This is a genomic window from Sulfurimonas sp. (assembly GCF_023229105.1).
Taxonomy (GTDB): domain Bacteria; phylum Campylobacterota; class Campylobacteria; order Campylobacterales; family Sulfurimonadaceae; genus Sulfurimonas.
Map to the genome: position 1 here is coordinate 1 of NZ_JALNZY010000012.1, position 41,318 is coordinate 41,318.

Genomic DNA, 41,318 nt, shown 5'->3' on the forward strand with positions numbered 1-41,318 from the left:
GATCCTTGCAGGATTGGAAATGTAGGTCGCTGCCTAGTTGATCATTTTTACTTCTTACTCGACTTCTTCTTTTAACTAATTTCATTAACTAAATAATAAAAATTAAATCGAATCCTCTATAACCCATTCATTACTTATTATATCTACATGTGTTTTATAGAGTCTGTTTAAAAAATATTGGCGCGATACCTCTTTTGCCCCTAGGCTTTTTAAATGCTGTGTCGGTACTTGACAATCAATAAAGTCGTAACCCCATAATTTAAGATGTTTTACAAGGACAGCATAAGCAGATTTTGAAGCATCACCTACTAGTGAAAACATAGACTCCCCGCAAAACACGCTCCCTACTGCAATACCGTATAATCCGCCGACGAGTTTGCCGTCTTTGTAGCTCTCTACACTGTGTGCTATGCCCATGTCATGAAGCACGCTATAGGCTTCTATAATATCATCTTGAATCCAAGTTCCATTTTGGTTTTCTCTCTTTACGCCGCTGCATTGTTTTATGACTTCTACAAAATTTTTATCAAATTTATACTCAAATTTTCCCATACTTTTCTTGAGTGAACGGCTTAGCTTAAAGTCATCAAGTTCCATGATTAGTCTGGGGTTTGTTGACCACCATATTATTGGATCACCTTTGCCATACCATGGAAATATCCCATTTTGATATGCACGTATAAGTCTGGATGGATTTAAATCACCTCCCCAGGCAACAATTCCATCTTCATTTGCATCATTTGGATTAGGAAATGTCAGTTCATATTTTTTTAACTTTGGTATATTCAAACCAGCTCTTTAAACTTTAAAATAAGTTTTTTATTAAACGATACATTGACACTTCCGCCATTTTTTAGTTTTCCAAAAAGTATTTCATCGCTTAGTTTATTTGTAATATTATCTTGAATATACCTTTTTATCGGTCTTGCACCCATTTCAGGAGAGTAGGCGTTCTGAGCTATATACTCTACAGCTTTTGGGGAGAGTATTACAGTTATTTTTTTCTTTTTAAGTTGGCTGTTTAGCTCTTGTATAAACTTTTCTACAATACCTTTTACAACTTCGTTGCCCAACTGAGAAAACTCTACTACAGCATCTAGCCTATTTCTAAACTCAGGCGTAAAAAAGAGTTTTAACTCCTCATTTTTTGATAGAGAATCATCTTTGTTAAATCCCATCACATTTCTAGCGGTTGCTCCGATATTTGATGTCATGATTAGGATAACATTTTGAAAATTTGCCTTATAACCATTGTTGTCGGTAAGAGTTGCGTTATCCATAATCTGAAGTAAAATATTTACCAAATCAGGATGTGCTTTTTCAATCTCATCTAGCAGCAAAACGGTGTAAGGGTGCCTTTTTATCGCTTCTGTAAGTAATCCCCCCTGCTCATATCCTACATATCCAGGAGGTGCTCCGACAAGCCTGCTTAGGGCATGTTTTTCCATGTATTCGCTCATATCAAATCTCTCAAAATTTATACCTAATGTTTGACTAAGCGATAAGGCTAACTCTGTTTTACCAACGCCGGTAGGTCCAGAAAAAAGAAAGGATGCGATAGGCTTGTTTTGCGGGGTAAGACCTGCTTTTGAAATTTTTATAGCCTTTGCTACCTCTGCAATGGCTCTATCTTGACCGATTACTTTTTTGCGTAAATTTTCCTCCAAATTAACAAGAGAGAGCGTCTCATCATTTGTCACTTTTGAGCTTGACATGCCTACTATTTTAGAGACGGTATTTTCGATATCTGATGCGCCGACTACTCTCTTTTTTCTGCTCTTAAGATGAAAAGATGCGGCAGTTTCGTCTATTAAGTCTATTGCTTTATCCGGTAAAAATTTATCTGTAATATATCTTTTTGACAACTCAACAGCAGTTTTTAACGCATTATCCGTAAAGGTTACGTTGTGATGCTCTTCATACTTGCTTTTAAGCCCTTTTAATATTTTGTAAGTTATTTTAGCCGAGGGCTCGTTTATATCCACTTTAGAGAATCTTCTACTTAGTGCTTTGTCTTTTTCAAATCCATTTCTATACTCCGCAAATGTGGTAGCGCCCATACATTTAAGTTCCCCTGATGCAAGAGCCGGTTTTAGCTGATTTGCCGCATCCATAGTTCCGCTTGTTGCACCTGCACCTATTAGGGTGTGAATCTCGTCGATAAATAAAATCGCATTCGGGATAGATTTTAGTTCATCCATAACGCCTTTTAATCGTTTTTCAAAATCTCCCCTATATTTTGTGCCAGCAAGCAAGGCACCCAGATCAAGTGCATAAAGTTCTGCATTTTGTATAATCTCAGGAACTTTTTGCGCCACTATATTTAGAGCCAACCCCTCTGCAATAGCAGTTTTTCCAACACCTGCTTCGCCTACTAAAATAGGATTATTTTTCTTTCTACGGCATAAAATCTGTGTCACTCTTTGTATCTCAGCATCTCGCCCGATTACGGGGTCAATTTTCCCCTCTTTTGCTTTTTGAAGTAGATTTATAGAGTATTTTTCAAGATAGGACTCCTTCTCTCTTGAAGTCTCTTTTTCATCTGCATGAGAGATGATTTCCAAGATATCAAGCCTTGAGATTTGATACTCTAGAAGCAGCATGTATGCAAAAGAGTTTGTCTCATCATACAGAGCAATTAACAAATCGCCTATATCAGCACTCTGCTGCCCAGAGCCTTGAATATGTTTTATCATTCTATCAATTAGTCTTGAGAGGGCAACGCTCTCAAAAGGCTCTTCTTCTATATTTTGCGGCAACGCATTTATATTTGCGCTTATATAATCCTTTAGAAGTTCTTTCATCCTCTGCACATCCCCACCGCAGGCAAAAATGATTTTTGCACCCTCGGCAGAGTTTAAAATCTGATAGAAAACATGTTCGATAGTAATATATTCATGTCTTAGCTTTTTTGCGTATATAATTGATTTTTGAAAAACCTCGTTTAATGTATAACTTATCACTACTCCTCCTCCATCTCAGCTCTAAGAGGAAAACCACTCTCTCTGGCTTTTTTATGTACCTGCATTACCTTAGTTTCGGCGATTTCATGAGTATAGACTCCACAAACGCCTTTATCTTTTTTATGAACTTCAAGCATTACAGCCTCCGCCTCTTCATAGCTTTTGTGAAATATGCTTATTAAAATCTCTATCACAAACTCCATAGCCGTATAGTCATCGTTTAGAATGAGCACTTTATATTTTTTAGGATGCTTAAGCGATATCTCGTTGATGGTTTCTAAATCTGTATTTGTTGCCATATTTTTCCTATTATTTAGTTTGCAGCAGCTAGAAAATCCTCAATGATATCTTGTGGATTTTCAAGTCCAATTGATACACGAATCAGGCCATCTGTTATCCCAAGAAATTTCCTTGTATCTTCATCAAAGTCTCTGTAAATTGTAGAAGCCATATGTAAGGCGAGGGTTCTACTATCTCCAATATTTGCAGTAATTGTTGCTAATTTTGTTTTATTTAAAAATTGGTACGCTTTTTCCTTTGTACCCATATCTATAGTTAGGAGCGTTCCACATCCATTTTTAAAGTCGTTTAAATATCTCTCGTGATGCGGATGTGTTTTTAAGCATGGATGATTTATATTTAATCCATTTTTACTCAACTCTTTAGCTACTGTTGTTACACTGTTTATAACTCTTTGCATCCTAAGCGGCAGTGTTTCAAGACCTAATAGTGTTAGATAACTTGAGTTTGCATTGGCGCTCATTCCAAAGTCCCTCATCGCTCTTTTTTTAGCATTTGCAATCAGTGCCATTTTCCCGACACCTTTTATAAACTTATGCAACTCTTGATACCTAGGTGTTTTAAACTTATCCTTACCATCATTAATGGCGCGAAAAACTGCACATCCGCCAAGCGCAGAGGAGTTTCCACAGATGATTTTGGTAGTTGAGTAAACAACTATATCAGCACCGAGTGCTAAGGGTAAAATACTCATTGGAGTTATGGTGTTATCAACCATTAAGACAATTCCGGCATCATTTGCGATTTGTGCAATTTTTTTAATGTCTGGAAGTCTCATATTTGGGTTTCCGACACTCTCTAAAAATATGATTTTCGTATTTTCGTTTATTACATTTTTTATGTTTTGAAATTCATCTACATCAAAAAAGTGAGTTGTTATTCCAAAACGTTTTAGTGTTTCTGAAAACAGCGCATAAGTTCCACCAAAAAGACCACCGATGGAGATGATTTCATCTCCAGATGTCAAGAGTGACATTGTTGCAAGGGTGGTTGCACCCATGCCCGAACTTGTTGCAACGGCACCTACTCCTCCATCCATCTTTGCCATAAGGGTCTCTAATTTCGCGGTAGTTGGATTCCCCATTCTTGAGTAGAGTGGTTTTTTTATGCTGCCATCAAAAATTCCTTCTGCTATTTCTGGAGTTGCGTAAGCAAAAGAAGCAGAATTTACGATAGATGGACTTACAGCTCCATCTTTACCTCCAATACCCTGAACAAATTCGGTACAATACTCTTCAAACTGATTCATTTATATATGCCTTTTAGTAATGAATGGATTATACCAAACTAGAGATAATTATGAGAAAAAGAATATTTATTACTGCTACAAATACAGATATAGGTAAGACTTACACAACTAAACTGCTTTTAAAAGAGTTTGCTTCTCGAGGTCTTAGCGTTGGGGTTATAAAGCCGATAGAGACGGGAGTTGTGGATGGATATGCGCACGACGCAGAGGAGCTTTTAGAGTGTGTAAAAGAGCTTAATCCAAAGCTTTGGTCATTGGAGGCTGAGGATATTGTTCCCATAGTTTATGAGTTGGCGGCGGCTCCATATATAGCATCAGGTAACACACCACTTGATTTGAAAAAGATTAAGATGAAAATAGAAGAGCTCGAAGCATTATGCGATGTTGTAGTTATCGAAGGTGCGGGCGGACTTTATGTTCCCATTGATGAAGAGTACATGATGATTGATTTGATTTCAAAGTTAGATGCCGTTGCACTTTTGGTTACGCACTGCTCCCTTGGCTGTATAAACGATACGCTTCTAAGTAAAAAAGCACTGCAGGAGAGAAATATTCAACATCTAGTAGCTTTTAACTGCACAGAAGAGGATAAGAGTTTTTCGCAAATATCAGAACCATATTTTTTACAGACGGGCTTTAGAGTCTTAAAAGTTTGTAATGATATTGATATTATATGTGATGTCTTGTATAATTTATAAATTATTTTAAAAAAAGAGCGGTATGAGACATTTAACTACAACTTATGATTTTACGGTTAAAGAGATAGAGGCGATTTTAGAAGATGCAGAGTTTTTTGCTAAAAAGATTAAAGAGGGCAATAAGCTTGAAAAAATCTTAGAAGATAAAATTATAGTCACTCTTTTTTTTGAAAACTCTACAAGAACAAGAAGCTCTTTTGAGATAGCTGCAAAGAGACTCGGGGCAGAGGTCGTTCATCTTGATGTGGCTAATAGTTCTACCAAAAAAGGCGAAACCCTTGTAGATACGGCTATGAACCTTGATGCTATGAGTCCGCATGCCATCATTGTCAGACATCAAAATTCAGGGGTGCCAAAAATTCTCTCAAATTATACAAAAGCCTCCATCATAAATGCAGGAGACGGTGCGCATGCACATCCTACGCAGGCACTTTTAGACCTCTTTACGCTGAAAAAACATTTTGGTAATCTTAGAGGTAAGAAGATAGCCATAGTCGGGGATATAAAAAACTCAAGAGTCGCAAACTCAAATATCGAACTCTTAGGAAGGTTTGGCATGGAGGTTATCTTGGTTGCCCCTCCGCAATTTTTACCAAAAACCGACTTAAGATCTACGCACTATTTAAGTGAAATCATAGATGAGGTAGATGCGATTATGAGTCTTAGAACGCAGACTGAGAGGCACTCATCTCAAACCTATGCTTCGCTCAAAGATTATGCAAGTGACTTTTGTATAACCGCAAGACTCGTCGGCGATAGAGATATAATCTTGCTTCATCCAGGACCTGTTCACAGAAATATAGATATATGTGATGCACTTTTAGCAGATAAGAGATGCAAGGTTTTAGAGCAGGTCTCAAACGGTGTAGCAATCAGAATGGCAGTGCTTAAAAAACTTATTTATGACGTTTGATGATTTAAACTCTCTTGGAAAAAGAGCAGAGCCTTTTTTATTTATATCAGATTTTAAAGCACAAAACTTACAAATAATCCCCCTTAGAGAGCTTGAGGAGAATGATGTTGAGTATCGTATTGAGAAAAATTACACTCCAAAACCACATAGTGGATTTTTAGCTAAAAGAGCACTCCCTTTTGAACAATACAAAAAAAAGTTTGATTTTGTCATAGAAAAAATAAAAGCGGGCGAGACATATCTTTTAAACCTGACTCAGCCAACAAAAATCAAAACAAAATTAACACTTAAAGAGATATTTGAATGTGCAAATGCTCGCTACAAACTTAGATATAAAGATGAGTTTGTCTGCTTCTCTCCGGAGAAGTTTGTCACGATAGAGGATTCTAAAATCTCTACATTTCCCATGAAAGGCACGATTGACGCATCAATTTTAAATGCAAAAGAGCTTATTTTAAATAATGATAAAGAGATGGCAGAACATGTTATGGTTGTTGATCTTTTAAGAAACGACCTCTCTATTATTGCAAAAAATGTAAAAGTTGAAAAGTTTCGATATATCACTGAGATAGAAGCAGGGGAGAAAAAACTTCTCCATGTAAGCTCTCATATAAGCGGAGATGTCGGGGATGACTGGCATGCTAGGATAGGAGATATTTTAAAAGCCCTCCTTCCCGCAGGAAGCATAAGCGGAGCGCCTAAAAAGAGCACTTTAGATATAATAGAGCAGGTTGAGGGGTATGAGCGAGGGTACTTTAGCGGAGTGTTTGGTGTTTATGACGGCAAAACATTTAAGAGTGCAGTGATGATAAGATTTGTCGAAAAAACACAAGAGGGATATACCTATAAGAGTGGTGGAGGTATAACGCTTGATAGTGATGCTAAAAGTGAATATGCAGAACTTTTAGATAAAGTTTATCTACCATAAAAGAGGTAATTGTAAATGTTTAAGCTAGATGGTTTTTTTACAAGCGGATGGGATTTTAACGAGTCTCAGCAGGATCTTAAAAATAGATATCAGATGATAAATATAGGGATATTGCTCTCAGGGGGTGGACTAATCTATGGAATCATAGGAAACTATGTAAGAGATATCCACGGTTTTATACCCATGGAGATAGTTCTTTTATGTATGAACTTTATGATGTTTTTTGCATTAAGAAAATATCGCCATTTTTTCGAATTTTTTGCCACTGCTATGACCGTTCAATATACTTTTTTATTTTTGTTTCTTATTTATGCCGGCGAACCAAATGATTTGAAACACCTTTGGATTTTTACTTATCCTATTATACTTCTGTATTTTCAAAAGGTTAGGCATGCAGTATATTGGCTTGTTTTTATCCTTTTTATGATTATAATCGGGCCTCTGCAAAATTTTGTGCAGATAAAGTATTCCATGTATCAAGCTTCATACCTCTCCTTTGTTTTAGTCGTAATCAGCATAATAATCTACTTTTACCAGAGAAAAATAGATGAGGTAAGGAGTATTATTTTAGAGCAGCAAGAGATGTTACGAAACTTTAATCAAGAGCTAGAAAAGCAGGTAAAGGATAAAACAACAGAGCTTAGGAAGCTAAATGAATCACTCGAACTTAAAGTAGAACAAAAACTAGAAGAGTTAAGAGGAAAAGATCAGATTTTAAAGGTACAATCTAAACAGGCGGTCATGGGCGAAATGATAAGCATGATAGCACACCAGTGGAGGCAGCCACTCTCTACTATTACGTTGCAAATCGCAAATTTACAGCTTAAACAACTCCTTGGCAAAGAGGGAAGCCGTGAAGAGATAGATGCAGCACTTAGCAATATCAGCGATACGATAGTTTATCTCTCCGATACTATTGATGACTTTAAAACCTATTTTCATCCCAATAAAGAGATGCAAGATATCGAGATTCATGAGCTGCTAAAAAGAGCACTCAATTTTGCACTCTCAAGAGTGAGTGACACTAATATAAAAATTTCCATAAATAAAAGCGCTGATATATATGTAAAAACTTATGTAAATGAGCTTATTCAAGTGGTACTCAATATCTTAAACAATGCTATTGATGCACATAATGAGACAAAAAACAGTAATCCAATTATAAATTTAAGTGTTAAAACGCCGGAAGATATGGTTTTTATATATATAGAGGATAATGCTGGAGGCATAAGCAGCGAAAATCTACCATCTCTTTTTGAGCCCTACTTTAGTACAAAGGGCAAAAATGGAACAGGATTGGGGCTCTACATGAGTCAGATGATAATACAGAAGCAGTTTGGCGGTGAGATTGATGTGCAGAGTAAAAACGGCGGATCGTCATTTGTCATAAAAATTCCTAAAAGCATTGCTTAAAAGAGTAAAAAGAGTATTTTAAAGAGTGTTTAAAATAAATTGAGAATTTTTAAGTTATAATTTAATAAAACAAGCAAGGCTAACAAAATGTATTTAAAAGAGTTGAAGTTCTCTTTATGGGCTGATTTTATAGAAAGAGAGTTCTTAGATCATGAGTTTAAGAGGCTCATTGAAGATGGAATTATCAATGGCGCTACCTCTAATCCTGCAATATTCAAAAACGCAATATTAAGTTCAGGTGCATATAAGAAACAGCTCTCTACCCTAGATGCGCTATCTCCAAAACAGAAGTATGAGGCTTTGGCGCAGGTAGACATACAAAAAGCAGCGGATATTCTACGTCCTCTTTATGAGAAGGGGGATGACGGCTATGTCAGCATCGAGGTAGATCCGTATCTTTGTGACAATGCAGAGGCGACTATCAAAGAGGGAAAAAGACTCTTTAGCGAGATAAATCGCAAAAATGTTATGATAAAAATTCCTGCTACAGAAGCAGGATATATCGCTATGAAAGAACTTGTAGGCAGTTCTATACCTGTAAATGCGACGCTTGTGTTTAAAAAATCACAGGCTATTGCATGTGCGGAGGCTTTTAGAGAGGGCTTAGCACAAAACAAAACAGAGGTTGACACAGTTATCAGTGTTTTTGTCAGCAGAATTGATAGAGCGCTTGATGAAGAGCTGGCAAAAAATGGTGTTGAGAGGGCACTTAGTGGGATATATAACAGCGCAGATATTTATGCCAAAGTGAAAGAGATGGGAGTCAAGAGTTGCAGGACACTCTTCGCAAGCACGGGGGTAAAAGATGATTCCCTGCCACCTCACTACTATATAGAGAAACTTTTAGCATATAACAGCATAAATACTGCTCCCATAGATACGATAAAAGCGTTTCATCTAAATGGAGGCAAAAAGAGTGCCTTACCGATTCCAGCCCAGATTATAAAAGAGCATTTTAAGAAAATCAAGGGTTTGGGTATAGATTTTGATGCTGTTTTGGATAAGCAAGTATCGGAGGGACTTAAATCTTTTAAAGATGCCTTTAAAGAGATACTGGAGTCGCTATGAATAAAAATAAAAATGAAGTAGATATTACTCAGCTAACATTTGAGCAGACAAAAAAGATTAGAGCATATCTAAAAAAACTGATAGAAAATGGTGGAAGTGACTTGCATGTCAAATCTAATGGTGTGATTAGAGCACGGATTAACGGAGCAATTATTCCATTTTCAGGAAGTATTTTCTCTTACGAGGACGCGATGACTCTCTCAAAAGAGATTTTAAGAAGCAGATTTTCGGAGTTAGTTGAAAATAAAGAGGTTGACTTAGTTTATCAATTTGATGAGCGCAACCGTTTTCGTGTAAATATTTTCTTTCAAACAGATGGACCCTCTTTTGTGTTTCGTGCTATTCCTATGAATATTCCAACTATTGATGAGATGAATTATCCTGAAATGGTTAGAGCTTTTGCTAAAGAATCACGCGGGCTTATTCTTGTTACCGGAACGACGGGTAGCGGCAAGTCAACGACGCTTGCAGCTATGATACATGAGATAAATATAACGCAAAAAAAGCATATTATAACAATAGAAGATCCTATTGAGTTTGTGCACAAAGATAGAGGATGTATAATAAATCAGCGCTCAGTTGGTCAAGACACGCTCTCTTTTGACAGAGCTTTAAGAGCTGCTCTTCGCGAGGATCCGGATATCATTTTAGTCGGTGAGATGAGAGACCGCGAAACAATAGAGCTTGCCCTTCATGCGGCAGATACCGGTCACTTGGTATTTTCGACCCTGCATACTGTAGATGCAAAGGAGACGATTAACCGTATTATTGCAATTTTTCCTAATGAGGAGCAAAACCGTGTTCGTCTCTCTCTTGCTGGGGTGTTAAAGGGTGTAATTTCTCAAAGACTTATCCCAACAAAAGAGAATAAGCGGGTTGCAGCAATGGAGATACTTGTAAAAACTCCAACTATTGAGAAGCTGATTTTAGAGAACCGAGATTATGAGATTAAAGAAGCGATAGAAAAGGGTCGAGAGCACTACAAATCGCAAAGTTTTGACCAGCATATTCTGGATATTTACAATGCAGGAATTATTACAAAAGATAGAGCTAAAGATTATGCGACAAGTGCTTCTGATTTGGAATTAAAAATGAGCGGGTTAAACAGCGGCAAAGCTGCTGATACACTTAAAAAGCCAGAGAAAAACGGTAATGACATAGTTTTGGATGATGATATTTTTGATTTAAAATAACTTTTAATTGCACTTAAAGCTTAAAAATGTATAATTGCAAATATTTTTTATTAAGGATTTAATATGTTAGAAGGCATTATTAGAGAGAGTATTGGCAAAAAAGGCACGAAAGCACTTCGCCGTGATGGTTATCTAATTGCAAATATTTACGGAAAAGGGCTTGAAAATATTCATGCTGCATTTAAAGAAAATGAGTATATCCGTACTGTTCGCAACAAAGATACTTTGGCATTTGCAGTTAGTGTTGGTGGCAAAAAGATGAATGTTGTTGTTCAATCATATGAGGCACATCCTGTAACAGCGAAGCTTTTACATGTAGATTTAATGGTAGCACAATCTGGTGTTGTGACACATTATCATATACCAGTTGTTCCACAAGGTGATGCGATAGGACTTAAAAATAAAGGTCTTATTCACGTTTCAAAACCTCGTTTAAGAGTAAAAGCTGCAATAGAAAACGTTCCAAATGCTATCTTTGTTGATGTTGCAAAAATGGATGTCGGCGATTCAAAACTACTTCGCGATATAGCAAAAATACCAAATATCACATTCACAGATGCTGATCGTGTATCTGTACTGAGTGTAATAAAAGCTAAGTAATTATGCTAATAGTCGGTCTAGGAAATCCTGGTCCGAATTATCAGCACACTCGTCATAACATAGGATTTATGGTTATTGACGAGCTTGTTAAAAGAAATAGCGCACAAAAACTCTCCTCCTCTTCATTTAACGCAAAACTCTATAAATTTTCAAACAATTTTTTATTAAAACCGCTTACTTTTATGAATCTCTCAGGCATTGCAATTGCAGCTGTTAAAAAATTTTATAAAATTGATGAAGTAGTTGTAGTGCATGATGATTTAGATCTCCCCTTTGGTACGCTTCGTTTAAAAAAAGGCGGTGGAAATGGCGGACATAACGGACTAAAATCAGCAGATGAGCATATATCAAGAGAGTATATCAGAGTCAGAATGGGTATCGGCAAACCTGAACATAAAGGCGAGGTCTCCTCTTATGTTTTAAGCGATTTTAGCAAAGAGGAGCGGGAACATTTGGTTCAATGGATCTCTTTTGCATGTGAGGCTGTTGAGTTTTTACTTGAACATTCACTCGAAGATGCAAGCGCTAAATATACGATTAGAAAATTTCAGCTAAAATAGCATCAACTTTTTAATCGGATTTGCATACTATGTTGGCTTTTAAATATATCTCTTTTCACTATCTAAAATATTTTTTTATTATCTTGATTTCGCTTGTCCTTTTTTTAGTCGGGTTTGACTATATGCAGAGTGCAGATAAGTTAGATATATCGGCTAACTTACTTCTTATATATCTTGTGTACAAAACATTTTTTGCTATTGATATACTTCTTCCTCTTTCACTTGTATTTGCTATGATTAGCACAAAAATTTTTCTTATTCGCTCAAATGCACTTGTCTCCTTCTACTCTCTTGGATACTCAAGAGTAGATATTCTTAAACCATTTGTTGTCGTATCTACCGCCGTTATACTTCTTTTTATCTTCTTGCATTCAGTCTCTAATTTTGCACACTCGGATGAGATGGCAAAAAATATTCGTAAAAATGCCCAATACCTTAGTCCCACAAGAGACCTCTTCTTCACATATAAGGATAAATTTGTATATTTTTCAAAGATGCTGCCGCTTCAAGAGAGTGCTGAGGATATACGGGTTTTTAGTTTTACCAACAACTTCTTAAAAGAGGTTTTGGTAGCAAAAAAAGCTAGCTATAGAGGAGATTCATGGCATATAAACGTTGCAGATATTATCACTAAACCAGACGATATTAGTTTTGATTCATTAGGGATAAAAGTAACACAAGAAAAAAATCTAGAAATTCTTCAAGGTTTTCGCCCGAAGATGCTAGATCAGGTTTATGAGGGAAAAGTTAACTTTACTATAAAAGATGCCATTGATGCATATTCGCTTCTAAAAGAACAAAATATAAATACAGATCTTATCAAGAGTTCCTTATACAAAATATTTGTTTATCCATTTTTCGTACCGAGTCTTATTGTGATTATTTTTTTCTTTGTTCCTGTTAGTGTGAGGTTTTTAAATGTTTCGCTTTTTAGTTTTGGAGCCATTATTTCATCGATGTTGATATGGGCAATCCTGTTTGCACTTATTGAACTCTCTAGTCATAAAACATTGTCAAGCGAAGTCGGGATACTCCTTCCGGTATTTATTCTCTTTTTGATTGCTCTAAGGCAGTGGAGACGATATCGCCTAGCTACATAACAAAAATATAAGTACTTTTTAGGTAAAATGCCTTAAAAAATATTTGGGACTTTTATGATTAATTTTAAAGAACTTGCAGCTATATATAAAACCCCGCTTTATATATATGATTTAGACTACATGACGCAACAGTATGAAGAGCTAAAAGAAGCCTTTAAAGGCAGAAAATCTCTTATGGCATATGCTATAAAATCCAACTCAAATCTTAGTATTATTAAGCATTTTGCTTCTTTGGGAAGCGGCGCTGATTGTGTATCTATTGGCGAAGTTCGCCGTGCATTTTTAGCGGGTATTCCTAGTTACAAGATTATATTCTCAGGTGTTGGAAAGAGCGATGATGAGATACGTGAAGCTATACAAAAAGATATTTTATATATCAATGTTGAGAGTGAAGCGGAGCTTGGACGTGTTGAGCTTATTGCAAAGGAGCTTAAAGTGGCGTGCAGAATCAGCATAAGAGTAAATCCAAATATAGACCCTCTAACGCATCCTTATATCTCTACGGGGTTACATGACAATAAATTTGGAGTAGAGATAGATACCGCAAAAAGAATGTATATTCGAGCGAATAACTCAGAGCATTTAGATCCAGTCGGAATTCATTTTCACATCGGTTCTCAGCTTACTGAACTAAAGCCTATCTATGAGTCTGCTGAGATTGTAGCCGACATGGTGCGCTCTCTTAAAAACATCAAGATAGAGTTGAAGTTTTTTGATATCGGGGGAGGGCTTGGCATCAAGTATAAGGATGAGGTAACTATAAAACCTTATGACTATGCACAGGCGATACTCGGAACCTTAAAAGGGCTTGATTTGACTGTTATTTGTGAGCCGGGAAGATTTTTAACTGCAAATGCGGGATATTTTTTAACAAAAGTTCTTTATGAAAAGCAAAACGGTGCAAAAAGATTTGTCGTAGTAGATGGTGGGATGAATGACCTTCTTCGCCCTAGTCTCTATAATGCGTATCATGCAATCGAGGCAATTACAAAGAGTACAACAGCTAAGAGTAAGGCTGATGTAGTGGGACCTGTTTGCGAGAGTGGCGACTTTTTTGCAAAAGATTGCCTACTTCCGAGTTTAGAGCATAATGATTTGCTTGTAATTCATAGCGCCGGAGCTTACGGCTTTGGTATGGGGAGCAACTACAATACAAGAGGCAGAAGTGCAGAAGTTGCGCTCAAAGGCGGCGAGGCAAGACTTATTCGTAAACGAGAAGAGTTTGAAGATCTCATAGCGCTTGAGAAAGAATTTTTGGTTGATTAAGATGTATTTTATAGATGTGCAGGGTACTTTAATTAGCGATACGGACAAATCTCCTATCCGCGGAAGCATTGCGTTTATAAAGAAGCTAAATGAAGAAAAAATTCCATATATGATTATCACAAACAACACAAAAAAAGCCTCTAAAGATTTTTATAATTTTTTGCTCGCAAGCGGTTTTAGTTTTGATTTTTCTCGCTATCTTGACCCCCTGATGCTATTAGAATCAAGAGTGCAAAAAGAGTCGGTTGCAGCGTATGGGGCAGCAGAATTTTTGGAAGTTCTAAAAAAAATGGGGTACACGTTAAACTATGAAAATCCTAAGACGGTCTTAATTGCCATCAAGGAGAATTTTTCTGCTGATGAGTATGCTCAGATGATTGATTTTTTACTAAGCGGAGCCTCTTTGGTAGGGATGCATGAGACATCAATATATGCAAAAAACTCTAAAAGATACCCCGGAGTCGGAGCAATTTTAAAGATGCTGGAGTTTGCAACATCTAGTAGTTATGATGTTGTTGGCAAGCCGAGCATCTCCTTTTATAAGGAAGCTCTAAAAAGAGCGCAGGAGCAAAAAAGCAACGTAAGTTTTAGTGATATAATTATTATAAGCGATGATGTAAAGGGCGATTTAGGCGGAGCAAAAGAGCTGGGAATGAAGACAATCTTTGTTACAAGCGGAAAGTATAAGAGTGCTAAAGAGATAGTCCCTTTTTTAAAAGAGGAGCTAAAGCCTGACTCTGTTTATGCCGACATGCAAGAAATTTTGGAGACGTTATGAAAACTTTAGATGAGTGTAGAGGTGCTATAGATGCCATTGATGATGAGTTGTTAAAACTGCTTAATCATAGAATGGAAGTTGTTAAAAGAGTCGGTGAGATTAAAAGAAGCAATGATGGAGCCATTTATAGACCCGAGAGAGAAAAAGCAATAATACAGAGATTGACGCAAAACAGTATAGAACAAAACGGTCTTTTAAATGCGGCTGCCATTGAAGCGATATTTTTGGAGATTTTTGCAGTTGCAAGAAACTTGGAGCTTCCAGAACGCATAGCTTATCTCGGTCCTGAGGGAAGTTTTACGCATCAAGCGGCTGAGAGCCGTTTTGGGGCTATGAGCGACTACCTCTCTCTTAGTTCGATTCACTCTGTTTTTAAGACGCTTGAGGCAAAAAGGGCAAAGTTTGGCGTAGTTCCGATTGAAAATTCTAGAGATGGTGTTGTCGGCGAAACGCTAGATCTGCTTGTTAAGAGCCCCCTAAGAATTGTTGCCGAATTTTACATGCCCATTCATATGTCTTTTGCGACAAAAGCGAAAAAATTGAGCCAAATTACTAAGATATACTCAAAAGATAAAGGGTTTGGGCAGTGCAGAGAGTTTTTGCAGGAGCATAATCTATTTAATGTCGAGCAAATTCCTGTTGAATCGACTGCAAAGGCGGCAATATTAGCAGCTGAGACACCAAATTCTGCGGCTATATGTAGCCATATTGCTGCAAAGCTTTACGGTGTTCCGACTATGTTTGACCATGTTGAGGATGATATAGGTTCACAGACAAGATTTGTGATACTAAGTGACTTTAAAAATGAGAAAAGCGAAGATGATAAAACATCTATTTTAGTGAGGCTTAAAGATTCTGTAAAAGCGGGTTCCCTAGTTAGCTTTTTACAGGATTTTGATGATAAAAAGATAAATTTTTCAAAAATAGAGTCTCGCCCCTTAAAAGAAAAGGGTGGGTTTAATTATCTCTTTTTTATGGATTTTTATGGACATATAGATGATGAAAACGTTCAAGAAGTATTGCAAAAACATAAGGAAGAGGTAACTTGGCTAGGAAGTTACGTAAAAGGTGAAGAGATTGGAATTTAATAAAAATTTAGAAAATATCAAGACATACGAGGCTGGAAAGCCCATAGAGTTGGTTGTAAGAGAGTTTGGTATAGAGCCAAAAGATATAGTCAAGCTTGCATCAAATGAAAACCCTTTAGGGTGCTCCCCTAGAGTCATTGAAGCAGTTGCTGCTATATTGCCGAAAATGGCCCTATATCCGGATGATTCGATGATAAAGCTCAAAAATGCTTTGAGCGCAAGATATGAAGTACAAAACACTAATGTAATTATAGGTTCGGGGAGTGATCAAGTTATAGAGTTTCTTATCCACGCAAAAGCGCAGGCAGGCTCAAAAATATTGATGAACTCCATTACTTTTGCCATGTATGAGATATATGCAAAACATGTCGGAGCAGAGGTAATTAGAACTACGTCGCAAGAGCATAACCTAGATGAGTTTTATGAGATGTACAAACAAGAAAAGCCGGAAATAATTTTTATATGCACGCCAAATAATCCAACCGGTGATGCTTTAGATGCAGATAAGATATATGACTTTTTGAAGAAGATAGACAGCAATACTTTAGTTGTAATAGATGCGGCATACATGGAGTACGCTATATATAAAGATGCAAAAAAAGAGATAGTACCAAAAGAGCTTATAGGGAAGTTTGAAAATGTAATTTTTCTGGGTACATTCTCTAAGGCGTATGGACTGGGCGGCATGAGAGTAGGATACGGCTTGGCAGATTCTAAAATTATACAAGAGCTGTATAAACTAAGACCGCCTTTTAACATTACCACACTTTCTCTTGAAGCTGCAAGCGAAGCTCTTAATGATAAAGAGTTTGTGAAAAAAAGTATAACTCTAAATTTTGAGCAGATGAAACGCTATGAAGAGTTTGCAAAAGAGCAAAAAATAGATATAATTGACAGTTATACTAATTTTGTAACATTGTGTCTAAGTGCTAAGCAGGACTCAACAAAGATAGCAAATCAGCTCTTAGAACAGGGAATGATAGTTAGAAATTTAAGCAGTTATGATATGAATGCAATCAGGGTAACAGTGGGTACGCATGAACAAAATAGTCGTTTTTTTAAGTTAGTAACACAATTTTTGTAATGGTAAAATGGGAAATTGATGGATTTTAAGGTACTTTTTTCACAACTAGTCATTCTGTATGATAAGCTTACAAAGCAGCAGAAGTTTATCATAGGTTTTGCTGTTGTAGGCATAGTTGCATTTTTGGTTTTTATGGTCGTTTATACAGCTAAAAAAGATGCTCTAAGCCAATATGATGTGCTTTTTGATTCTTTGACTTCAGAAGATGCGGCTAAAGTAGTAGAGCAGTTGGAGAAGGATAACGTACCTTATGAGCTACTTGATAAAAATATTATAAAAGTTCCTAGAAATGTTGTCTATAAAGAGCGTATAGCAATTGCATCTTTGGGTATTCCTAAAAACAGTGGTGTGGGTTTTGAACTTTTTGACAATCAGGAGTTCGGAGCTACTAGTTTTGATCAAAACGTGAAATATCTTCGTGCAATAGAAGGTGAACTCTCCCGCACTATTAATGCTTTAGCGCCGATAGAGCGTGCAAGTGTGAGTTTGGCACTTCCAAAAGATACTCTTTTTGTTGAAAAAAAGACGGATCCAACTGCCTCAGTTATGCTTCAGCTTGTTGAGGGCAAAAGGCTCTCTTCAAAGCAGATTAGAGGCATAAAAAATCTAGTAGCTGCAGCAGTGCCAAATCTGACTCCCGCAAATGTTATGCTTATAGACAGCGACGGGGAAACATTGGGTGATGAAGATGAGATGGCTCAAATGGGCGAACTCTCGTCGGTACAGCAAAGTTATAAGGCAAAAGAAGAGAAGAAAAAGCAGAAAAAAATCATAGAGGTAATCTCCCCTTTTGTCGGCGGGGAAGAAAAGGTCGTTGCTCAGGTTACTATAGAGTTTGATTTTTCTATTAAAAGCTCAACTTCTGAGACATATGATCCTGAAAATGTAGTTAGAAGCGAGCAGTTAAGCGAAGAGAAGAGAGAGGGTACGACTCCTGCTGAAGTTGGCGGAGTTCCCGGAACTGTTAGCAACATAGGTCCGGTAGAGGGTCTCTCAAGCAATCAAACAAATGAAAAGTATGAAAAAAATACAGGTACGACAAACTATGAGGTTGGAAAAACTGTCTCAACTATAAAGAGTGAATTTGCGCGGATTAAAAGAGTTACTGCCGCTGTTGTTGTTGATGGAAAATACAAGTACAAGCTAGATGCTGATGGCAATCCGACACAAGAGCTTGAGTATGAACCCTTGTCAGAGACGGATCTTGAAGCCTTGAGCGCTTTAGTTAACCGCTCTATCGGTATAAATGAAGAGCGAGGCGATCAGATAAGTGTTCAAAATCTGCAATTTAAACTACCAGAAGTTGATAAAAATAAAGAGAGAATGAATCAAGCCGTAACTTTCTCTCAAACCTATTTAGCTCCATTTTCTGAACTGTTTAAATATCTTTTTGTTCTTTTGCTTCTTTTTATTCTTTACAAAAAAGTTATATCTCCTTTCGCGCAGAGAATGCTTGAAATCTCTAAAGAAGAGGATGAGATAGGCAGACCGCTTATAGATATAGAGGATGACGTAAATGAGGATTTGGTAGAGAAAGTTCAAACAATGCGCCGTAAAGTTGAAGAGCAGCTTGGCATGGGAGAGGGATTTAATGAAGATGAACTTAAGTATGATGTTCTTCTTGAAAAAATTCGAGGTATGGTTGAGGAGTCACCAGAAGCTGTAGCACTTGTTCTTCAGGCTTTGATGACAGAAGAAGCAGATGTATCAATTAGGTAAGGAAAATATATGAATCTAACTCCTACGCAGCAGGCAAAATTTGATGAGATGAGTATGGCTGAGAAAACTGCTATAGTGCTTATGCAAATAGGCGAGGAAGCAACTGCCGCTATATTTTCAAATATGAGTATTGATGCTATAACCGAAGTTTCAAAGCATATCGCTACAAATAAGAGTGTAGGAAAATCTGTTGCAACTGCAGTGCTAGAGGAGTTTTACGCAATTTTTCAATCGGGTCAGTTTATAACATCCGGCGGTTTAGAGTATGCAAGAGAACTTCTTTATAGAACGCTTGGTCCCGAAGAGGCTAAGAAAATCTTAGAGAAACTCTCAAAAAGTATGCAGGAGACGCAAAATTTTGCTTATCTTTCAAAAATTAAGCCTCAACAACTCTCGGATTTTATTATCAATGAGCATCCTCAGACGATAGCACTTATCTTAGCCCACATGGATGCGACAGAAGCTGCGGATACCATACAGTATTTTCCAGATGATCTTAGAAGCGAAGTCTCTATGAGAATGGCTAAACTTGGAGATATATCTCCTTCAGTTATTAAAAGAGTCTCTGCCGTGCTTGAGTCTAAGCTTGAATCACTTGCATCTTATAAAGTTGAAGTCGGAGGACCTCGTGCAGTTGCAGATATATTCAACCGTCTTGGAGCAAAAGCTTCAAAAGAGACTCTTGCTAAGATTGAAGAGAGAGATGAGGAGATGTCAAATCTTATCAAAGAGATGATGTTTACATTTGAAGATATTGAGACGCTCGATAAAAATGCAATTACTGAGATACTAAAATCAATCGAGAAACCTGACTTGATGCTTTCACTCAAAAGTGCTCCTGAAGAACTCAAACAGAAATTCTTTAATGCTATGAGTGAGAGAGCAAAAGAAGCATTTGAAGAAGAGATGCAGTTTATGGGTGCTGTTAGGATGAAAGAAGTTGAAAGTGCTCAACGAAGAATTGTTGAAGTGGTCAATGGTCTCGCAGAGGGTGGAGTAATTCAGCTGGGAAGTTCAACTGAAGAGATGGTAGAATAATTGTCAAATATAATCACGAGCAAAAGAGTGGCAAAGCACAATGTCGATAAGTACAATTTTAAGGTTTTAGCCTTTGGTGCAGATGATGAGCAAGAAGAGGTTTTTGAATCTTCGCTGATACCAAAAAAACGTATTGTTGAGCCGCCGCAACCCAAAGTGGAGAAAGAGATTGATGCTACTGCGATGAGCTCAAACTCCAAAGACTCCCTTATAGAATCTCTGCTCAAAAAAACTGATGAGATGTCATCTAACTTTATTAAACTTCAAATGAAGCTTGAAAATATGAGTCAAGAGCATAAAACAGAGCTTGAAAAAGTCAAAGAAGAGTCCTATTCTAAAGGTGTTGAGGCAGGCAAAGAGCTTCACGCGAAAAAGGATGAAAAAGATATAGCAAATGCTGTTTCTATGTACTCGGAATCGGTTACAAAGCTTCAAAATAGCGCAAAAGAGTTTGAGAGTGCACTAGAGGGTATTAAGGCTGAGTTGATTAGTGCTGCTTTGGATATTGCAAAAGAGGTAATAAAAATTGAGCTTGAAGAGAACTCAAATGAAGTGGCAAAAACTTTAGCTAAAGAGTTAATAAAAGAGTTGCAGAGTGCATCAAAAGTAGTTTTGAGAGTTAATCCAAAAGATCATGGAGCAATCTCTCAGGCTGTCGGCTCTCTAACACATGTAGAAGTTATCTCAGATGCTGCCGTAAGTCTCGGCGGGGTTATAGCTATCAGTGACGCAGGCAATATAGATGCACAAATATCAAAAAGATTTGAGCGAGTCAAAAGAGCAGCATTAAGTGAGTGAAAATTGATAAATATTAAAAAAAGCAACGTCAAAGAGCTAGAAATACTTTGCAAAGAGATAAGAGAAAAGATTTTAATAGTAGTGAGTAAAAATGGCGGGCATCTAAGTTCTACTCTTGGTGCAACAGAGCTTATAGTGGCTATGCATAAAGTTTTTGATAGTAAAAAAGATCCGTTTATTTTTGATGTCTCGCATCAATCTTACGCGCATAAACTAATAACTGGAAGATATAAGGAGTTTGATACTCTAAGACAATTTAACGGTTTATGCGGTTATACAAAACCAAGCGAGAGCGAACATGACTATTTTGTCGCAGGGCATAGCTCAACTTCTATCTCTTTGGGTGTGGGTGCCGCTAAAGCTATCGCACTAAAAGGTGAAGAAGGTAAGAGGATTCCTGTTATCATGATAGGTGATGGAGCCATGACGGCAGGTATGGTTTATGAAGCGCTTAATGAGTTAGGCGATAGAAAATATCCGATGGTAATCATACTAAATGATAACGAGATGAGTATATCAAAGCCTATAGGCGCGATAAGTAGAATGCTCAGTTCGGCAATGGCTTCGCCGTTTTATCAAACCTTTAAAAAACATACTGAAAACTTTGTAGATAACTTTGGAGAGGGTGCCAGATATATCGCAAAAAGAATGGAGGAGTCTTTAAAGCTCATTACTCCGGGGATTATGTTTGAGGAGATGGGGATTGACTATATCGGACCTGTTGATGGACATAATCTTACTTCGCTTATAGAGATACTTCAAAAAGCAAAAGAGCTTAAAAAACCCGTTATTGTTCATGTTCAAACCATTAAAGGCAAAGGGTATGAGATAGCCGAAGGTCAAGAGGAAAAGTGGCACGGAGTAGGACCTTTTGACATAGATAGCGGCAATGAAGCTAAAAAAAGTACGAAGAAAAGTGCTACCCAAATATATGCGGAGGCACTTTTACATCTTGCAAAACATAATGAAAAGATAGTAGGTGCAACTGCTGCCATGCCAAGCGGAACAGGCTTAAACGAGTTGATGGAAGTATATCCCGATAGATTTTGGGACGTGGCTATTGCAGAACAGCATGCAGTCACATCTATGGCAGCACTCGCAAAAGAGGGATTTAAGCCGTTTTGTACCATCTACTCAACATTTTTGCAGCGCGGATATGATCAGATAATACATGACACATGCTTGATGAATCTTCCTGTTGTTTTTGCGCTTGATAGGGCTGGTATAGTCGGAGAGGATGGGGAGACGCATCAAGGGGCATTTGACATTAGTTTTTTAAGAGCTATCCCAAATATGACACTTTTTGCTCCAAGGGATGAGAAGAGTTTTCATCAAGCTATGGCATTTGCGGCTGAGTATCCGTACCCATGTTCGCTTAGATATCCAAGAGGTTCCTTTACTGAAACAGACTTGCCTGAATCGTTGCCCTTTAAATTGGCAAAATCGCAACTTCTTCGTTCAAGTAGTACAGATGTTCTTCTTATAGGTTATGGTAACGGTGTAGGCAGAGCTTATGAGACGGCAAAATATTTGAATTTTGAAGTTAGTATTTTGGATTTACGATTTGTAAAGCCGCTTGATGAGGAGATGCTTCATGATATGTCTGCAAAATATAAAAAGTGGTTTGTCTTTAGCGATAGCGCAAAAATGGGCGGAGTAGGCTCGGCTATCTTAGAGTTTCTCTCAAAAGAGAAGATTATGCATGTAGAAGTTGTAAGCTTTGAGTATGAGGATAAGTTTATAACTCACGGAAAGACAAAAGAGGTTGAGGAGTCTTTGGGACTTCTGCCTGTTCAGCTGGCAAAAAAAATTACCCTCTAAGCATAATAACTCCGGCAAATCTGCCGGTTTGTGCCTGCGCTCTGTAGGAGAAGTATCTGTTTGTACTGCAACAAGTGCAATCATCACAAAACTCAATATGTTCTGCTTTTATGCCACAAAGGAGGAGCTGTTTTTTTAAAATCGCACCTACATTAAGGTAGAAGCTTTCCTCTTTTTTTTCTATAGAGTATGCTAAGCCTAGTGCCTTTGCCTCATCATAAATCTCACTCCCTACTTCATAACAACATGCTCTGATGCTAGCTCCTACACTTACCTGTATATCTTTTGGATTTGAGTCAAATTCTCTTTGCATCTTGTCTATAACATTTTTTACTATATTTTTAAATGCACCTTGTCGTCCTGCGTGAGCCGCTGCAATAACTCTTTTTTGATTATCGTAAAACAGAATTGGCGAGCAATCCGCTACCATAACCATAAGAGGAGTGTCTATTTTGTTTGTCACAAGCGCATCACATGTTGGAGGTGTGGTAAAATTTTCATTTGTTACAAGATGTACGATATCTGAGTGTATCTGGTTCATATATACAAGCGACTCTCTTTCATAACCTAACTCTTTTGACAAAAGTTCGTGTTGTTTTTGTACACTTAATTTGTCGTCGCCTACATGAAACGCTAAGTTGCCACACTCTTTTGTAGTAAAAGCATGCAAGAGATTTGTAAATGAGCTTAATTTTTCACTATAATAAAATTTCATAGAAAAATTATATCCAAAAGGAAGTATTTTGAGTAAGTTTAGTTTATATTCGGTAACTTTAAACAAGTCAGATACGGAGACGAAAAGAGAAGAGATTAGAACATATTTTCACAATACATTTGATATTTTTGAGAAGATTTTTGAGGTGTTAAAGAGTGATGAGGTCTTTTATCAAAGATCCGAATCAACTCGTCATCCTATGATATTTTATTTTGGACATACTGCAACTTTTTTTGTAAATAAACTTATCAACATGAAGATAATAAAAAAGAGGATTAATCCCGAGTTTGAGTCCATCTTTGCCGTGGGTGTTGATGAGATGGCATGGGATGATTTAGAGAACTCCCACTACAAATGGCCAAAAGTAGAGGAAGTAAGAGCCTATCGCAAGCAGGTAAGAGAGCTAGTTGATGTTCTTATTACGACGCTTCCTTTGAATCTTGAAATCAAGCAAGATTCTCCCATGTGGATTATTTTAATGGGGATAGAACATGAGCGTATTCATATAGAGACTTCGCTTGTTTTGCATCGCCAGATGCCGCTTGAGTGTGTCAAGGAGGTAAAAGAGTTCAACATCTGCTCACATAGTTCAACTTCCCCTAAAAATGAGATGATTGAGATAAAAGGCGGCGAGATTGTTTTAGGTAAAGAGAGGTCGCATAACCTTTACGGATGGGATAATGAGTATGGAGTTTATAAGGAGAGTGTAAAGGATTTTAAAGTCTCAAAATATTTAGTAAGCAACGATGAATTTATGGAATTTGTAAAAGAGGGCGGATATGAAAAGAGCGAGTTTTGGGATGATGAGGGGAGGAAGTTTTTAGAGATAAGTGGCGCAAAACACCCTGCATTTTGGATTTTAGAAGATGGGAAATACAGATATAGAGCGCTTTATAAAGAGATAGATATGCCGCTTGACTGGCCAGTTGATGTTAATGCACTTGAAGCGGAGGCATTTTGCCGTTATAAGAGTAAAAAAGAGAGGATTAGTTACTCTTTGCCAAGCGAGGTTGAGTATAGAGTTCTTTATGAGTATGCGGGATTAAAAGATATCCCAGAGCTTCATGAGAGTAGGGCAAATCTAAATTTTTATCATTATTTTAGCTCGTGCCCCGTAAATGAGTTTGGTTTTAACGGTATATATGATGTTATGGGAAATGTGTGGCAGTGGAGCCGCACTCCGATATTTGGCTTTGAGGGTTTTGAGGTTCATCCCGCTTATGATGACTTTTCAACACCGACTTTTGATGATAAACATGCACTGATTTTAGGTGCTTCATGGGCGAGCAGCGGGAATCTTATCATGAAACACTCGCGTTACGCATTTCGCAAACACTTTTACCAAAATGCAGGTTTTAGATATGTGATAACAGATACCGAAGCAGAGAAAAAAGGTGATATTTACGAGAGTCATGAGCTGGTGTCTCAATACTGCGAGTTTCAGTATGCAGGCGAGAACTTTGGAGTGAAAAACTTTGCAATAGAGTGCGCAAAAATAGCCTCTAAGTTTGCAAAAAAACATACAAAAGCGCTTGATTTAGGCTGCTCAACGGGAAGAGCGACATTTGAACTTGCAAAGAGTTTTGATGCAGTGGAGGGGATTGACTTTTCTGCCAGATTTATAGGTGTCGGCGCAAAGCTCAAAAGTGACGGTTATGTTGCTTTTGCCTCAAAAACAGAGGGCGATTTGGTGCAGAAAAAAAAGATAACTATCAAGGAACTTGGATATGAAAATTTAAAGCATAGAGTTAGTTTTTGGCAAGGAGATGCATGCAACCTAAAACCAAATTTTAACTCTTATGATTTAATAATGGCGACAAACCTTATCGACAGGCTCTATAACCCAAAACTGTTTTTAGATACTGTACATGAGAGGTTAAATAGTGGTGGAGTTTTGATTTTAACGTCCCCATACACTTGGCAGGAGCACTTTACTAAAAAAGAGTTTTGGCTCGGCGGATACAAAGATAAGCAGGACAAAGAAGTAAAAACCATAGATACGCTAAAAGAGATTTTAAGTGCTAACTTTGACCTCGTGCATCTACAGGATTTGGAATTTGTTATAAAAGAGACAAGCAGAAAATTTCAACACACCATAGCAGAAATCAGTGTCTGGAGCAAAAAAAATTAGGATAAACAACAAGAGCGCAGCTAAGAAAATAGGTTATAAATAAAGTTGCTTAAAAGCAAAAATATTAGTGGAGTTTAAAAGGCGGCTATGTATATTGGAGAATCTAGAATATACTAAAAAGCCCGAAAAATGACCATTTTAAATTCTATCTTCTATCAAAGAAAGACATTAAAAGACATATATTTAGCTACTCGGCAGCTAAAATACTATTTAAAAAGTGAATTATGATTTCCCACTTGCAAAGAGCTTCTTTTTTAAATGACATATAGTGGACACGTTTGGGCACAGTAGCTAAATAATTCAGTTGGAAAGTCCGTGTATAAGGGGTTATAAGAAGTATGGCTCCGGATACTGGATTCGAACCAGTGACCAAGTGATTAACAGTCACCTACTCTACCGCTGAGCTAATCCGGAATCTTAAAAAATGGTGTCAGGGGGGGGACTCGAACCCCCGACCCCCGGCTTATGAGACCAGTGCTCTAACCAGCTGAGCTACCGTGACATCTTTTAAGAGGCAGAATTATACTTTTTTAAAACTTTAAACAAGCTAAGATAGAGCAAAAGCTAAACAAAAAGTGAAAATACAATCCAAAAAGTAAAAGAAAGATACTGCTATCAAAAACATTGAGTATATTTAATAAAGAAAGCTTAGTGTGTTCAACTAAAGATGTTGACATTGTTACTATTTTAATGTATTATTGCATTTGTAATTTATGTTATGTAAGGAGTTTAAATGAATTTTCAACCATTAGGAAAAAGAGTCCTAGTAAAAAGAGTAGAAGAGGCAAATACTACTAGCAGTGGTATTATTATTCCTGATAATGCACAAGAAAAACCGTCAAAGGGCGAAGTTGTGGCAGTTGGCTCAGAAGTGAGTGAAATCTCTTGCGGAGATGTAGTGGTTTTTGGTAAATTTTCAGGGAGTGAGATTTCACTTGATGGCGATAAGTTTCTAGTGCTAGAGACTGAAGATGTATTTGGAATAATTAAGTGATATTACACACTCAAGCGAACAAGTCCGTTTGAGTGGCAGGGATAGATATCCCCACAACCCCCTAAGCTACGAAAAATAATTTTTCGAGATTTATATAATAAGTAAAAGGAAATAGATATGGCAAAAGAGATAATTTTTTCAGACAATGCAAGAAATGCATTAGCTCGTGGTGTTTCAAAATTAACAGATGCAGTAAAGGTAACAATGGGACCTCGCGGTCGTAATGTCTTGATTCAAAAGAGTTACGGTAATCCTATAATCACAAAAGACGGGGTCTCTGTTGCAAGAGAGATTGAGCTAAAAGATAAACTAGAAAATATGGGGGCTTCCCTTGTTAAGGACGTTGCTTCGAAAACTGCCGATGAGGCGGGTGATGGTACAACAACGGCAACTGTTTTAGCAAATGCAATCTTTTCTGAGGGGCTTAGAAGCATCACCGCGGGCGCAAATCCTATCGAAGTAAAAAGAGGTATGGACAAAGCTTGTGAAGCGATTTTGGTAAACTTAAAAGCATCTAGCAAAGCTGTAAACGGCAAAAAAGATATTGCACAAGTTGCAACTATCTCTGCAAATTCTGATGAGCAAATCGGCAACATGATTGCAGAAGCTATGGAAAAAGTAGGTCAAGACGGTGTTATTACCGTTGAAGAGGCTAAAGGTATAGTTGATGAGCTTGATGTTGTTGAGGGTATGCAGTTTGATCGCGGATATTTAAGTCCGTATTTTATAACAAATACGGAGAAGATGACGGCAGAGATAGAAAATCCTTGGATTTTACTTGTTGAGAGCAAAATAACTTCACTTAAAGATTTGCTTCCAGTATTAGAGCAGGTTCAAAAAACTTCTCGTCCTCTTTTAATCATAGCAGAAGATGTAGAGGGAGAAGCGCTTTCAACTCTGGTTGTAAATAAGCTTCGCGGGGTTTTAAACATCTCTGCTGTAAAAGCTCCAGGATTTGGAGACAGAAGAAAAGCGATGCTTCAAGATATTGCTATCTTAACGGCAGGAACTGTTATCTCTGAGGAGACAGGACATACACTTAGTGCAGCAACTTTAGAGTATTTAGGTCAAGCATCACGTGTTGTAATCGACAAAGACAACACTGTTATCGTAAACGGTGCGGGGAAAGCTGAAAATGTACAAAAAAGAATCTCTGAAATAAAAGTTCAAGTAGATGCAACCACAAGCGAATATGACAAAGAGAAACTTCAAGAGCGTTTAGCAAAACTAAGCGGCGGGGTAGCTGTTATAAAAGTAGGTGCGGCAAGCGAGACTGAGATGAAAGAGAAAAAGGATCGTGTTGATGATGCCTTGTCTGCGACAAAAGCTGCGGTTGAAGAGGGTATCGTTATCGGTGGTGGAGCTGCTCTTGTTCGTGCTGCTGCAAAAGTGAAACTTGATCTTACGGGCGATCAAAAGATCGGTTGCGAGATAATCCTTCGTGCTATCAAAGCCCCACTTAAACAGATTGCTACAAATGCAGGCTATGATGCGGGGGTTGTAATAAATGCGGTTGAGAGTGCGACAAATGAAAATATCGGCTTTAACGCTGCAACCGGCGAATATGTAGATATGTTTGAAGCAGGAATTATAGATCCATTTAAAGTCGGACGTGTAGCTCTAACTAACGCTACTTCTATCTCAAGCCTGCTTTTAACTACGGAAGCGGCAATATATGAACTTCCTGAAGAAAAACCTGAAATGCCTGATATGAGCGGCATGGGTGGCATGGGTGGCATGATGTAGTCATTCCCCCTCTCTTTCAAAACCCCTATTTGTGGGGGTTTTACTCCTTCCTTTTAAAAAATACCAATCATAGATAAATTTAACAACACAAAAAAAATATTTTTCAACCTATAATGATTTTTAGAGAGGTTGTTGGCTAAAATAGTAAAATTAAATGTCGAAAATAGAAGTGCCATCTTAAAGGCTAGGTTGAAAATTTTTAAATATGAGGTAAAAATAAAATGAAAAAATATATTGCTTATCCTCTTTTGGGCCTTTTGATAATTATATCTTGGTATTTAACATATAGATACACTGGATTTTCATTAATTCTTATAGTTTGTGCCGGATTAATCATAGCTTATAGCATCGCCTCATATTGGATTGAAAATAAAAAATGTTTTATAAACTGCTACTTTAAGCAGACGAGCCTTTTATCAAGGATTTTAAGCAGTAAAATATTGTTGATTTTAATAGCCTTTTGTATTGCTTTTGTAGTAACTATTTTTTTATTTACTTCAGTTACTACTTGGAGTATTGATATATGGGCAGTTATGATAATAGATATAGTAGTTTTAACGATACTGCACAAAACAATTACTAAGATTTTTAGAACTACTTTAAAAGATGAGATAGGGTCGCATCTAGTAAAAAGTTGGAGTGTCGGAATAAATACATTTGTTCTAACAATGTTTATGCTTTTTTATAATTATAATACTTTAGAAGAACCCTCTTATATAAAAAATACCTTAAAAGGTAGTGTACAAGAAGCCACAAAAAGTTATGCTTCAGATTCTGAACTCATAAATACTTTTGTAAAACTAAATATTGAAAAAGATGCGATAGTCTGGTACAGCGCATTATATACAAACGAAAAAATTAATAATGAAGATGCAAGATGGTTGTTATGGATGTTTTTTTTGATAAACGGGGGGATTGTATACTATGGGTTTAGTAGGTTTTTTATAGAGTTTATTGCATTTGATTTAGAAAAATTTACTAAGAGTAGTAATGAAAACAGAAATTAAAAATCAAATTAATGAAAACAAAAAAAATAGTAAAAAATTTTGGAATACTTTTTGGGGTGTAATTGTTGTTTTGCTTTTAATTACATCGTATGGTATCTATAAAAAATACACTCTAAAGCAATATCAAATTGACCTAGAGACAAAGAGAGTTTTGACGTTATCGCTCTTGCAAAAATTAGACCCCCTGTTTCAAAACTTCTCCGAGGAACAAAAAGAGCAGGTGCTTCAATTGATGCAAGACAAAACTGATAAAAGTGTTGATGAACTTTTTGAAAATGTTTACGATAATATTGATAAATACTTAGATTTTCATTATTCAGTTATAGGTGAATATGCAGAGCTTATGATGGCTGCAAACAATACTCTTCAAGAAAATATACAAAAAAAGCTTTTTGGTGAAGAGTTTGATGAACTCTTTAGTAAGCTTCAAGCAAATATCGCTGCAGATTTTACAACCCAAATCTCTAAATTAGCAGATAATTTTAAAGAGGAGTTGAGCCAAAAAGTACACCTGAGTAGTGAAGAAGAGCAAGAAGTATTTGTCACTCTTATAGAAATTTTTCAAATGCAAATACAAGAGAGTGTAAATCGTGTCGTGCGCTCAACAACATTTGGTGCGACAGCAGGAGGAGGTATTATAGCCGCGGCAGTTGCTTCAAAGCTAGTGGCAAAAAAAGCAACACAAAAAGCGGCTCTAAAAGGCGGCTCTAAATTCGCTGTAAAATTAGCAGCATCAGGAGCGGCGGCAACAACTGGCTTGGCATGTGGACCATTTGCTTTAGTGTGTGGCGCTGTGGCAGGAGTAGTAGTCTGGGTAGGAACCGATTTCGTACTGGTTGAAGCGGATGAAAAACTAAATAGAGAAAAAACGTACAATGATATTAAAGCCTCAATTGACGATACAAAATATCTTCTCAAAGAGGATTTGAAAAATCAGTACAAAACTATTTTACAAACTATTACAGATGAAGTGCAAATAGGGACTAATAGAAAGATAAAAGAGCTAATAAAGTAAAATAAAAAACGCTTAACCCAAAAAAATCTCTTTCTTTATAGAACCTTCTTAAAGCCATTTTGTTTATAAATGTGTATATTCAAAAGAGAAATCAGCATTTTTTTGTTATTATTATGAAAGATTATACGAGGAGTTCAAATGAAAAAATTTGTTTTACTTATGACTTTGTCAATCTCTTTGATGTTTGCTGAGTCAGCAAAAATAGTTGAATTTGTTACGGAAAAAACAGTGAAAATAGATGAAAATGGTGCTGAAAAAAGGCTTCACTTAAGTGGCATAGAGCTTTTTGCAAAAGCGAACAATAAGCAAGGTAGTATCCAGCTTGTAGATTATGACAAAAGAGAAGAGCTGAAAAACAGAGCGCTCGTTTACATGAATAAAATGTTTCCAAAAGGTTCAAATATCTCATATCAAATCTTTTTAAAAGATGAGCATGGCATTGAATATGCGTGGATAAAAGATAATGATTTTAATTACAAAATAGTTAGAGATGGCTATGCTTTGACGGATGTAAATGATCCATCCCTGCCAATAGGACTAAGAAACAGAATGCTACTCGCTCAAAACTATGCAAAAAAAAAGGGGCTAGGACTTTGGGGTATATACGAGGAGATGCAGATGCTAGAACAACAAGATGTTGTAGCTTGCGGATGTGAACCTTATGAGAAGAAAGATTTTAAAGCAGATACATTTAAAAAAGAGCAAGCCGAAAAATAGTCTCTTGCAGCTCTTCAAGCGGTGCGCTAATTATATTTTCAAACTGAGTTCGGTTGAAAGTCTGCTGCCTTTTTGCAAGTTGTGCAGTGTGTGTTGAGATATTTTCCACCATCTCCTCCTTTGTTACTTTGCCATCTAGATACTCTAAAACTTCGACTATTCCAATGGAGTTCATGGCGTTAGGAAGCCTTGTGTATTTTTGCTCTAAGTGGCAAACTTCATCTATCAGTCCCGAGCTTAGCATCTTAGTGGTGCGTTTTGCAATTCTTTGGCGTAGAATATCTCTTGGCACGTCAATATTGTAAATGGGTAAATTTTTTATCACGGGTTTTGGAGGATTTTGCCTAAACCACTCGCTCGGCGTAAGTTTTGAAGCCTCGTAAACAAGGAGTGCTTTTTCGATTCTGTATCTGTCATTTGATGCTATTTTTTTCATATACTCTTCATCAAGTTTATATAAAAAATCATAGCAATTTTTTAGATTCTTTAGCTTCTGCTCTACTTGCAGAGTTGTTTGTGTTGTTACTTTTGGGATATCAGAAAGCCCGCTTATAAGGGACTTTAGGTAAAAGGATGTTCCTCCGACAATGAGGAGGTTTTTTTTATCTCTTTTACATGCATGAGTAACCTCTTTATAGAGATTTATGAAAATCTCCACACTGAAGTATTCATCCGGATAAAGAAAATTTATGCCAAAGTGCTTTACCTCTTGAAGCTCGAGAGGCGATGGTTTTGCAGATACGATATCAATCTCTTTATAGATGCTCAGCGAATCGATTGAGAGGATGTAAGCGTTTATTTTTTTTGCAATTTTTATCGCTAAATCACTTTTTCCTGATGCTGTAGGACCGATAATGGCTAGTTGAGTCATTCTTTTTTTGCCTTGTTTTAAAGCAAGATTATAGCCTATCGTTAATAAATCGTTAATATGAGATTAAAATATTGTTAATAACAAGGCTATATACTTTTACTACAAAAACATAAGGAGTTCGCAATGAACAAAAGAATTTTAATGAGTTTAGGACTAGCAGTATTGCTAACATCTTCTTTAGCAGCTGGACAAATGAACTGTGATAAAAGCAAGGGCAGTTGTGCAAAACCACAACAAGCTAACATGAAACATAATGGGCATAAAAATCCTCTTATAGCGCAGATGATGTCTCTTGATTTAAGTGATAAACAAAGAGAAGAGATAAGAGCGATAATGAGAGAAAATATGCAAAGTATGCCAAAAATCTCAAGTGCTTTTAGTGATAAGGCTTTTGATAAAGAGCTTTTTATCAAGCTCTCAAAAGAGAGACAGGAGAACAGAATTGAGAAAAAAGCTCAAATGATTGCAAGTGTATATGCAGTTTTAACGCCTGCGCAAAAAGCTGAGTTAAGAAAAATGTTAGATAAAAAAATGGCGATGAAAAAGAGATAGTCTAAGGGATATAAATCTAAAAATTCATGCAAGTAGTGTAAAATAGTCAACTTGCATTATAGATGCAGTATAAAAAATAGTTACCGCATGGATGTATGAGATGATTAAAATTGCAATGATTGAAGATGATACTGAGTTGGCGAATGTCCTAACTCAGTATCTAGCAAAATACCACATAGAAATTACAAACTATGAAGACCCTTTTTTGGCACTTAGTGCCATAGCGCTTAATGCGTATGATTTGATTATTTTAGATTTGACTCTTCCAGGTATGGACGGGCTTGAAGTGTGCAAAAGACTGCTTTTAAAACATAATATCCCAATCATCATATCAAGTGCAAGAAGCGATATAACCGATAAGGTAATAGCTCTAGAGCTTGGAGCTGACGACTATCTTCCAAAACCTTATAATCCAAGGGAGCTTGAAGTAAGAATAAAGACAATTCTTCGCAGATGCTCAAAGGAGCTAGAGCTTTTAAAGCCAGAGGCAAAAAAAGAGCTATTTTTTTTAGATGAGCAAAAGCAGGAGATTTCCAAAGATAAAAAATTCATCAAGTTTACTCCCGCAGAGTATGAAATAATGTCTTTGATGTGCAAACGAAAAGGTTTTGTCGTTTCAAGATATGATATTTTGCAAAATTGTTCTTATTTAAATACAAATGAAGAGAGTGGCGCTTTAGCAGTAATCATCAACAGAATCAGAGCAAAAATAGAGCAAGACCCCAAAAATCCAAAACATCTTCTAACCATAAGAGGCTCCGGCTATAAGTTGGTAGAATGAAAAAGCATTCCATCCTTTTTACAATCAACATCATCTTCTTAATATCACTAGTTCTTATAAGTGCTAGTTTTGTGATGCTTTATGGTTTTAATAAGCAAAGAGAGAAGCGCTTTAACCATAAAAGAGATATGGAAATTTCAAAGATTTTTATGCATCAATATAGAGGAGATGGAGTTTCTGATGAGTTGATAGCGTATATGAAAAGTTTAGATTTTCTGGTTGTTTTAGATGCTAAGGAGATAGAAAATATACTCGCTTCAAAAGAGATAAAGAGCAGGGAACTTAAAGCAAATAAATTTTTTAAACTTCGATATTTAGAGCTAAATGAGAGACATTTTGTCTTGATACAAACACCAAATGAAAAAATTATATTGACAAGTCAGAGAATATCATCGGATGATAAAAATATTATTTTGATTGTTTACATTTTAATCCTTTTAATATTTATTTTTTTATATCTATCAATAGTAAATAAACTCAAGCCTTTAAAAATTTTAAAACAGAGTGCTAAGGAGTTTGGAGATGAGAATTTTGATGTAAACTTTTTGACATCAAACGAGGATGAGATATCTCAGCTTGCAAACGAGTTTCATAAAGCAGCCCAAAAATTAAAAAAACTAAAAGAGTCAAGAAATGTGTTTATTAGAAATATAATGCATGAGCTAAAAACGCCCATTACAAAAGGAAACTTTTTAACTCAGCTTCCTCAAACAGAAGAGAATATAGAGAGTATGCAGAAGGTTTTTTACAGACTAGAGTCTTTGATAAATGAGTTTGCATCTATAGAGGAGCTGATTTCAACGAAAAAAGAGTTGGAAAAGAAGAGCTATTTTTTAGAAGATATTGTAGATAACGCTATAGATATTTTAATGTGTGAGGAGGATAAGGTAGTAAAAGCGTTTGATAATATTAAGATAGATGTTGATTTTACTCTCTTCTCGATTGCCGTTAAAAACCTGCTTGACAACGGGATAAAATACTCAAAAGATAAAAAGGTCATTGTTAAAACAGATGCAAGCAAGATAGTATTTGAAAATGTCGGACTAAAGCTCTCTTATGAGTTGCAGAACTATTTTGAGCCGTTTTTTAAAGGTAATAAATCAAATTTGCCTCAGAGTTTCGGGCTTGGACTCTATATTGTAAAACATATACTTGATGCACATTCATTAGAGTTAAAGTATGAAAATAAAGAGGGTGTAAATAGATTTATAATCGAATTGCCCTCTTAGTTAATTTGTTATTGCGAAAGTTTAAATCAACTTTGGGTAAAATCAAACAAAAATAATTTTAAGGTTTAATTTGCAAAGATATATAGGTAAACTTAAAGATTTTAACGAACTCGTTATGTTTGAACACTCTATCTTTTCACTCCCTTTTATTTTCATAGCAATGATAGTTGCAGCAGGTGGGTGGTTTGGATTTTGGCTACTTTTTTTGGGAGTATTTGCTGCTGTAAGTGCTAGAAATTTTGCTATGGGTCTTAATAGATTTGCAGACAGAGATATCGATGCTCTTAACCCTAGAACCGCCTCAAGACCTAATGTTGACGGACGTTTGGATGCTTCAAGTATTATGATTTTTACGGCGGTAAATGCTTTTGTATTTATAGCCGTTGCGTATATGATAAACTCGTTGGCATTTGCCCTTAGTTTTCCCATCCTCCTTGTTTTGGGGAGTTACTCCTACTTTAAGAGATTTTCATCCTTGGCGCATGTCGTTTTAGGCATCTCGCTTGGACTAGCTCCTATTGCGGGCGTTGTAGCGGTAAGTGCAGAGATTACGCCGTGGTCGGTTATGCTTAGTCTTGGTGTTATCTTCTGGGTTGCAGGTTTTGATCTGCTTTACTCCTTGCAGGATATGGAGTTTGACAAACAAAAAGGGCTTCACTCGATTCCCTCAAAGTACGGCTCGGATACAACACTGCTGCTCTCCTCCCTATTTCATATCTTAACTATAGTTTTTTGGGCTCTTTTTGTTTGGGTTGCTCAGCTAGGTACGTTTGCTTATACAGCGGTGTTTTTAAGTGCTGTTATGCTTGGGTACGAGCACTATCTTGTAAGAAAAGATTTTACAAAAATTGACCGTGCTTTTTTTACGGTTAATGGTTATCTTGGGATTGTTTTTTTCATTTTAATTGTCTTAGATAAGGTTTTATTATGAGTGTGAGATTAGTAAAAGCACCTATTGAGATATTTTTTAGTGAGGTGCAAAGAGATAAAGAAGCATATACAAGAGAGTATGAGCAGTTAAGCGAGAGTGATGATGATCCGATAAACCAATGGCTAAAACTTGCACGTGCTAAAGGCGAAACAAGCGATACCGATCCAGTTTTGTTAAATCTCATGGTAGAGATATATAGAAAAATAGATTCTCTTGAGAAATTTTTAAAAAATGAGGAGCCAAAGAGAGTCTCTTTGGCACATGAAGCTGCTATAGAGTCAATCGGATTTGAACACTTTAAACTTAGCGAAGATATTTTGCAAGAGAGTGTAGAGTATTATGGGAGGATAGCTATGCCTATTCATCCAAAGAGAGATGTGGGTGTTTTTTTTATAGCACTTGATAAATCTTTAGTCAAAATAATAAAGATGCATGAGCGTGATGAGAGAGAGTGGGGCGCATATCTTACTGCAAGAGAGAGAGTCCTTATTCGCGAATCAAAAGAGAGCAAGTCATGAATCTAGAAGCCATAAATGTAGAGTATTTAGTTGTTGCAATGGCGATTATGATTTTGTATCTTATCTATTATGTTTTTACGAAAGATTCTGAGTATAACAAAAATATCCGCTCCGTAGCAACAGTTGCAGAGGAGTTAAACAGAGAGATTTTCTACCTTAAAAAACAGTTGAGTGATACCCAGTCTAGTATCAAAAAAAATACAAATCGCATGAGTGATGATGAGATTTATCAAGAAGTTGAGAGAACGGTTTATGATATGGTCAAGCCAATATCTCTTAGTTTAAAAAGACTCGAGGAGAGTATCCAGATGATAGACGAGCAGGTAAGCTCAAGAATCTCTTCGCTTGAGAGCGGAGTCAAACAGATTTCTATTCCTGCTTCTATTCATGGAAATGATGATGAAAAAATTATCTCGCTTTATAAGCAGGGAATCACTCTAGAGACTATTTCAAAAGAGCTTCATATATCTAAAGCAGAAGTTGAGTTTGTTCTTAAAATCAACAAAATAAAGTAAATTTTTATGGCAGATAGAAAACTCTTTACTCTCGTTTCGATACTTATTTGCATAAGTATTGTTCTTATATATACGCTCTCAGCTTATACAACGCTGCTCTTTGGTGTAAATGAGTTTCATTTTGCTTTGCGTCAGGCAACTTTTGGAATATTGAGCGTGTTTGTTATCTGGCTTTTGGCGCAAGGCGATCCGGATAAACTTTTAACCCCTATCGGTTTTACACTCTTTATAGGTTCCACCATACTGATGATAGCAATGCCTTTTTTGCCTGAGTATCTGGTCTCAGCAGTTGGAGGAGCAAAGAGGTGGATAAAAGTTTTTGGATTCTCACTTGCTCCCGTTGAGTTTTTTAAAATCGGATTTGTGTATTTTTTGGCATGGAGTTTCTCAAGGAAGCTGGGGCATCATGACGGCATGGGAGTAAAAGAGGAGTATATAAGGTTTGCTCCGTATGGAATAGTCTTTATAGGAGCCATGTTTATTATAGCTTTTGTGCAAAACGATTTGGGGCAGGTTGTAGTTATCGGGCTTACGCTTTTATTTATGCTGATGTTTGCAGGAAGCAGTTTTAGATTTTTCTTGACGCTTCTTGTTGGAACATTGATGTTTTTTATCTTTTTCATCGTAAGTGCAGAACATAGAATCTTGCGGATAAAATCTTGGTGGGCGCTTGCGCAAAATAGTGTTTTAGAGCTTTTTCCTGATGCTATAGCCGCACAACTGAGAGTTCCTACAGAAGTCGAACCATACCAGATAGGGCACTCGCTAAATGCCATACATAATGGAGGGTTATTTGGAGTAGGGATTGCAAACGGAACTTTTAAGCTCGGTTTTTTAAGTGAGGTTCACACCGATTTTGTTTTAGCAGGACTTGCCGAAGAGTTTGGGTTTGTCGGAGTTCTTAGTGTTGTTGTTATCTTTATGTGGATGCTTCAGAGAATTTTTAAGATAGCCAACCGTACAAAAGATAAAAGAGTTTATCTTTTTAGTTTGGGAGTGGGGCTTTTGCTCTCTTTTGCTTTCTTGGTAAATGCATACGGAATCAGCGGAATAACCCCCATTAAAGGAATCTCTGTTCCATTTTTAAGCTATGGAGGCTCCTCTATTTTGGCTGCATCTATCGGGGTTGGTATGGTTTTAATGGCATCTAAAAAAGCGAAGATGAAGTAATATGCACAGATTGGAAGATAGATGAAGTTTTGTATAACAGGTGGCGGAACAGGTGGACACTTGATGATTGCCGAGGCTCTCGCAGAAGCTATAGCGCAAGAGGGACATGAGGCTATTTTCATAGGCTCGATGAGCGGGCAAGATAGAAAATATTTTGAGTCGTACAGCACTTTTAGCCATGTCTATTTTTTAGAAACGATGGGCGTAGTAAATCAGAAGAGTTTTAAAAAAGTAAAAGCGCTCTGGTTGATTTTACAAGCCTTTTTCAAATCAAGAAAAATTTTAAAACAACACAAGATAGAGGCAGTTTATAGTGTAGGCGGTTTTTCGGCGGCTCCTGCATCATTTGCGGCTATAAGCAGTTTTATCCCTCTTTTCATACATGAACAAAATGCAGTTGAGGGAAGATTAAATTCACTCTTAAAACCATTTTCTAAAAGATTTATATCTGCTTACAGTGCAAACTCGCCTCTTAAAGGCTACCCCGTAAAAGAGGAATTTTTTAAGAGCGCTAGAGTGAGAGAGCAGGTCAAAACCATCATATTTTTAGGCGGCTCGCAAGGAGCAAAAGCTATCAATGATTTGGCACTAAGCATTGCCGTGGAGCTTCAAAATAGAGGTATAAAAATCATCCATCAAGCAGGCGAGAGAGATTATGAGAGAGTAAAGCAAAAATATGATGCGCTAAATGTAGAGGCAGAACTTTACGCTTTTACAAAGGAGATGCCCTCTTTAATGTCAAAAGCAGATTTGGCAGTTAGCCGTTCTGGAGCTAGTACGCTTTGGGAGCTTTGTGCAAATGGTCTGCCAGCTCTTTTTATCCCATTTCCTCATGCAGCATCTGATCATCAATACCATAATGCGAAATTTATAGTCGATAAAGAGTTGGGTTGGTGCGAGAGAGAGAGCAAAAATCTAAGAGAGAAATTGCTGCTTCTTTTGGATGAAAATCTTCAAGACAAAAGCAGTGCTCTTTTGGGACACTCCAGTAAAGATGTCGCAAAAAAGATGATACAAGATGCTTACAAGGTAGTGCATGATTAGGGAACTAGCAGGAGATCTAGTTGACCTGATTTTTGAGTGGGGATATTTTGGAATATTTTTGCTTATGACAATAGAGAGCTCATTTATACCCTTTCCTAGCGAGATAGTTCTTGTTCCGGCGGGATATTTGGCATCAAAGGGAGATATGCAAATCGGTAAGATAATGCTAAGCGCACTCAGCGGTTCCATGTTAGGTGCATTTATTAACTACTATTTAGCGCTTATGCTTGGCAGAAAAATTCTTCGCAAATATGGAAAATACTTTTTTATTAACGGGGATGCGCTGCAGAAGATGGATACCTATTTTGCCAAACATGGACATATTTCTACTTTTATAGGAAGACTTGTTCCGGGGATTCGTCAGCTTATATCCATCCCTGCGGGCTTAGCTCGCATGAATCTGGCGGTTTTTTCCACTTATACTGCTCTAGGGGCAGGTATTTGGGCTTTTATACTTGTGATGCTGGGTTATTTTATAGGTGAAAATCAGGAACTTATCGACAGCTACTTAAAGCAGATAACAATAGTCACTCTTGTTATCCTGATTTTATTGGCTTCATGGTATATTTACTATCAAAAAACAAAGAGGATTTAGTAATGAGTAACAATCTAGGGTATATGTTTGAAGCAGGTTTTTTCGGGACTCGTGCTCCGCTGTTTATGGATTTTGTAACGCTTATCGTTTCACTTTTACCGTTTCTTGTAGCTATTGCAAGCTCTTTTGCAAGAAATAAAAGATATGGCGCTCACTCATATCTTCAGGTTATGATATTTGCTTTTTCTGTTATCGTCCTCTTATATTTTGAGTATGGCGTAAGAGTTAGTGGCGGATTTAACACCTTTATGCAAGGGAGTGAAGTCTCTTATGATTATGCTTTTGTGGTACTTGTTTTACATATCATTATCTCTGTTGTAACGGTAATTTTATGGGCGATTGCTATTTTTGGAGCTAAAAAACTGCTACAATTGGGTAAGCATAGAAAAATGGGTTTAATTACATTTGCAGGAGTGCTCCTTACTTCATTAACTGGGATTTGGGTCTATTTTTTAATGTTTGTATATTAAGGAGTTTAAGATGAAATACACGGTTGGTTTTAGAATTTGGCACTGGTTAAACGCTATAGTTGTTCTTGGTTTACTAGGAACTGTATTTTTAAGAAAAACATTTCTTAGTTATAAAGCAAATGCTGAAATTTTACTCTCAAAACTTTCAGAAATTGGAGCTGATATAACCATTGATGAAGCAAAAACAATTGCAAAAGTGATTCGTGATGGTATGTGGGAGTGGCATATTATATTGGGCTACGCGTTAGCATTCTTGATACTTTATAGAAGCTATCTATTTTTTACAGATAGAAGTAAAGTTGAGAGTTTTAGCTCCTTGACTCCTCATAAAAAAGCTGTAAAGATATCATACTACGTGCTATATGCAACACTTCTTTTTATGGCAATAAGTGGTTTTTTTATCTATTTTTATCAAGAATTAGGTTTCAGCAAAGAGAGTGCAGATGTGATTAAAGATATACATGAGGCTGCTTTTAATATCATTATGATTTTTGTTGTGCTTCACATAGCAGGTGTTGTCTTTGCAGATATAAAAGAAGAGCATGGCATAATTTCTACCATGATAAACGGAAAAACAAAAGATAATTTTTAAATAAAGGAATATAAATTATGATAAAAGTTCAGAGTATAGCGCCGGAGTTCTGTCTCCCAAATCAAGACGATATTGAGATATGTTTAAGAGATTTAAAGGGGAAATGGATAGTTTTGTATTTTTATCCAAAAGACAATACTCCGGGTTGTACGACAGAAGCATGTGACTTTAGCAACGCTGCGCCAGATTTTAGCGCTCTAAATGCAATTGTACTTGGAGTAAGTGCAGATAGCACAAAAAAGCATCGCAACTTTATAGAAAAAAAAGATTTAATGATTACTCTTTTGAGTGATGAAGATACGTCGATGCTGCAAAAATACGGTGTTTGGCAGTTAAAGAAAAATTACGGCAAAGAGTATATGGGAATACTCCGCACTACTTTAATAATAGATCCAGATGGAGTCATAAGAGCTATTTGGGAAAAAGTAAAAGTAAAAGATCATGCAAAAGAGGTTAAGGAAAAATTAGAAAAACTTCAAGAAGCTGACTAAATTTCGAAATCTTTTTTAAAATTACGAAAACTCAAACATCTCGTCATTTCAAACCAGATATTAAACACTTTAATACAAATTAATAAATAAGTTTAATTATTAAAATTAAACTTAACACAAAATTAACACTTCACTGCTACACTTTACACTTCAAAGTTCCTTGCCATGATTTTAGTTTGGCGACTACAAGGCTAAGGAATGGCGGCAAGCACCAAGATTATTTTATTATTACTTTCGTTAATTTAATCATAATATATATATTTTGGTGTTGTTTTATCAAAACATAAATTATACGAAAGAACCACTATGATAAATAATAAAAAAAGTTGGCGCACTACTGCGCTTTTGTGTTGTACAATCGGACTCTCGCTACATGCCGATGAGACTGTAAATATACCAGATATCGTCGTCACTGCCACTAAAAGTGCCCAGTCCATTGAAAAAGTCCCTGCCTCCGTCACAGTCATCAACCGTGAGCAAATTGAACTCTCAGATGCAAGAACGGTAGACGAGCTTCTCACAAATGTTCCCGGTGTTTATGCCACAAGAATGGATGTTTCTTCTTCAAGCCGTGGGTCACAAACCTACACACGCGGGATGCCGGGTAGTGGACGCACGCTCGTGCTAATCGACGGCGTACCGATGAATGGTCAGTTT

General features: G+C 36.7%; 42 protein-coding genes and 2 tRNA genes. 36 read left to right on the forward strand and 8 right to left on the reverse strand.

The genetic code is table 11. The features are described 5' to 3' along the window. Positions 1-102 precede the first annotated feature (102 nt). Genes aat through M0Q17_RS02860 form a run of 4 tightly spaced genes read right to left on the reverse strand, consistent with a single transcriptional unit; the run spans position 103 to position 4,512 of the window. Positions 103-789: a leucyl/phenylalanyl-tRNA--protein transferase gene (gene aat / locus M0Q17_RS02845; protein WP_295083094.1), complete on the reverse strand. Its 687-nt coding sequence runs from the start codon at positions 787-789 to the stop codon at positions 103-105. Further along, positions 786-2,963 (reverse strand): ATP-dependent Clp protease ATP-binding subunit ClpA, encoded by a 2,178-nt coding sequence (clpA, locus tag M0Q17_RS02850; RefSeq protein ID WP_295083095.1) that lies wholly within the window; start codon positions 2,961-2,963, stop codon positions 786-788. The genes aat and clpA overlap by 4 nt, the downstream gene beginning before the upstream one ends. After that, a complete protein-coding gene (clpS, locus tag M0Q17_RS02855; protein WP_295083097.1) occupies positions 2,963-3,262 on the reverse strand; it encodes an ATP-dependent Clp protease adapter ClpS in 300 nt (99 codons plus the stop codon). The genes clpA and clpS overlap by 1 nt, the downstream gene beginning before the upstream one ends. A gap of 14 nt (positions 3,263-3,276) precedes the next feature. Then, positions 3,277-4,512 (reverse strand): aminotransferase class I/II-fold pyridoxal phosphate-dependent enzyme, encoded by a 1,236-nt coding sequence (locus M0Q17_RS02860; protein WP_295083099.1) that lies wholly within the window; start codon positions 4,510-4,512, stop codon positions 3,277-3,279. A 50-nt stretch (positions 4,513-4,562) separates the two neighbouring features. Here M0Q17_RS02860 and bioD point away from each other — a divergent pair, with 50 nt between their 5' ends. The 17 genes from bioD to dxs all read left to right on the forward strand — a co-directional run bounded on the left by bioD (position 4,563) and on the right by dxs (position 22,577). Continuing rightward, positions 4,563-5,210 (forward strand): dethiobiotin synthase, encoded by a 648-nt coding sequence (gene bioD, locus M0Q17_RS02865; protein WP_295083101.1) that lies wholly within the window; start codon positions 4,563-4,565, stop codon positions 5,208-5,210. Positions 5,211-5,232: 22 nt separating this feature from the next. Next, positions 5,233-6,123 carry an aspartate carbamoyltransferase catalytic subunit gene (locus M0Q17_RS02870; RefSeq protein ID WP_295083103.1) on the forward strand — a complete coding sequence of 297 codons (891 nt, stop codon included), beginning with the start codon at positions 5,233-5,235 and terminating at the stop codon, positions 6,121-6,123. Continuing rightward, positions 6,113-7,051 (forward strand): aminodeoxychorismate synthase component I, encoded by a 939-nt coding sequence (locus M0Q17_RS02875; RefSeq protein ID WP_295083105.1) that lies wholly within the window; start codon positions 6,113-6,115, stop codon positions 7,049-7,051. The genes M0Q17_RS02870 and M0Q17_RS02875 overlap by 11 nt, the downstream gene beginning before the upstream one ends. Positions 7,052-7,066: 15 nt before the next feature. Then, a complete protein-coding gene (locus M0Q17_RS02880) occupies positions 7,067-8,464 on the forward strand; it encodes an ATP-binding protein (protein WP_295083107.1) in 1,398 nt (465 codons plus the stop codon). Between the two features lie 87 nt (positions 8,465-8,551). Beyond that, positions 8,552-9,532, forward strand: coding sequence for a transaldolase (locus M0Q17_RS02885; RefSeq protein WP_295083109.1), 981 nt, complete (start codon positions 8,552-8,554; stop codon positions 9,530-9,532). Further along, positions 9,529-10,725, forward strand: coding sequence for a PilT/PilU family type 4a pilus ATPase (locus M0Q17_RS02890; protein ID WP_295083111.1), 1,197 nt, complete (start codon positions 9,529-9,531; stop codon positions 10,723-10,725). The genes M0Q17_RS02885 and M0Q17_RS02890 overlap by 4 nt, the downstream gene beginning before the upstream one ends. Positions 10,726-10,788: 63 nt before the next feature. Then, complete coding sequence (locus M0Q17_RS02895; RefSeq protein ID WP_295083113.1) at positions 10,789-11,325, forward strand: 50S ribosomal protein L25/general stress protein Ctc; 537 nt, start codon at positions 10,789-10,791, stop codon at positions 11,323-11,325. A 2-nt stretch (positions 11,326-11,327) separates the two neighbouring features. Then, on the forward strand, positions 11,328-11,885 hold the full coding sequence (gene pth / locus M0Q17_RS02900) for an aminoacyl-tRNA hydrolase (protein WP_295083115.1): 558 nt from the start codon (positions 11,328-11,330) through the stop codon (positions 11,883-11,885). A gap of 29 nt (positions 11,886-11,914) precedes the next feature. Further along, on the forward strand, positions 11,915-12,985 hold the full coding sequence (locus M0Q17_RS02905; protein WP_295083117.1) for an LptF/LptG family permease: 1,071 nt from the start codon (positions 11,915-11,917) through the stop codon (positions 12,983-12,985). Between the two features lie 54 nt (positions 12,986-13,039). Then, positions 13,040-14,251 carry a diaminopimelate decarboxylase gene (lysA, locus tag M0Q17_RS02910; RefSeq protein WP_295083119.1) on the forward strand — a complete coding sequence of 404 codons (1,212 nt, stop codon included), beginning with the start codon at positions 13,040-13,042 and terminating at the stop codon, positions 14,249-14,251. Position 14,252: 1 nt separating this feature from the next. After that, complete coding sequence (locus tag M0Q17_RS02915; RefSeq protein ID WP_295083171.1) at positions 14,253-15,029, forward strand: HAD-IIA family hydrolase; 777 nt, start codon at positions 14,253-14,255, stop codon at positions 15,027-15,029. Next, positions 15,026-16,117, forward strand: a complete 1,092-nt coding sequence (gene pheA / locus M0Q17_RS02920) for a prephenate dehydratase (RefSeq protein WP_295083121.1) — start codon at positions 15,026-15,028, stop codon at positions 16,115-16,117. Before M0Q17_RS02915 ends, pheA begins: the two co-directional genes overlap by 4 nt. Continuing rightward, complete coding sequence (hisC, locus tag M0Q17_RS02925; protein WP_295083123.1) at positions 16,107-17,201, forward strand: histidinol-phosphate transaminase; 1,095 nt, start codon at positions 16,107-16,109, stop codon at positions 17,199-17,201. Before pheA ends, hisC begins: the two co-directional genes overlap by 11 nt. Before the next feature lie 18 nt (positions 17,202-17,219). Then, on the forward strand, positions 17,220-18,920 hold the full coding sequence (gene fliF, locus M0Q17_RS02930; protein WP_295083124.1) for a flagellar basal-body MS-ring/collar protein FliF: 1,701 nt from the start codon (positions 17,220-17,222) through the stop codon (positions 18,918-18,920). A gap of 9 nt (positions 18,921-18,929) precedes the next feature. After that, entirely contained in the window at positions 18,930-19,958 is a 1,029-nt protein-coding gene (gene fliG, locus M0Q17_RS02935) for a flagellar motor switch protein FliG (protein WP_295083126.1), read from the forward strand. Continuing rightward, positions 19,959-20,756: a flagellar assembly protein FliH gene (gene fliH, locus M0Q17_RS02940; RefSeq protein ID WP_295083128.1), complete on the forward strand. Its 798-nt coding sequence runs from the start codon at positions 19,959-19,961 to the stop codon at positions 20,754-20,756. It abuts the gene before it with no gap. A 6-nt stretch (positions 20,757-20,762) separates the two neighbouring features. Beyond that, entirely contained in the window at positions 20,763-22,577 is a 1,815-nt protein-coding gene (gene dxs, locus M0Q17_RS02945; RefSeq protein ID WP_295083173.1) for a 1-deoxy-D-xylulose-5-phosphate synthase, read from the forward strand. Here the strand turns inward: dxs and pgeF are convergent. Further along, complete coding sequence (gene pgeF / locus M0Q17_RS02950; protein ID WP_295083130.1) at positions 22,567-23,292, reverse strand: peptidoglycan editing factor PgeF; 726 nt, start codon at positions 23,290-23,292, stop codon at positions 22,567-22,569. The two genes, dxs and pgeF, sit on opposite strands and share 11 nt — an antisense overlap. 28 nt (positions 23,293-23,320) lie before the next feature. Between pgeF and ovoA the strand changes: the two genes are divergently transcribed. Next, entirely contained in the window at positions 23,321-25,423 is a 2,103-nt protein-coding gene (gene ovoA / locus M0Q17_RS02955; RefSeq protein WP_295083132.1) for a 5-histidylcysteine sulfoxide synthase, read from the forward strand. A gap of 339 nt (positions 25,424-25,762) precedes the next feature. Here the strand turns inward: ovoA and M0Q17_RS02960 are convergent. Together M0Q17_RS02960 and M0Q17_RS02965 are read right to left on the reverse strand one after the other, a co-directional pair. Beyond that, a tRNA-Asn gene (locus M0Q17_RS02960) sits at positions 25,763-25,837 on the reverse strand. Between the two features lie 11 nt (positions 25,838-25,848). Continuing rightward, positions 25,849-25,925 (reverse strand) — tRNA-Met (locus M0Q17_RS02965). Between the two features lie 231 nt (positions 25,926-26,156). On the opposite strand from M0Q17_RS02965, the gene groES reads away from it, so the two are divergent. The 5 genes from groES (at position 26,157) to M0Q17_RS02990 (ending at position 30,902) form a co-directional block, all read left to right on the forward strand. Next, the gene (gene groES, locus M0Q17_RS02970; RefSeq protein WP_295083134.1) at positions 26,157-26,417 is read left to right on the forward strand and encodes a co-chaperone GroES; all 261 of its coding nucleotides are present in this window, start codon (positions 26,157-26,159) and stop codon (positions 26,415-26,417) included. A 117-nt stretch (positions 26,418-26,534) separates the two neighbouring features. After that, on the forward strand, positions 26,535-28,163 hold the full coding sequence (gene groL / locus M0Q17_RS02975; protein ID WP_295083136.1) for a chaperonin GroEL: 1,629 nt from the start codon (positions 26,535-26,537) through the stop codon (positions 28,161-28,163). A gap of 221 nt (positions 28,164-28,384) precedes the next feature. Further along, the gene (locus tag M0Q17_RS02980) at positions 28,385-29,170 is read left to right on the forward strand and encodes a hypothetical protein (RefSeq protein WP_295083138.1); all 786 of its coding nucleotides are present in this window, start codon (positions 28,385-28,387) and stop codon (positions 29,168-29,170) included. Beyond that, complete coding sequence (locus tag M0Q17_RS02985) at positions 29,154-30,185, forward strand: hypothetical protein (protein WP_295083140.1); 1,032 nt, start codon at positions 29,154-29,156, stop codon at positions 30,183-30,185. Before M0Q17_RS02980 ends, M0Q17_RS02985 begins: the two co-directional genes overlap by 17 nt. A gap of 138 nt (positions 30,186-30,323) precedes the next feature. After that, positions 30,324-30,902, forward strand: coding sequence for a thermonuclease family protein (locus M0Q17_RS02990; protein ID WP_295083142.1), 579 nt, complete (start codon positions 30,324-30,326; stop codon positions 30,900-30,902). Here the strand turns inward: M0Q17_RS02990 and miaA are convergent. Then, positions 30,877-31,773, reverse strand: a complete 897-nt coding sequence (gene miaA / locus M0Q17_RS02995) for a tRNA (adenosine(37)-N6)-dimethylallyltransferase MiaA (RefSeq protein ID WP_295083145.1) — start codon at positions 31,771-31,773, stop codon at positions 30,877-30,879. The genes M0Q17_RS02990 and miaA overlap by 26 nt on opposite strands. Positions 31,774-31,896: 123 nt before the next feature. Here miaA and M0Q17_RS03000 point away from each other — a divergent pair, with 123 nt between their 5' ends. The 13 genes from M0Q17_RS03000 to M0Q17_RS03060 form a co-directional block, all read left to right on the forward strand. Further along, positions 31,897-32,325, forward strand: a complete 429-nt coding sequence (locus M0Q17_RS03000) for a Spy/CpxP family protein refolding chaperone (protein WP_295083146.1) — start codon at positions 31,897-31,899, stop codon at positions 32,323-32,325. A gap of 100 nt (positions 32,326-32,425) precedes the next feature. Continuing rightward, positions 32,426-33,106, forward strand: coding sequence for a response regulator transcription factor (locus M0Q17_RS03005; protein ID WP_295083148.1), 681 nt, complete (start codon positions 32,426-32,428; stop codon positions 33,104-33,106). Next, positions 33,103-34,335, forward strand: a complete 1,233-nt coding sequence (locus M0Q17_RS03010; protein WP_295083150.1) for an ArsS family sensor histidine kinase — start codon at positions 33,103-33,105, stop codon at positions 34,333-34,335. The genes M0Q17_RS03005 and M0Q17_RS03010 overlap by 4 nt, the downstream gene beginning before the upstream one ends. Positions 34,336-34,405: 70 nt before the next feature. Further along, the gene (gene mqnP / locus M0Q17_RS03015) at positions 34,406-35,266 is read left to right on the forward strand and encodes a menaquinone biosynthesis prenyltransferase MqnP (protein ID WP_295083152.1); all 861 of its coding nucleotides are present in this window, start codon (positions 34,406-34,408) and stop codon (positions 35,264-35,266) included. Further along, positions 35,263-35,784, forward strand: coding sequence for a hypothetical protein (locus M0Q17_RS03020; protein WP_295083154.1), 522 nt, complete (start codon positions 35,263-35,265; stop codon positions 35,782-35,784). The genes mqnP and M0Q17_RS03020 overlap by 4 nt, the downstream gene beginning before the upstream one ends. Further along, positions 35,781-36,299, forward strand: a complete 519-nt coding sequence (locus M0Q17_RS03025; RefSeq protein WP_295083156.1) for a hypothetical protein — start codon at positions 35,781-35,783, stop codon at positions 36,297-36,299. Before M0Q17_RS03020 ends, M0Q17_RS03025 begins: the two co-directional genes overlap by 4 nt. 6 nt (positions 36,300-36,305) lie before the next feature. Next, positions 36,306-37,469, forward strand: coding sequence for an FtsW/RodA/SpoVE family cell cycle protein (locus M0Q17_RS03030; protein ID WP_295083158.1), 1,164 nt, complete (start codon positions 36,306-36,308; stop codon positions 37,467-37,469). A 21-nt stretch (positions 37,470-37,490) separates the two neighbouring features. Then, entirely contained in the window at positions 37,491-38,513 is a 1,023-nt protein-coding gene (gene murG / locus M0Q17_RS03035) for an undecaprenyldiphospho-muramoylpentapeptide beta-N-acetylglucosaminyltransferase (protein ID WP_295083160.1), read from the forward strand. After that, entirely contained in the window at positions 38,506-39,108 is a 603-nt protein-coding gene (locus M0Q17_RS03040) for a DedA family protein (RefSeq protein ID WP_295083162.1), read from the forward strand. The genes murG and M0Q17_RS03040 overlap by 8 nt, the downstream gene beginning before the upstream one ends. Before the next feature lie 2 nt (positions 39,109-39,110). Further along, entirely contained in the window at positions 39,111-39,578 is a 468-nt protein-coding gene (locus M0Q17_RS03045) for a DUF420 domain-containing protein (RefSeq protein ID WP_295083163.1), read from the forward strand. Between the two features lie 10 nt (positions 39,579-39,588). Further along, entirely contained in the window at positions 39,589-40,170 is a 582-nt protein-coding gene (locus M0Q17_RS03050; RefSeq protein ID WP_295083165.1) for a cytochrome b/b6 domain-containing protein, read from the forward strand. A gap of 17 nt (positions 40,171-40,187) precedes the next feature. Beyond that, positions 40,188-40,661, forward strand: coding sequence for a thioredoxin-dependent thiol peroxidase (gene bcp / locus M0Q17_RS03055; protein WP_295083167.1), 474 nt, complete (start codon positions 40,188-40,190; stop codon positions 40,659-40,661). Positions 40,662-40,967: 306 nt separating this feature from the next. Next, positions 40,968-41,318, forward strand: a 351-nt coding sequence (locus tag M0Q17_RS03060; RefSeq protein WP_295083169.1) for a TonB-dependent receptor plug domain-containing protein, incomplete at its 3' end; no start/stop codon positions are given.

Bases quoted from the DNA above. Each gene is read 5' to 3' on its own strand.
- clpS (WP_295083097.1), bottom strand. From the start codon at position 3,262: ATGGCAACAAATACAGATTTAGAAACCATCAACGAGATATCGCTTAAG.
- M0Q17_RS02860 (WP_295083099.1), bottom strand. From the start codon at position 4,512: ATGAATCAGTTTGAAGAGTATTGTACCGAATTTGTTCAGGGTATTGGA.
- bioD (WP_295083101.1), top strand. From the start codon at position 4,563: ATGAGAAAAAGAATATTTATTACTGCTACAAATACAGATATAGGTAAG.
- M0Q17_RS02870 (WP_295083103.1), top strand. From the start codon at position 5,233: ATGAGACATTTAACTACAACTTATGATTTTACGGTTAAAGAGATAGAG.
- M0Q17_RS02875 (WP_295083105.1), top strand. From the start codon at position 6,113: ATGACGTTTGATGATTTAAACTCTCTTGGAAAAAGAGCAGAGCCTTTT.
- M0Q17_RS02880 (WP_295083107.1), top strand. From the start codon at position 7,067: ATGTTTAAGCTAGATGGTTTTTTTACAAGCGGATGGGATTTTAACGAG.
- M0Q17_RS02885 (WP_295083109.1), top strand. From the start codon at position 8,552: ATGTATTTAAAAGAGTTGAAGTTCTCTTTATGGGCTGATTTTATAGAA.
- M0Q17_RS02890 (WP_295083111.1), top strand. From the start codon at position 9,529: ATGAATAAAAATAAAAATGAAGTAGATATTACTCAGCTAACATTTGAG.
- M0Q17_RS02895 (WP_295083113.1), top strand. From the start codon at position 10,789: ATGTTAGAAGGCATTATTAGAGAGAGTATTGGCAAAAAAGGCACGAAA.
- pth (WP_295083115.1), top strand. From the start codon at position 11,328: ATGCTAATAGTCGGTCTAGGAAATCCTGGTCCGAATTATCAGCACACT.
- M0Q17_RS02905 (WP_295083117.1), top strand. From the start codon at position 11,915: ATGTTGGCTTTTAAATATATCTCTTTTCACTATCTAAAATATTTTTTT.
- lysA (WP_295083119.1), top strand. From the start codon at position 13,040: ATGATTAATTTTAAAGAACTTGCAGCTATATATAAAACCCCGCTTTAT.
- M0Q17_RS02915 (WP_295083171.1), top strand. From the start codon at position 14,253: ATGTATTTTATAGATGTGCAGGGTACTTTAATTAGCGATACGGACAAA.
- pheA (WP_295083121.1), top strand. From the start codon at position 15,026: ATGAAAACTTTAGATGAGTGTAGAGGTGCTATAGATGCCATTGATGAT.
- fliF (WP_295083124.1), top strand. From the start codon at position 17,220: ATGGATTTTAAGGTACTTTTTTCACAACTAGTCATTCTGTATGATAAG.
- fliG (WP_295083126.1), top strand. From the start codon at position 18,930: ATGAATCTAACTCCTACGCAGCAGGCAAAATTTGATGAGATGAGTATG.
- pgeF (WP_295083130.1), bottom strand. From the start codon at position 23,292: ATGAAATTTTATTATAGTGAAAAATTAAGCTCATTTACAAATCTCTTG.
- groES (WP_295083134.1), top strand. From the start codon at position 26,157: ATGAATTTTCAACCATTAGGAAAAAGAGTCCTAGTAAAAAGAGTAGAA.
- groL (WP_295083136.1), top strand. From the start codon at position 26,535: ATGGCAAAAGAGATAATTTTTTCAGACAATGCAAGAAATGCATTAGCT.
- M0Q17_RS02980 (WP_295083138.1), top strand. From the start codon at position 28,385: ATGAAAAAATATATTGCTTATCCTCTTTTGGGCCTTTTGATAATTATA.
- M0Q17_RS02985 (WP_295083140.1), top strand. From the start codon at position 29,154: ATGAAAACAGAAATTAAAAATCAAATTAATGAAAACAAAAAAAATAGT.
- M0Q17_RS02990 (WP_295083142.1), top strand. From the start codon at position 30,324: ATGAAAAAATTTGTTTTACTTATGACTTTGTCAATCTCTTTGATGTTT.
- miaA (WP_295083145.1), bottom strand. From the start codon at position 31,773: ATGACTCAACTAGCCATTATCGGTCCTACAGCATCAGGAAAAAGTGAT.
- M0Q17_RS03000 (WP_295083146.1), top strand. From the start codon at position 31,897: ATGAACAAAAGAATTTTAATGAGTTTAGGACTAGCAGTATTGCTAACA.
- M0Q17_RS03005 (WP_295083148.1), top strand. From the start codon at position 32,426: ATGATTAAAATTGCAATGATTGAAGATGATACTGAGTTGGCGAATGTC.
- M0Q17_RS03010 (WP_295083150.1), top strand. From the start codon at position 33,103: ATGAAAAAGCATTCCATCCTTTTTACAATCAACATCATCTTCTTAATA.
- M0Q17_RS03020 (WP_295083154.1), top strand. From the start codon at position 35,263: ATGAGTGTGAGATTAGTAAAAGCACCTATTGAGATATTTTTTAGTGAG.
- M0Q17_RS03025 (WP_295083156.1), top strand. From the start codon at position 35,781: ATGAATCTAGAAGCCATAAATGTAGAGTATTTAGTTGTTGCAATGGCG.
- M0Q17_RS03030 (WP_295083158.1), top strand. From the start codon at position 36,306: ATGGCAGATAGAAAACTCTTTACTCTCGTTTCGATACTTATTTGCATA.
- murG (WP_295083160.1), top strand. From the start codon at position 37,491: ATGAAGTTTTGTATAACAGGTGGCGGAACAGGTGGACACTTGATGATT.
- M0Q17_RS03040 (WP_295083162.1), top strand. From the start codon at position 38,506: ATGATTAGGGAACTAGCAGGAGATCTAGTTGACCTGATTTTTGAGTGG.
- M0Q17_RS03045 (WP_295083163.1), top strand. From the start codon at position 39,111: ATGAGTAACAATCTAGGGTATATGTTTGAAGCAGGTTTTTTCGGGACT.
- M0Q17_RS03050 (WP_295083165.1), top strand. From the start codon at position 39,589: ATGAAATACACGGTTGGTTTTAGAATTTGGCACTGGTTAAACGCTATA.
- bcp (WP_295083167.1), top strand. From the start codon at position 40,188: ATGATAAAAGTTCAGAGTATAGCGCCGGAGTTCTGTCTCCCAAATCAA.